Raw genomic sequence first — 57,671 nt, forward strand, 5'->3', positions numbered from 1 at the left:
TTACGGATTCCGCCGAGGGATTTTCTTTCGTATATTCCCCAACAGCCCTCAATTACTGGAAGATCCTTCTCAATGGACAGGACTGATCGAAAAATCCTTGCCGAACTGCAAAAAGATGGTCGGCTATCGGTGACCGAACTGGCCGACCGTGTGGGGCTCAGCCTGTCGCCCTGCCATCGGCGCTTGAAGGCGCTGGAGGAGTCCGGGGCGATTCTTGGCTATCACGCCCGCCTGGCGCCGAGCGCCCTGGGGCTGAACTTTGCCGCGCTGGTGTTCGTGACCTTGCGCGAAGTCACTCGCCAGCCGGTAGCGGACTTTGAAGCGGCGCTGGCCGAAATCCCGCAGATCGTCGAGGCGCAGCGGCTGTTTGGCGACCCGGATTATCTGCTGCATGTGGTGGCCAAGGATTTGCCGGCGTTCCAGAAGCTGTATGACGAGCAGCTGACCAGCATTCCCAATGTAAAGCGATTGAGTTCGACGCTGGTGATGAAAGAGGTGATTCAGGATCGGTTGTTGCCAATGTAGCGTTGTTGCCTGTGCCGGCCCTTTCGCGGGTAAACCCGCTCCCACCTTGACCGCATTGATTTCAAGTCATGCGCATTACCTGTGGGAGCGGTTTCACCCGCGAAAGGGCCGACACGGGCGACATTTTTATCTGCCCTGCAAACGCGCACGGCGCCCCAGAAAAGCACACCGCTTCTTACCTCCATATTGCCCAAACCCCTCTAGCCCAAGCCCTCCCGCACCCTGGCACCCTCCTTGCTACCGTCCCCCGCTTAACCTTTTGTCAGCCTTAGGTTTTTTAAGGTTTATGGGCACATATTTACTAATTTCTCGTTATCCCCGCGCCCCGCATCATCGCTCCAACAAGAACGCGTCGCCCTTCGCCGGCACGCCCCCGGGCAGCTCCCGATGCCCTACCTTGCCTTGGAGTCAGTCATGACCAGTGCAGCCAATTCGGCACCCCTCATAGAAAAACACACGATCGGCTACGTGCCCCCGCAAGACCGCCATGGAAAGGTAAGGGATCTGTTCACACTGTGGTTCGGCGGCAACATCGCGCCGCTGCCCATCGTCACAGGCGCGCTGGGCGTGCAACTGTTCCACCTGAACCTGGTGTGGGGCATCGTCGCCATCCTGGTCGGCCACCTGGTCGGTGGCGTACTGATGGCGCTGCACTCGGCCCAGGGCCCGCAGATGGGCATCCCGCAGATGATCCAGAGCCGCGCCCAGTTCGGCTCGCTCGGCGCGCTGCTGGTGGTGGTGATCGCCGGGGTCATGTACATCGGCTTCTTCGCCTCCAACATCGTCCTCGCCGGCAAGTCGCTGCACGGCGTGGTCGATGCCGTGCCGGTACCGGTGGGCATCGTCATCGGTGCGCTGGGCTCGGGCATCATCGGCATCATCGGCTACCGCTTCATCCACGTACTCAACCGCATCGGCACCTGGGTGCTGGGTATCGGCATCGTGGTCGGCTTCGGCTACATCTTCAGCCACGTGCAAAGCGACGACTTCCTCACCCGCGGCGGCTTCAACCTGGCCGGCTGGCTGGCCACCGTGTCACTGGCGGCGCTGTGGCAGATCGCCTTTGCACCCTACGTGTCGGACTACTCGCGCTACCTGCCGGCGGACGTGAAGGTCAGCTCGACGTTCTGGACTACCTACCTGGGCTCGGCCCTGGGTTCGAGCCTGTCGTTCATCTTCGGCGCCGTGGCGGTGCTGGCGATCCCGGCCGGCATGGACACCATGGATGCAGTCAAGCTGGCCACCGGTACCCTCGGCCCGATCATGCTGGTGCTGTTCCTGCTCAGCGTGATCAGCCACAACGCACTCAACCTGTATGGCGCAGTGCTGTCGATCATCACCCTGGTGCAAACCTTCGCCCACCGCTGGATCCCCACCGCCAAGAGCCGCGCCGTGCTGTCGCTGGTAGTACTGACGGCCTGCTGCGTGGTGGCGGTGTTCGCCTCGGCGGACTTCATCGGCCACTTCGTCGACATGGTGCTGGTGCTGCTGGTGGTGCTGGTGCCGTGGACAGCGATCAACCTGATCGACTTCTATGCCATCCACAAGGGTGACTACGATATCCAGTCGATCTTCCAGGTCGATGGCGGTATCTACGGGCGCTACAACCCGCAAGCGCTGATCGCCTATGCCGTGGGTATCGTGGTGCAGATCCCGTTCATGAACACGCCGCTGTATGTCGGGCCGATTTCCGAGCATATCAACGGAGCGGACCTGTCGTGGCTGGTGGGGCTGGCGGTTACTTCGCCGCTGTACTGGTGGCTGGCCAGCCGTGATAGCGCCTACCGTCGCCGGCAGATGAGTGCCAAGGTGGCCATGGGGCACTGATTCGAACTGTCCTGGCCTCTTCGCGGGTGAACCCGCTCCTACATGGATATCGCACGTCTCAGGATCTGTGCTTTCCCTGTGGGAGCGGGTTTACCCGCGAAGAGGCCGATACAGGCAACACATCAATCAGAGGTTGTAGGCCCGCTCATTGTGCTCCGCCAGGTCCAGCCCCTGTTCTTCCTCTTCCCGGCTGGCCCGCAGCCCGATGGTCAGCTTGATCGCCCCCAGAATCGCCCAACTCACCACAAAGCAATACACGAAGGTGAACGCCACCCCCTTTAACTGCACCAATGCCTGCCCGACCGGTGATGCACCCTCCACATAACCGCCCAACGCAGGCGCGGCAAAGACCCCGGTAAGGATCGCGCCGACCATTCCGCCCACGCCATGCAGGCCGAACACATCCAGGCTGTCGTCGTAGCCCAGCGCCTGCTTCAACCGGGTCACGGCAAAGAAACAGATGGCCCCGGTCAACAACCCGATCACCAGCGCGCCCAGCGGCCCGACGAATGCACAGGCCGGGGTAATCCCGACCAACCCTGCCAAAGCCCCTGAAGCCGCACCCAAGGCCGTCGGCCGACCATGCGCCACCTTCTCGCTCAGCAACCAGCCGACAATCCCCGCACAGGCCGCCACCATGGTCGCCAGCATCACCACCCCTGCCGCCTGGTTGGCCGCGAGCCCCGAGCCGACGTTGAAGCCGAACCAGCCCACCCACAGCAACCCGGCCCCCACCAGGGTGAAACCGAGGTTGTGCGGCGGCATGGCCACCTGCGGGTAGCCCTTGCGCTTGCCCAGCATCAACGCCGCAGCCAGCGCTGCCACGCCGGAGTTGATATGCACGGCGGTACCGCCGGCAAAGTCCAGCACACCCCAGTTGACCATCAACGCCCCCGGCCCGCCCCAGACCATATGCGCGATCGGCGCGTACACCAGCACGAACCAGGCGGCCATGAACAGCAACGAAGCACTGAACTTCATGCGCTCGGCAAAACCACCGGCAATCAGCGCCGGGGTAATGATGGCGAAGGTCAGCTGGAACACTGCGAACACGCCTTCGGGGATGGTGCCGACCAGGCTGTCATGGCCGATGTCCAGCATCAGCGCCTTGCCCAGCCCGCCAATGAAGCTGTTGAGGGTCAGCTGGCCCTCGACCATGCCGGTGGTGTCTACCACCAGGCTGTAGCCGAACAGCACCCAGAGAATGCCGATCACCCCGGCCACCGCGAACAACTGGGTGAATACCGAGAGGAAGTTCTTGGCCCGCACCATGCCACCGTAGAACAGTGCCAGGCCCGGGATGCACATCATCAGCACGAACATCGCGGCGCAGATCATCCAGGCGGTGTTGCCGGTGTCCAGGGTGGGGTCGGCGGCCTGGGCCCGAGTGGTCAGGGCTAACAACATTACAGCGAGGGTGAGGTGCTTCATGGAGTCACTCCTGTGTGAATGGTGGGGGTGCCCTGGGGCCGCAAAGCGGCCCCCGACGCTCAACTCAATACTGCGCCTGCCCCGGCACCCAGGCAGTCCCCGCCAACGGCACCCGTGCCATCGCCGCAGCCTCCACGGTCAACGCCACCAGGTCCTCCGGGTCGAGGTTGTGCAAGTGCGACTTGCCACACGCCCGCGCCATGGTCTGCGCCTCCAGCACAAGCACCCGCAAGTAGTTGGCCAGCCGGCGCCCGGCCTCCTCCGGGTTCAGGCGCCTGGCCAGCTCCGGGTCCTGGGTGGTAATGCCGGCCGGGTCGCGGCCGTTCTGCCAGTCGTCATAGAAACCGGCCGCCGAGCCGATCTTCTTCAGTTCGGCATCCAGCCGCGGGTGGTTGTCACCCAGCGCGATCAGCGCCGCAGTGCCAATGGCCACCGCATCAGCCCCGAGGGCCATGGCCTTGGCCACGTCGGCACCATTGCGAATACCCCCGGAGACGATCAGCTGCACCTTGCGGTGCATGCCCATTTCCTGCAGCGCCTGCACTGCCTGCGGAATGGCCGGCAGGATCGGGATGCCGACGTGCTCGATGAACACTTCCTGAGTCGCGGCGGTACCGCCCTGCATGCCGTCGAGCACGATCACATCGGCACCGGCCTTCACCGCCAGCTTCACGTCGTAGTACGGGCGGCTGGCGCCGATCTTCACGTAGATGGGTTTTTCCCAGTCGGTGATCTCGCGGATCTCGGCAATCTTGATCGCCAGGTCATCCGGCCCGGTCCAGTCCGGGTGGCGACAGGCGCTACGCTGGTCGACGCCGATCGGCAAGGTGCGCATGCCCGCCACCCGCTCGGTCACCTTCATGCCGAGCAGCATGCCGCCACCGCCCGGCTTGGCACCCTGGCCGAGGACGATCTCGATGGCATCGGCCTTGCGCAGGTCGTCGGGGTTCATGCCGTAGCGCGACGGCAGGTACTGGTACACCAGGTGCTGCGACTGGCCGCGTTCCTCCGGGGTCATGCCGCCGTCGCCAGTGGTGGTGCTGGTGCCGGCGATGGTCGCACCACGGCCCAAGGCCTCTTTGGCGTTGGCCGACAGCGCGCCAAAGCTCATGCCGGCAATGGTCACCGGAATTTTCAGATGGATCGGCTTCTTGGCGAAGCGGGTGCCCAGCAGCACATCGGTGCCGCATTTCTCGCGGTAGCCTTCCAGCGGGTAGCGCGACACGCTGGCACCGAGCAGCAGCAGGTCGTCGAAGTGCGGCACGCGGCGCTTGGTGCCGCCGCCGCGGATGTCGTAGATGCCGGTTTCGGCGGCACGCTGGATTTCCTGGATGGTCAGGCGGTCGAAGGTGGCCGACTCACGCAGTACCGGGGGGAATTGCTCGCTCATGGGAATGCTCCTGGATCAGTACGCGCTGGCGTTGTCGACTTTGAAGTTGTACAGCTGGCGAGCCGAGCCGTAGCGTTTGAAATCGGCAGCCTTGTGGTCCAGGCCGGCCTTGTTCAGCAGCTCCTGCAGCTCTTGCAGGTGCTCGGCGCGCATCTCTTTCTCGATGCAGTCCGAACCCAGTGACTGCACCGAACCCTTTACGTAGATGCGCACCTCGTACAGCGAATCGCCCAGCGCATCGCCGGCATCGCCACACACCACCAAACGCCCGGCCTGGCCCATGAAGCAGCTCATGTGGCCGATGCTGCCGCCGACGACGATATCCACGCCCTTCATGGAAATACCGCAGCGCGCGCCGGCATCACCCTCGATCACCAGCAGCCCGCCATGGGCTGTGGCGCCGGCGGCCTGGGAGGCGCTGCCCTTGACCCGCACCGTGCCGGACATCATGTTCTCGGCCACGCCGACACCGACGTTGCCATGCACGGTGACGCTGGCCAGCTGGTTCATGCCGGCGCAGTAGTAGCCGGCGTGGCCTTCGATATTCACGGCCACGGCGGCGTTGATGCCCACGGCCAGGTTGTGCTTGCCGTCGGGGTGGGTCACCCGCCATTCGTGGTCCTGCACCTCACCGTGCAGGGACTGGTTGAGGACACGCACCGAGGTGCTGGAAAGGTCGATCGTATTCATGTGGTTCTCCAGTGGTTCGGTGGCAGGTCAGGCGCTTTCGCGTTCCCAGACGTACAGGGTGGCCGGGGCCGGTTCCCAGACCTTGGCGTTCTCGATGCCCGGCAGGCTGGCCAGCGCCTGGTACTCCGAGGCCATGGCCACGTAGTCGTCGGTCTCGGCCAGCACGGCGGGCTTGCAGGCGATCGGGTCGCGGATCACGGCAAAGCCATTGCGGGTGCCGATGGCGAAGGTGAAGAAGCCGTCCAGGTCTTCCAGGGCGCCATCCAGGGCCTGGGACAGGCTGTCGCCCTGCTGCAGGCGCCAGGTCAGGTAGCCGGCGGCCACTTCGGTGTCGTTGTCGGTCTCGAAGCTGATGCCTTCGCGCTTGAGCTCCTGGCGCAGGCGGAAGTGGTTGGACAGCGAGCCGTTGTGCACCAGGCACAGGTCGGCGCCGGTGGAGAACGGGTGGCTGCCCTCCATGGTCACGGCGCTCTCGGTGGCCATGCGGGTATGGCCGATGATGTGGCTGCCTTTCATGCCGGCCAGGCCGAAGCGGCTGGAGATTTCCGCCGGCAGGCCCATGCCCTTGAGGATCTCGATGCTCTGCCCGGCGCTCATGATGCGCACGTCAGGGGCCAGTTCACTCAGGGCCTGGCGGGCCGACGCCTCGCGGGTGTGTACCTTGAGCACGGCAGCGCTGGCGTTCTGGAACCAGTCCAGCGAGCAGCCCAGGCGCCCTTCCAGCTGGCCCATCAGGGCCGCCCAGGGGTAGTTGACGTCAGTGGCCTGCAGGGTCAGCTTGACCCAGCCATCGGCCACTTCGTCGCCGTAGATGGCAAAGCCGGCGCTGTCCGGGCCACGGTCGGTCATGGCTTCGAGCATGGGTTCGAAGAGCTTGCCGAGCTGGGCTTCCAGCTCGGGTTTTTTCAGGTACAGACCTACGATTCCACACATGATGATGCTCCTTACTAGGCAATGGGCGACCGCTTTCGTGCTGGCTGCCCAAGGGATTGGGGGCGCTCAGAAGAATTCGGTGTAACGCTGGATTTCCCAGTCGGAGACGTGGCGGCAGTACTCCACCCACTCCATGCGCTTGAGCTTGATGAACTCGCCGACGATTTCGGCGCCCAGTACCTCGCGGAACAGCGGGTCGGCCTCCAGGGCGTCGGCGGCTTCCTTCAACGACTGCGGCAAGGTCTTGATGCCACGTGCGGCAATCTCTTCCAGGCTCAGGTTGTAGAGGTTCTCGTTGCACATCTCACCCGGCTCCAGTTGGCGGTCGATGCCATCGAGGCCGGCGGCAATGATCGCGGCGGTGACCAGGTACGGGTTGCAGCCAGCGTCCGGCAGGCGGAACTCCAGGCGGCCATAGGGGATGCGCACCATCGCCGAGCGGTTGTTGGCGCCGTAGGCGACAAACGCCGGGGCCCAGGTGGCGCCGGAAAGCGAGCGGCCTACCACCAGGCGCTTGTACGAGTTGACCGTGGGCGCGGCGAAGGCGCACAGCGCCGGGCCATGGGCCAGCAGGCCTGCAGCAAAGTGGTAGGCCAGCTTCGACAGGCCCATGCCGCTGCTGTCGGACGGGTCATGGAACAGGTTCTTGTTGGTACTGCTGGCCAGCGACAGGTGGAAGTGCATGCCATTGCCGGCGCGCTTGGGGTCGGGCTTGGGCATGAACGAACAGATCATGCCCAGGTCGTTGGCGATCTCGCCGGCGGCCATGCGGAAGAAGGTGAAGCGGTCGGCCGACTCCATGGCGTCGCTGTAGGTGTAGTTGATCTCGAACTGGCCGTTGGCGTCCTCGTGGTCGATCTGGTAGATGTCGAAGCCCACCGGCTGCAAGGCCTCGGTCAGGCGCTCGAGGAACAGCCGCGAACGCGACAGGCCCTTGTAGTCGTAGCACGGCTTGTCGAGGTTGTCGGAGGCATCCACCAGTTGCAGCTTGCCATCCTCGTCGCGGCGGAACAGGCTGAATTCGGGTTCCAGGCCGGTGTTCAGGGTCCAGCCCTTGTCGGCCAGGCGCTGCACCTGCTGCTGCAACACATAACGGCTGTCGTAGGGCCAGGGTTGGCCGTTCACGTGGCCTACGCACACCACCCGGCCGTAGCCGGGCTGCCACGGTACCGGGATCAAGGTGGAAAGGTCGCCGCGGGCCATGAAGTCGGGGCCGTGCGGCTCCATGCCCATGCCGCAGATGGCGAACCCGGCAAAGCCGGCGCCCTCCTCGGCCACCATCTTCAGGCCCGAGACCGGCACCGATTTGGTCTTCGCCGAGCCATGAATATCGACGAACTGTGCCAGCACGTACTTGATACCGTGCTGATCGAGGGTGCGCTGGGTTTCTGCTGGCAACATGGGTTGAACACTCCTGGGCAAGGGGCAATGATTCCACACGGGAAACTTACTTTCCTCACAGGAATGCAACGTGCTTGCCAACTTTGTTCAGGGTGCAACCTTGTGTGCCTGTTCGGGTCTCTTCGCGCGCCTGTGGGAGCGGGTTCACCCGCGAAGAGGCCCGCACCGGCAACCCAAAACCCAAGCAGATTTCCATGCTCCATTTATGGGAAACTTGTTTTCACCCGAGGAAAGATGCAGCCACCGTAGCTGCATTTCGCACTTTCCCAGTGCGAAAACTTTATTCTTGAAATGAAACCGTGCAGGACATTCGATGCCAACCGAAACCGAACCGCGCCTTCGCCTGGAGCAGTACCTGGGCCTGCAGATCAAGCGCCAGCGCCAGGCCCAGTCCCTCAAGCTCGCCGACGTGGCGCGCATCGCCGGCATCAGCCAAGGCATGCTCAGCAAGATCGAGAACGCCCAGGTATCCACCAGCCTCGACACCCTCAGCCGCCTGTGCGACGTGCTGGGCATGCCGATGGCCAAGCTGTTCAGCCAATATGACCAGCCCGACGGCAATGCCTTGTTGGTGAAAGCCGGTGAAGGGCTGGAGGTGGTGCGCCGCGGTACCGAGAAAGGCCACACCTACCATTTGCTCAATCACGCCAGGGGACCGAAGAAAAATTTCGAGGCGTACATGGTGAGCATGGACGACGCCAGCGAAGAGTTCCCGACCTTCGCCCACCCCGGCACCGAGTTCCTCCACTTGCTGGAGGGTGAACTGGTGTACCGGCACGGCAACCAGCTCTATCACATGCAGGCCGGTGACAGCCTGACCTTCGACGGCGAGACCCCGCACGGCCCCGAGCAGTTGGTGCAAGTACCCATCCGCCTGTTGTCGATCATGAACTACAGCGACGAGTGACGCGGCGCGCCAGGCACCCGCGGAGAACAGGATGCCAACCGCTGCGCACACTGATGCAAGCGACTAAGCGCCCTCAGGCAGCAGACTGCGATCGAACATGAACGCCCGCTCCCCCTGTGGCGTGTATTGATACAACTGCTGCGGCCGGCCCAGCCTGGGCTGGTTCTTCTCCCCGGTGTCCCTCACCCACCCCAGCTCGCGCAAGCGCTCCAGGCGTTTGCGCAGCGAGGTGTTGTTCACCGCCTGCCCCAGGCAAGCCTGCATCGCGCCTAGCGCATCCAGCACAGTGAACTTCTCCGCCAGCAGGTACAGCGGCAGGCTGCTGTACACCGTCTTCGCCGCCAGCCGCTCACGGGCGCGCTCCACCAACAGGTTGTGATCAAAGGGCAACAGCACCTTGCGCGCCAATACGCTGTCCAAGTCGAAAAACGCCAGTTGCTCGCCCTCGACGGCCTGCCCGGGTTCGAGCAAAGCCAGGTAATAGGTGCTGAGTGACCATCCACGCGGGTCGCGAAAGGCATTGCCCTCGGTACCTACCTGTTCCATGTAGCACGGTACAACCTGGGTTTTCTCGCGCAGTGCACGCTCGGCAGCAGCTTCCAGGCTGGTGTCGGGGGTGCGGCCATTGACGATCACCCCGGGCAAGGCCCATTGGCCGGCATGCGGTTCACGCTCACGACGGTGCAACAGCACCTGCAGATGCTGAGCTTCGGGGGCCATGCGCAGGGCAACGATATCGACGCTGGCCAGGACTTCGACTGCATTCACCGGGGGACTCCTTGTTCAAGGCCTTCATAATCCACCAGGGTTTATAAGTAAGGCAACAACAAATCCCGAACAAGATGGCACTTGACATAGTTAATACACCAGGTGAATTATATAGCTATGTCAGCAAGGAGAACCGCCATGAAGATCGCCAGTTTCGATGTCGACGCCCAGAACGGCTTCACCAACAACGTGCCACAAGAACTGCCGGTTCCTGAAGGCGATGAAATCGCGGTAGATCTTAATACCATGGCGTTACGCGCCGACCTGCGCCTGGGCAGCAAGGACGCCCACCCGGCCAACGCCGCCTGGGTAGTCGCCGACCCCACGCACATGCTGCAGCCCCTGCAGCTGGCCAACGCCGACCTGACCTGGGTCAGCCACTGCGTGCCCGGCACACCCGGCTTCGAGTTGCTGCCCGGCCTGCCGGCCCCCATCGACTATGACTATTTCGTATGGAAAGGCGTCGAGCCCGACCTGCACCCCTACGGCGCCTGCTACCACGACCTGGCCGAACGCCGCTCCACCGGGGTGATCGAGTACCTCAAGGTGCAGCAGGTGGGCGCGGTGATCGTCGGTGGCCTGGCCCTGGACTATTGCGTCAGGACCACTGCGCGCCAATTGCGCCAGGCCGGCTTCCAGGTGCTGTTGTACCTGCCGGCCTGCCGCGCCCTCACCCAGGCAGGCGCCATCGAAGCATGTGGCGCCCTGGCCGCCGAGGGCGTGATCCTCTGCGGCGACGAAGCCGCGCTCGACTACCAGCTCTCTCTGATCAAGGAAGACCGCCCATGAGCGACAGCGTTTTCGGCCCACGCATCATCCAGAACCTGCTGGACACCGACTTCTACAAGATCACCATGATGCAGGCGGTGCTGCACAACTACCCCAATGCCGAGGTGGAATGGGAGTTTCGCTGCCGTAACGGCGAGAACCTCGCACCTTACCTGGCGGAAATCCGGTATCAGGTCGAGCAACTGGCCGATGTCAGCGTCACGCATGACCAGCTCGCCTACCTGGAGAAGATCCCGTTCATCAAACCGGATTTCATCCGTTTTCTCAGCCTGTTCCGCTTCAACCTGCGTTATGTGCAGGTGGGGCTGGATGATGCCGGGCAACTGGCGATTCGCGTGCGCGGGCCGTGGTTGCACGTGATTCTCTACGAGATCCCGCTGCTGGCGATCATCAGCGAGGTGCGCAACCGCTACCGTTATCGCGAGGTGGTGATCGAGCAGGTCCGCGAGCGCCTCTATCAGAACCTCGACTGGCTGAAGGCCGAGGCCAGCGCCGAAGAACTGGCCGGTTTCCAACTGGCCGACTTCGGCACCCGGCGGCGCTTCTCCTACCGGGTGCAAGAAGAGGTGGTGCACATTCTGAAGCGTGACTTCCCGGGCCGCTTTGTCGGTACCAGCAACGTGCACCTGGCCCGCGAATACCAGCTCAAGCCGATCGGCACCATGGCGCACGAGTGGTTCATGGCTCACCAGCAACTCGGCCCGCGCCTGGTCGACAGCCAGGCTGCCGCGCTGGAATGCTGGGTGCGGGAGTATCGAGGGCTGCTGGGCATCGCCCTGACCGACTGCATTACCATGGATGCGTTCCTGCGCGACTTCGACCTCTACTTCGCCAAGCTGTTCGATGGCCTGCGGCACGATTCGGGCGATCCGCTGGCCTGGGCGGAAAAGGCCATTGCCCACTATGAGCGGCTGGGGATCGACCCGAAGAGCAAGACCCTGATCTTTTCCGACGGGCTGGACCTTGCCAAGGCGCTGGGGTTGTACCGGGCGCTGCATGAGCGGATCAATGTGAGCTTTGGCATTGGTACCAGGCTGACCTGCGATATCCCGGGCGTGGAGCCGATGAATATCGTGATCAAGATGACGGCCTGCAATGGGGCACCAGTGGCCAAGATTTCCGACAGCCCGGGCAAGACACAGTGCCGGGATGAAAATTTCGTGGCGTACCTCAAACATGTTTTCAATTGCTGAAGGGTGGCACCCTTCTTCGAGTGGAAGCGCACACGCATGTTGTAATTAAACGTTTCCACTCCTCACCCTTTGTACTGCGATAAATCAGAGCTGGTTGCACATCACAAAAGCTCAGGGCTTGCTGTACTTGGCTCGATATCTACCGTATATGGCACTACTTCCATTTGGAATAACGCGGGCGACGGATTGCATTGCCCAATCGTCCTGTACGCGCCAAACTCACTGGTCATATGGCCGGTCAGCGATCCCCCCATTGGCGGGCCGAGCAAGGAGGCGGCTCTAAAGTACCGGGCGCTACTACCGGACATACCGTCCATTCATGACCTTGCCAGTCGTGGCGTGTTCAGCGCACTAGCGTTCTGCCCGACCACGACGCGAGACAATGCTTGGCAGAGGCAGATTCGGCTCCCGAATCCGGTGAACCGAATGTAGTCGCGATAATCGACGCGTATGCCTATCGCAGGGACAACTAGAGAAGCGTCCGCGCCATCCCCAAAACGTACTCAATGTACAGGGAGGCGCCATGCATACCACCCGTAACGCCCTGGTGGTGTTGGCCCAACACCAGCACGATGACCTGGCCCTGACCAAGGCCAAGCAGATTGCCGACCTTACCCACGCCCACTTGCATCTACTGCTCTGTGCCAAACCAAATGGGCATTCGACGTATCTGAAGCTGATGCAGGAGCAACTGGTGCAGGAGGGATACCATGTCAGTGCTCAGCAGGCTTGGCACGACAATCCCTGCAAGACGGTGTTCGCCGTACAGCAGGCTGAAGGTTGCGACCTGGTGATCAAGCAGCATCGAGCGGACAGCGCACTAAAAAAGGCGCTACTCACTCCTGAAGACTGGCACCTGCTGCGCCAGTGTCCGAGCCCGGTGCTGATGGTCAAGCATGCCAATCCTTGGACAGAGCGCCCCATCCTTACGGCCATTGACGCTGGCAGCGACGACCTCAAGCATCGTGTGCTGCAGGTTGGCATCCTCAGCCACGGCCACGACATCGCCCACCTCAGTCATGCCAGCCTGCACATGATGAGCGCCTACCCTTACCCGATGCTGTCGGCAGCCGACCCCATATTCCAGCTCAAGGAAAGCATCCTGACCTTCTACCATGAGCAGTGCCAGGGCTATCAGGACGAGTTCGATATCGACGACAAACACCTGCACCTTGCGGAAGGCCCTGCCGACCAGCTGATTCCGCATGTCGCCCATCAGCTAGGCGCCGCCCTCACGGTTCTCGGCAGCGTGGCGCGCAGAGGCCTGAGTGGCGTACTGCTAGGTAACACCGCCGAATTAGTACTTGATGCCATGGAAAGTGATGTGCTGGTGCTCAAACCCTGGGATGTCATCCGTGAATTGGAAGCGCTGGCCGCTCACCACTGAGCAGACGCCTGATAGCCGCTCCCGGGCATGAGCCCGGGAGCAAACGGCAGAGTCAACTTGAATGACGAAAATGCAACTATGCTCGGTCTGAATACCGAAACTGATTGAAAGGCAGGTCTGCCGGAGGGGTCTAAAGTTGCGAATCGCTTTTCTGGTGAACCGGGACGTAGAGAGCAACCTCACTCTCAATTTACTGTTGCCCGAGATTCACGAGAGCACAGTGGGAATATTCCTCTCGGAGAGAGTGGGATCGGGCAGGAACGTGCCACGCATGCTCGGACAACTGGCATTGATCGAGCAGGACTTCTTCAATGCCTTGGCCCCTGGATTAATCGGATCGAGCGACCAGGTCAGCAGCGGGCATCGATTCGGTTTTGCAGAACTGCAGCAACGCTTTGGGGTTCCTGTACGGGTATTGCCCAGCTTGAGTGATCCTGCGGGCCTGCAAATGCTGCAGGACGCGGGAGCAGATCTGTTCATCTCAATCCGCTTTGGTCAGATCCTGAAGAATGAAGCGCTGGCAATTCCGTCACGTGGCGTCCTCAATCTTCACTCCGGCCTCTTGCCTCAGTATCGAGGTGTTCTGGCGACCTTCCGGGCGCTGCTGAACGGGGACCCGGAGATCGGCTGTACGCTCCATTGGATCGACAGTCCCGGCATTGATGTTGGTCGCATCATTGAGACTGCCAGGGTGGCAGTCGAAAAGGAGCGCTCCTTGCTGTGGCACATCCTTTCACTTTATCAACCAGGCGCGCGTCTCATCCTGAACGCAATCAGGCGCCTGGAGCGCGATGAGCCTATGACGGGAACGTCTCAAGATCGATCTGCCGGGGCCTACTACTCCTTTCCCAGCGAGGATGACCTGACGCGGTTCACGGCATTGGGGTGGCGGCTCTTCGATCGCGAGGACGTATGGGATCTTTTCGAATCGTACGGATTTCCGTTACGGATAAACACGCTTTGAGAGCTGAGCGGCGGGGTAGCGCACCGCATTCAAGAACCGTGAGAAACCTGTGGGAGCGGGCAAGCCCGCGAAGAAGCCAGCACAGTCACCCCACCTCTTGCAGGCCAACACACAACTCCAGAAACCGCGCCGCAGCCCGCGACGGGGTGGCTGCATGCGGCACCAGAATGGAAAACCGGCGCACCAACGCCTGCGGCACAACCTGCAACCGCTGCAACGCCCCGTCCTCATGTCGGATCGACATCGCCGACACAAAGCCAATCCCCATCCCGGCTCGCACTGCCTCCTTCACCCCTTCCACGCCAGCAATTTCCAGCGCCACGCGCATCGCCACGCCGCTGCGGGCAAATGCCCGCTCGACGATCTGCCGCACACCCGAGCCGCTCTCGCGCAGCACCAACGGGTAAGCCCCCAGCGACGCCAGCGTGTGTCGGTCACTGCCAGCCAGAGGATGACCACGCGGCACGATGGCCACGATCTCGTCTTCCCGCCACGCCGTCACCGACGTCCCCAATGGCAGCTCCTGCCCAGGCGGCCCTTCGATCAGGGCGATATCGACGCTGTCCAGCGCAGCGACGATTTCTGCCGTATTGCCGTTGGAAGTGCTCACCAGCACCTCCGGGTAGCGGGCATGGAAATCGGCAATCAGGTAAGGCAGCAGATAGCTGGCCGGCGTGGTACTAGCGCCGATGCGCAAGGTACCGCGCTCCAGCCCGCGCATGGCCTCGCGTAGTGCCTGGGCCTGACGGAAGGTTTCGCGCAGGCGCTCGGCATGGGCCAGCAATTGCTCGCCGGCTGCTGTCAGCCGCACACCACGGCCGGCGCGCTGATACAGCGGCTCGCCAAAGGCCTCCTGCAGCAGTTTGAGCTGGCCAGACACCGCCGGCTGCGACAAGTGCAGGGCTTGGGCCGCATGGCTGATGTTGCCGTGCTCGGCGACGGTGGCGAACGTTATCAGTTGTTCTGGGGTCATGAAGGAAAAATATCAGCTAAATGGATATTTGCCATCCCAAATTACGATTTTTTATAAGCTTATAACCAGATTAACGTAAGCCATGTCGAAACACCTTTCCGGAGGACTCACATGGCCACGGCTCCGTCCAACCCCGCCTTTGCACCTACCCTCTCTACCCGAGGGCGGCTCAATGGCATCCTGTTCGTCGCGCTGTTCGCGCTTGCGGTCACCCAGTTGGCCGCCCTGCCCGTCATCGCCAACCTGGGTATCAGCCCGCTGATCGTCGGTATCGTCGCCGGTGCGCTTTACGGCAATGCACTGCGTGACGGCGTTCCCGCCAGCTGGGCGGCGGGTATCAACTTTTCCGCCCGCGGCCTGCTGCGCATTGCCGTGGCCTTCTTCGGCCTGCGGGTAAGCCTGCAGGAAATTGCCGAAGTCGGCTGGTCCGGGCTCATCGTGTCGTTGCTGGTGGTGTCCAGCACCCTGCTGATTGGCCTGTGGTGTGGCATGAAGCTGTTCAAGCTGGACCGCGATACCGCCTTGCTGACCGCCGCAGGCAGCGCCATCTGCGGCGCCGCTGCGGTTCTGGCCTTCGAGTCGGCCCTGCGCAGCGCACCGCATAAAAGCGCCATGGCGGTTGGTAGCGTGGTGCTGTTCGGCACCCTGTCGATGTTCCTCTACCCATTGGCGATCAATGCCGGCTGGCTGCACCTGGATACCATGGGCGCCGGGCTGTTCCTGGGTGGCACCATTCACGAGGTGGCCCAGGTGGTCGGTGCGGCCAGCAACGTCAGCCCCGAGGCCACACATATCGCCACCATCGTCAAGATGACCCGGGTGATGCTGCTGGTACCGGTGCTGCTGGTGGTGGGCCTCTGGATCAGCCGCGCGCGCCAGCCGGGCCAGGCACAGGGCAACGGGCGCATCGCCATGCCCTGGTTCGCCTTCGGCTTCCTCGCGCTGGTACTGGTGAACTCGCTGCAGGTGTTGCCGGGTAGCGTGACGCAGGCGGTCAACAGCCTGGATACCTTTGCCCTGACCATGGCCATGACCGCGCTGGGGATGGAGACACGCTTCAGCCAGATTCGCCAGGCCGGGCCGCGGGCCCTGGCCACCGGGGCGATTCTCAACCTCTGGCTGGTGTTTGGTGGCGTGGCGATTACCCTGGCCGTGCAGAGGCTGTTGGGATGACTTGAGAGCGAGTCGCCTGCTTCGCGGGTAAACCCGCTCCCACAGGTACGGCGCAGGTTCTGAAAGCAACGCGATACCTGTAGGAGCGGGTTTACCCGCGAAGCAGGCGGCTCGGTCTGATGAGGTTTTTGTTGCCCCCCCTCGTTGCCGTCCAAATTTCTCGGTATGGTGTTGTCAAAGAAGGATGTTTTACCCGCACAGGAAAGACTTAGATGCCTCAACGCCATGTCATCAATGCATCCGTCAGCCCCAAAGGCAGCCTGGAGACGCTGTCACAACGTGAAGTGCAGCAACTGAGTGAAGTCGGTACCGGTAGCCTTTACACCCTGTTCCGCCAGTGCGCCCTGGCCATCCTCAACACCGGCGCCCATGTCGACAATGCCAAGACCATCCTCGAGGCCTATCAGGACTTCGAGGTGCGTATTCATCAACAGGACCGCGGCGTGCGCCTGGAGCTGCTGAATGCCCCGGCCGATGCTTTCGTTGATGGCGAAATGATAGCCAGCACCCGTGAAATGCTGTTCAGCGCCCTGCGCGACATCGTCTACACCGAAAGCGAGCTGGCCAGCCAGCGCATCGACCTGGAAAGCTCCCAGGGCATCACTGATTACGTGTTCCACCTGCTGCGCAACGCTCGCACCCTGCGCCCGGGCGTGGAGCCGAAGATGGTGGTGTGCTGGGGTGGCCATTCGATCAGCAGCGAGGAGTACCAGTACACCAAGAAGGTCGGCCACGAGCTGGGCCTGCGCAAGCTGGACGTGTGCACTGGCTGCGGCCCAGGAGTGATGAAAGGCCCGATGAAGGGCGCCACCATTGCCCACGCCAAGCAACGCATGCACGGCAGCCGCTACCTGGGCCTGACCGAGCCCGGCATCATCGCCGCCGAAGCGCCCAACCCGATCGTCAACGAACTGGTGATCCTGCCGGACATCGAGAAGCGCCTGGAAGCCTTCGTCCGTGTCGGCCACGGCATCATCATCTTCCCGGGCGGTGCCGGCACGGCCGAGGAGTTCCTCTACCTGCTGGGCATCCTCATGCACCCGGACAACCAGGAGCTGCCGTTCCCGGTGGTACTCACCGGGCCGCGCAGCGCCGAGCCGTATCTGCAACAGCTGCACGCATTCGTCGGCGCCACGCTGGGTGAGGCGGCGCATCGCTTGTACGAGATCATCATCGATGACCCGGCGGAAGTTGCCCGGCACATGGTCGAAGGGCTCAAGGCGGTGAAGCAGTTCCGCCGCGAGCGCAACGATGCCTTCCATTTCAACTGGCTGCTGAAAATCGAGGAGAGCTTCCAGCGCCCGTTCGACCCGACTCACCAGGCCATGGCCGACCTCGACCTGCGCCGCGAGCTGCCGGCCCACGAACTGGCTGCCAACTTGCGCCGGGCGTTTTCCGGCATCGTCGCCGGCAACGTGAAGGACAAGGGCATCCGCCTGATCGAGGAACACGGGCCGTATCAGATCCATGGCGACAGCGCCGTGCTGGACCCACTGGGCCGGTTGTTGCAGGCGTTCGTCGACCAGCACCGAATGAAGTTGCCGGGCGGCGCGGCGTATGTACCGTGCTACCAGGTGGTGACCTGATTCGCCATTCTTGCTGAGGCCCCATGAATGGGGCCTGCAGCTATTTGGCTTTTTGGATGTGGGCCTTCACATCTAGTAGACATTCATTCGCGATGCTGGCGCTGAGTCACCTTTCCGCCCTTACGGCGGGTCCCTTTTTGTCGTGGCAAAAAGGAACCAAAAACCGTCGGCTCCCATCATCCGGCCCCTACGCTTCGCTCCGGGGTCCCCTCGCTACGGGCCTGCTCCCGGGAGTACGCGCTGCAGGCCCCATCCATGGGGCCTCAGCGCTTGACGGGCATCCATGCCCGTCACCTCCCTGCGCAGTCCCTTCGCTCGGCCTCCTGAAGTCGCAATCGGCGGCGCCTGAACTATCGCGCGCTTAGAAGCAAAAGCAAAAAGCAAAGGCAAAGGCAAAAGCAGAAGCAAAGGCAAAACTGCTACTGGCTGAGGTCGGCCATCGGCCGTTCGACGAAGCGGATGCTGTCGCGCCCACCGCGCTTGGACTGGTACAACGCCACGTCCCCTTGTTCGATCAAGGCCGCCAGGCTCGTCGGCGGCTGGTCGAACAGGTTGGCGCCGATGCTCAAGGTGACCGGCTGCGGCGTAGGCACCGTCTTGCTTGCATACTGCTGGAACTGCTCGCGCAGCAGTCCACCCAGTTCCATGACCCGCTCGCTGCTCGCACCACACAGCAGAATGACGAACTCATCACCGCCCAGCCGCGCCGCCAGCGAGCGCTCGGGCAGCACCGTGCGAATCATCTCGCTCAGGGCAATCAGCAAGCGGTCCCCTGCAACATGCCCGTGCAGGTCGTTGACCAGCTTGAAGTTGTCGATGTCGATCAGTAGCAAGGCCCCGGGCTGCGTTGAATCCACTGCCTTGAAGAAAGGCCCCGCCCGAACCTCCAGTGCGCGCCGGTTGTACAGCGCCGTCAACGGGTCACGGGCTGCCAGACGGGCAATCCGCTCCTCTCGGCGGTAGCGCACGGTGCCGGTCATCGACAAGGCAATCAGCATGATCGCCATCGCACCTTCGACCAACGAAACCTGAATGATCAACCCACCGAAGGTGGCCAGGTCAATCAGCGTACCCGGTGTAATCGCAATGATCGCCTTGGCCACATAGAACAACCCATGAACCAGCAAAACGTAGCGCAACTGCACGGCACCAACACTCAGCGACTTGCCATGCGGCCGCAAAAGCCAACTGGCCTTGAGCGTCAACAGCGCCACCAGCAACGAGTTGACCATCAGCATCACCTTCGACCACTGCGGCCCCACGGGCAACAGCAGCAAGGCGAACCACACCAGCACCACCAATAACCAGATACGCGACAGCCGCACCTGGGTGAAGCGCAACACGCCCATCAGGAAGAACCAGTGCGCCACCACCAGCAAGCCGTTGGCGAACCAGATACCGATCAGCAACAAACCGATGCCGCGCAGCAAGGCCAGGGTGGAACCAATCGTGATGGTGGCAAAGCCTGCGCTCCAGAACAGCAGCGACGGCTCGCGAACGCTGCGCCACTCGATCGCCAGGTACAACGCAGCCGCGGCAGCCAGGGCGATCGAGATAGTCAGCATCGTGGATGGATCAAGCGCCATAAACGGATTGGCCTATCTGGTTAACGAGGAAAAAGGCCCGATTGTATGCGCTCGTGATGACTTTTCAGAGGAGCCTTGCACCACCAGCCTGCAAATGATAGCCCAGCCCTGGCCAATACCCATGCGGGTGAAATGTCATATTGACATCAGCGTGTCATTTGCACCACAAAAACCGCTGTCGTTATGACAACGAACCAGCGCAACACGCCCATCTGCAGGGGCTGCCCTGCTGGCACGAAAGCTGAACCATTCTCTTTCGCCACTACCTGCCTTGCGGAAATAACCATCATGAGAAATATCCTCCTCCCTCTGGCAATGTCCCTGTCCATCGCCCTGCCCGCCTGCGCCGACGAGGTGCTCTCGGAAAGCCCCGACAACACGGTGGGCTATGGCGCCGGGGGCGTCACCGGCCTGATGGTCGGCGCCGCGCTCGGTGGCCCGTTCGGCGCCATCGTCGGTGCAGCCCTGGGTGCATTTGGCGGCGCCGCCGTGCAACAAGGCAGCGGGCACAGCGATGCAGCGTACGTGGTACGCCATGACGACGGCAGTACCCAGCGCTATCGCTCGCCCAATGCCCGCTTCAAGCCCGGTGATCAGGTGCAGGTGAGTGGAATTCGCCTGGCCCCGGCGCAGTAAGCCGTTGCCCGGACAAAAAGCTCACCGGTTGCCGCCCATGTGAGCTCAGGCGCTCCCAGTCGCGGAAACACAAACGTAGCTCCAGGGTGGCCCAGCTTTCCGCCAGGGCCACCCGACGCGCCGGCAGCTCCTGCTCGGCGCGCACGGCGGCTGTTCGGGCAGCATGGCCAGGTTCATCGCCAATTCCTCGATAAAGCGCTGCTAGTGGGGCTGCCTTCAGTTCAGAATAACCCTGTCTTTCTTCTGCCGCGGGTACCCATGAACGCATTACGCAGCCTGATCCAGCGCCAACTGCAAAGCGGCGCCCTTTACGCCGTGCTGGCGGCCCTGGGTTTCAGCTTCAAGGCCATCTTCGTCAAGCTCGCCTATGCCGCAGGGCCGGTGGACGCCATCAGCCTGCTGGCATTGCGCATGGGGCTGTCGCTGCCGATGTTCGCCTGGCCGGTATGGGCCAGCCGTGGTCAGGGCAGCGCACCGCTCAACCTGGGCGATGGGCTGCGTGTCGCGTTGCTCGGGCTGCTGGGCTACTACCTGGCCAGCCTGTTCGACTTCTATGGCCTGCAGTACATCAGCGCCGGGCTGGAGCGGCTGATTCTGTTCACCTACCCGACCCTGGTGCTGGTGTTCCAGGCCATCGCCCTGCGTGAGCGGCCAAGCCTGCGCACCTTGTCGGCCATGGGCCTGTGCTACCTGGGGCTGGGCATTGCCTTTGTCCACGACGTCAGTGTGGCCGGGGCTGGCCAGCAGGTAGTGCTGGGCTCGCTGTGGGTGTTCGCCAGTGCAGTGACCTACGCGCTGTATTACTCCGGCACCGGAATGATGCTCAAGCGCATGGGCTCGATGCGCCTGGCCGGGCTGTGCGGTACTGCGTCCTCGCTGATGGTGCTGGCGCATTACCTGGTGGTGGCACCGGTCGGGCAGTTGTGGCAGTTGCCGGGCGCAGTGTGGGCCAATGCCGGGTTGATGGCGATGTTTTCCACGGTGCTGCCGATTTACTGGGTGGCGCTGGCGATACAGCGCCTGGGGCCGACCCATACTGCGGCAGTGGGCAACCTGGGGCCGGTGCTGACGGTGCTGGCATCGTGGGCGATCCTGAGCGAGGAGATTTCGCTGTATCAGGTCGTCGGGTTGGCGGTGGTGCTGTTTGCGGTGTCGCGGCTCAAGCCGCGGGGCAAACAGGAAACAAAGGTGGCTGAGGCCAAAGGTGCAGCAGCCTGACTGCGGTCACTGTGGAAGATTGCCCAGCCCTTTGGGCTGCGCTGTCGCACAGATAACTGAATTCGCAAGCGATCCTCGTACCCTGTGGGAGCGGCTTTAGCCGCGAAGAATCCAACGCGGTGCATGGCACCGGCTGCGCCGGTGTTCGCGGCTAAAGCCGCTCCCACAGGGTCCCTGCTAATTCAATGAGTTATGTGCAGTTCTATGAGAGCGGCCTTGCGTCGCGAAAGGGCTGCAGAGCAGCCCCGGCAATTTTGGTAGCAACACCAACGTCTGGGGCCGCTTTGCGGCCCTTTCGCGACACAAGGCCACTCCCACAAAAACGCGTAAATCCCTCAGAGCACCCGCTTGATCAGCGGCTCCAGCCGGCTATAGCGCAGCCGCCGCAGGAACCTGCGCACATCCTTGGGGTGCTCGGCCTTGGCGCCCAACTCCTCTGCCGAGCCGATCTTCGGCGCATGCCGGCGCAGCTCGGCCAGCTCTGCTTCCCGTGGCCCCAGCCATTGCCCTTGCGGGTCATCGATCAGCAGGCCGTTCTCCAGGTCCAGATTGAAGCCGCGCGGATTCAGGTTGTTACCGGTCAGCAACGAATAGCGTTGGTCGACCCACACGCCCTTGGCATGAAAGGTATGCCCGGGGTCGTTCCAGATCCGCACCTGCAGCTGGCCGCTGGCAATCGCAGCGTGGCGACGTCGGGTGAAGGCACGCAGGTTGTCTTCGTACAGGTAGGGCAACGCGCCGCTGGCACTGAACGGCTCGCCGGGGGCGATATAGAAGTCGTTGGCCGTGCGATCACCAACGATCAGTTCCACCCGCACGCCACGCGCCAGGGCATGGTCAAGTTCGCGCATCAGCACCCGGGGTGGGTTGAAATACGGCGTGCTGATGATGACCTGCGTGCGTGCCGCCGCCAGCAAGGCGCACACTGCACGGTTCAGCGGGTTGCCACGGCCCACACCCAACAGCGGGATAACCCGCAGGCCCTGCCCCGCCCCGCTGGCCGGAGCCTCATAGGCCATGCGCCGCAGCCGCGCGCGCAAGCGCCGGATTTCGCCGCGCAGGCTGCGGGTGGAGGGTGGCGCCGGCAGGTCGAGGCGCGGTGTGGCGGTGTGGTGCAGCAGGCGACGCACCAACCCGACCATGGCGTCGGCCAGCTCTGGTGACTGGAACAGGTGGTAGCGGTCCAGGCGGTAACGGTCGAAACGGTGCAGGTACACGTTGTTAAGGCTGGCGCCGGTGTAGATCACGCAGTCGTCGATGATGCTGCCCTTCAGGTGCAACACGCCAAACAGCTCGCGGGTCTGCACAGGTACGCCATGGATGACGATATCCAGCCCATGGTGCTGGCGCTGGGCCTGGTACCAGGCGGCGTTACCCGGCTGGCGCCCGGCGCCCAACAGACCGCGGCGAGCACGGAACCAGTCGACCACGATGGTGATTTCCAGCCCGGGCCGCGCGGCCTTGGCCTGGTACAAGGCATCCAGCACTTCCTGGCCAGCCTCATCTTCCTGCAGGTACAGCGCAACGATGACGATACGCCGGGTTGCGGCGCGGATGCGCTCGAGCAGGCAGGCGCGGTAGGCCTTGGCATCGGGCAGCACCTGGATCGACTCGGCCGACATGGCGTAGCCTGGCAATGCCGCCAGCATGGATTCGGGGTTCAAGAACGATCACCTTCTGTGTGCAATCACTGTCGTGCATCAGCTTGCACAGGAAGTTTGAAATGGTCCAGCCCCCGGATAGCATGGGGCTGCTTTGCAGCCCTGTCGCGACACAAGGCCGCTCCTACAAGCCAGCGCCGAATCCACATGCGGCGCCGAACCTGTGGGAGCGGCCTTGTGTCGCGATAGGGGCGCAAAGCGCCCCCATTTCTGACGAAGCTATTTCAGGTCAAAACGATCCAGCTCCATAACCTTCTCCCAGGCCGCGACAAAGTCCCGCACGAACTTGTCCCGGCCATCACTGCTGCCGTACACCTCGCTCAATGCCCGCAACTGGGCATGGGAGCCGAACACCAGGTCAACCCGGCTACCGGTCCACTTCACCTGGCCGGTCTTGCGATCACGCCCTTCGAAGGTTTCGTTATCCGCCGAGGTCGGCTTCCACTCAACGCACATGTCCAGCAAGTTGCGGAAGAAGTCGTTGCTCAGGGTACCGACCTTGTCGGTGAACACGCCCTGTTGGCTGCCGCCATGGTTGGCGCCGAGCACACGCAGGCCGCCGATCAGCACGGTCAGTTCCGGCGCGGTCAGGGTCAGCAATTGGGCCTTGTCCAGCAGCAGTTTCTCGGCCTTGACGCTGTAGCGGGCCTTGGTGAAGTTGCGGAAGCCATCGGCCAGCGGTTCCAGCACGGCGAACGACTCGACGTCGGTCTGCGCCTGGGAGGCATCGACACGCCCAGGGCGGAACGCCACGCTGACGTTGTGCCCGGCGTCCTTGGCAGCCTTTTCCACTGCGGCGCCACCGGCCAGAACGATCAGGTCGGCCAGGGAGATTTTTTTGCCACCGGCATTGAACTCGGCCTGGATTTTCTCCAGCGCCGCCAGCACCTTGCCTGTGCCCTGGTTCGCCGCCCAATCCTTCTGCGGCGCCAGGCGCAGGCGGCCACCATTGGCCCCGCCACGCTTGTCCGAACCGCGGAAGGTCGACGCCGCTGCCCAGGCAGTGGCCACCAGCTCGCCAACGCTCAGGCCCGCCGCCAGCACCTTGGCCTTGAGCGCGGCAATGTCCTGCTCGCCTACCAGCGGGTGATCCACTTTTGGCAGCGGGTCTTGCCACAGCAGCTCTTCGTTGGGCATTTCCGGGCCCAGATAGCGCGCCAATGGGCCCATGTCGCGGTGGATCAGCTTGTACCAGGCGCGGGCGAAGGCGTCCGCCAGCTGGTCAGGATTATCCTTGAAGCGGCGGGCGATCGGCTCGTAGATCGGGTCGAAACGCAGCGCCAGGTCGGAGGTGAGCATGGAAGGCGCGTGGCGCTTGGCCGGGTCATGGGCATCCGGCACGGTGCCTGCCCCCTTGCCCTCCTTCGGCCGCCACTGGTGGGCACCAGCCGGGCTCTTGGTCAGTTCCCAGTCGAAGTTGAACAGGTTGTTGAGGTATTCGTTGCTCCATCGGGTGGGGGTGGAAGTCCAGGTCACTTCCAGGCCGCTGGTGATGGTATCGCCACCCTTGCCGCTGCCGAACTTGTTGGCCCAGCCCAAACCCTGCAGCTCCAGGCCTGCTGCTTCCGGCTCGGGGCCGACGTTGTCGGCAGGGCCGGCACCGTGGGTCTTGCCAAAGGCGTGGCCACCGGCGATCAACGCCACGGTTTCTTCATCGTTCATGGCCATGCGGCCGAAGGTGTCACGGATGTCCTTGCCCGAGGCTACCGGGTCGGGGTTGCCTTCCGGGCCTTCCGGGTTCACATAGATCAGGCCCATCTGCACGGCGGCCAGCGGGTTTTCCAGGTTGCGCTCGCCCTCCAGGGTACGTCCCTGCTCCTCGGGGCGCTTGGCCGGTTCCGCCACCAGGTCGCCCTTGCCGGGCGGCTGGGCCTTGCCGTAGCGGGTGTCACCGCCCAGCCAGACCTTTTCCGAGCCCCAGTACACATCTTCGTCCGGCTCCCACACATCGGCACGCCCGCCAGAGAAGCCGAAGGTCTTGAAACCCATGGATTCGAGGGCGACGTTGCCGGTGAGCACGATCAGGTCGGCCCAGGAAATCTTGTTGCCGTACTTCTGCTTGATCGGCCACAGTAGCCGCCGGGCCTTGTCCAGGCTGACGTTGTCCGGCCAACTGTTGAGCGGGGCGAAGCGCTGCTGGCCAGAGCCCGCACCACCCCGGCCATCGCCGATGCGGTAGGTACCGGCGCTGTGCCAGGCCATGCGGATGAACAACGGGCCATAATGGCCGAAGTCGGCGGGCCACCAGTCCTGGGAGTCGGTCATCAAGGCGGTCAGGTCTTTCTTCAGCGCCTGGAAGTCGAGGCTCTTGAACGCCTTGGCATAATCGAAATCCGGGTCCATCGGGTCGGATTTGGAGGAATGTTGATGAAGAATTCTCAGGTTGAGCTGGTCAGGCCACCAGTCACGGTTGGTGGTGCCGCCACCTGCGGTTTGATGGAACGGGCATTTCGATTCGTTCGACATCTGCGGGTACCTTTGGGTCGGTTATCCAGATTTCCGGTCTATGCCAGGTGTTCTTTCAGCCGAGCGCGTGGGCTCGTGCTACCCCTCATCAGGTCTACACGGGGCTTGCGAAGCTGTCATGACGGGGTTGGCGTGGTCTTGCACACAGGTGCTGACATGCCGCCCGCTGGCAGAATTCGCGGGGCCAGGGGAAAGACTAGCCGAGCTTGGGCAGAGTTCTAATAGAGTGCCTATTGAGGGGCGATAGCTTGGCTCTGTCAGGTTCGTGCCCGCGAACAGGCCGGCACATCCATACAAGGCAACCAAGCTGTCCGCATGCTCCAATACAACGCCAACCCCTTCCAACCCGGAACCCGTACCCTCATGAATCGCAACGACCTGCGCCGCGTCGACATGAACCTGCTGGTTCTGTTCGAAGCCCTGATGATCGAACGCAACCTGACCCGGGTCGGCGAAAAGCTGTTCATTACCCAGTCCACCGTCAGCGCCGCCCTCGCCCGCCTGCGTGAGCTGTTCGACGACCCGCTGCTGATCCGCAACGGCCGAGCCATGGAGCCCACGCCACGGGCCATGCAGATCTTCGCCGAGCTGGGGCCGGCCATGGATGTGATTTCCGCCGCCATCAGCCGCGCCCGCGAGTTCGACCCGGTCAACAGCTGCAACGTGTTCCGCCTGGGCCTGTCGGACGATGCCGAATTCGGCCTGTTCCCGGCCCTGCTGCAGGCGCTGCGCGAAGAGGCCCCGAATATCAGTGTGGTGGTGCGCCGGGCCAACTTCCTGCTGATGCCGGGGCTGCTGGCCAGCGGCGAAATTTCGGTGGGCGTGAGCTACACCACGGACCTGCCGGCCACCGCCAAGCGCCGCAAGCTGCGCAACATCGGCGTGCGGGTGCTGCGCGCCGATGACCGCCCGGGCCCGCTGACCCTCGACGAATACTGCGCCCGCCCGCATGTGATGGTGTCGTTCTCCGGCGACATGAGCGGCAATATCGACCTCGACCTGGCGCGCATCGGCCGCTGCCGCAAGGTGGTGCTGGCGGTGCCGCAGTTCGGCAGCCTGCGCGCCCTGCTGCGCAACACCGAGCTGATCGCCACGGTGCCGGACTATGCCGCCTGCGCCCTGGCCGACGACGGCAGCCTGCGCGCCGATCCGGCGCCGTTCGACATCACCGAGGCCGAACTGTCGATGGTCTGGAGCGGTGCCCAGGACAATGACCCGGCCGAGCGCTGGCTGCGCGAGCGCATCCTGCAGTTCATGGCCACGCAGTGATGCATCGACCTCATCGATAGCCACCATGAATACCATCAAGTTCCGCTGCGGCCAGCCCGGGCGGAAGATGGCGGCATTCACTGATTGATGAGGCCTCCCATGAAAACCGGCATGATCGCTGCCCTGCTCGCCTTGCTGGCCGCCCTTGGCGGTTGTGCCAGCCCGGCAGCTACCGACACGCAGCCTTACGGGCGCTTCTATTCGGCCACGGCCATTTCCAGTGTCGCCCTGGCCCCTGGCCAACGGGTGGCAGTACTGCTGGGGCGTGATGCCGAAGCGACCCTCGAATACCTCGGCAGCCATCGCACCCAGGCAGGCGCACCGGCCCATGGCCAACGTGTCCCTGTTGCGACCCTGGGCAGCGAAAGCCAGGCGTATGACTGGCTGGCACGGTCACTGGCGCAGCAGTTTGCCGAAGTGACTTTCTATGACGACCTGGACACACTGCTGGGCGACCACCCGGACGTGATCGTGCTGCTGGACACCGAAAGCCGTTTGGCCAGTGCGGAGATCGAAAGCCGGGTAGTAGCTCGCTTTTTCGATGACCAGCTGACCTATATCGGCCGCGCTGAGGGGCGGGCAAGCAAGAGTCTGGGCGATGTGGCGAGGGTGGTCGAGGATGAGCGGGCGGTGCAGGCGGATGCGCTGCGGGACTTTGACGATTCGTTGCAGGCGCTGTTGAAGGGTCGCGTTTGAGGCCCCCTTCACAGATATAGCGCAAATGCTCGGGCACAGCACCGGCCAGTAGGAGCAGCCTTGTGCTGCGAAGAGGCCAGTACCGCCACAGAATTTCTTTTGCCACACCGGCCCTTTCGCAGCACAAGGCTGCTCCTACAGGTCAGTGCTGTAGCTGTAATAACAGCGGTAAAGCTTCTACTTACCCCGCTGCATCCACGCCGCCCCCAGCCCGCTGAGGCAGATCACCGAGATGCCCACCAGGCTCAGGGTGTCCGGCACCTGGCTGTAGACAACCAACCCAAGCAACCCGGCGAACACGATCTGGCAATAGCTGAATGGCGCCAGCAAGGCAGGTGCCGCATGGCGGAAGGCCTGGGTCAGCAGCAGGTGCGCGGTCATGCCAAAGCCCCCCAGCGCCAGCATCAGCAGCGCATGGTCCCAACGCGGCATCTCCCAGAAGAACGGCACCAGCGCACTCATCGCCAGCGTGTTGCACAACCCCGCATAGAAATTGCTGGTGGTCGGGCTGTCATGCGCGGCCAGGATGCGCGTCAGCAACTGATAGAAGCAGAAGCCCAGCGCCGAACCAAACGGATACAGGATGGCCGGAGTGAACATCGCCCCGCCCGGGTGCACCACCACCAGCACGCCGATGAAGCCCATCACCACCGCCACCCACTGCCCCACCGTCACCCGCTCCTTCAGCAGTGGCGCCGACAGCGCAGTGACCAGCACCGGGGCAAGGAAGTTGACCGCCGTGGCCTCGGCCAGTGGCAGGTACTGCAGGCCTGTGGTGAACAGCAGGCTGGTACTCAGCAGGCTCAGGGCGCGTAACGTCTGCAACAGAGGGCGGCGAGTGCGCAGCACGTTGAGGCCGGCCTTGGGCAGAAAGATGCCGGCCATCAGCAGCGTGTGCACCACATACCGCGCCCACACCACCATGATGATCGGGTACAGGCCGCCCAGGAACTTGGACAGGGCATCGTGACTGGCGAACAGGAACGTCGCCACCACCACCAGGGCGATGCCGCGCAGGGGTTGGTTGACTCCGGACAGCGGTGTGCTGGAACTCATGGCACTCTCGATGACGGCGCGGCTGGATGCGGCGCCCAGGGAAGGCCGCGCAGGCATAGCCTGGCGGATGCAACAGCTCGAATTTTAGAAGAGATGCCGAAGAATAAGGAAGTTCAATCGCCGCCAGCCAAGGCCGACTGCAATTTCTGTTCGCTGATCGACCACTTTCCGCCCCACGCGCATGGCCCGTGCCGTGCTGATCGCCGACCATCGAATGCGAACCCTGCACACCCTACAAGGAATTTACATGCAAAGGCTCACCACCCGTAACGGCCTGGCCCTGCCCGCGATCGGCCTGGGCACCTGGCCAATGACCGGCAGCGAGTGCACCCAGGCCGTGCGCCAGGCGCTTGAATTGGGTTACCGGCACATAGACACTGCCACTGCCTATGACAACGAAACCGCCGTCGGCCAGGCACTGCGCGAAAGCGATGTACCGCGCGAGCAGATTCACCTGACCACCAAGGTATGGTGGGATCGCCTGACGCCCAAGGCCATGCGCCAGTCGCTGGAGGACAGCCTGCGCGCCCTGGGTACCGAGCAGGTCGACCTGTTCCACATCCACTGGCCCAGCCAGGACTGGGACCTGGCCCGCAGCATCGAAACCCTGGTGGCCCTGCGTGACGAGGGCAAGGCGCGCAGCATCGGCGTGGCCAACTTCCCGCTGGGGCTGCTGCGCCAGGTGGTGGAAACCCTGGGCGCGCCATTGTCGGCGATCCAGGTGGAATACCACGTGCTGCTCGGCCAGCAACCGCTGCTGGACTACGCCCGCCGCCACGACCTGCTGCTCACCGCCTACACCCCGCTGGCCCGTGGGCAGGCGGCGGCGCAGCAGGTGATCCAGGCGATCGCCCGCAAGCATGGCGTACTGCCCAGCCAGGTGGCGCTGAAGTGGTTGCTGGACCAGGACGGCGTGGCGGTGATCCCCAAGGCCGGCAGCCGCGAGAACCAGCTGGCCAACCTGGCAGCGTCGAACGTGCAACTGGATGACGAGGACCGCGCGGCGATCGCCGGGTTGCCGAAGGACCAGCGGGTGGTGAGCCCGGCGTTTGCGCCGGACTGGAACAGCTAAGCCTTGATCAAGCCTTGAAAGCTTGCACGGCCCATGTGGGAGCGGGTTCACCCGCGAACACCGGCGCAGCCGGTGCCAGCCACCGTGTCGCCTGCTTCGCGGGTGAACCCGCTCCCACAGGTACTGCGCCGGGCCGATCGGCTGCGGTGATTCTGCAGGCCCGCGCAAGGGCACTATGCCGGCGTCACGACTTGCTTCAACCGCTCGTTCGCCGGTGCCGGCCGCCCGTACAGGTAACCCTGGAAGTGCGAGCAACCCTCCGCCACCAACCGGCGCATCTGCTCCTCCGACTCCACCCCCTCGGCCGTGGTCTTGATCATCAGGCTGTTGGACAGGTCGGTAATGGCGCGAATGATCGACATCGCCTCGCGGCTGTCGCACATGTCATGCACGAACGACTTGTCGATCTTGATCCGGTCGAACGGGAACGAACGCAGGTAACCCAGCGAGGAGTATCCGGTGCCGAAATCGTCCAGCGAAATGGACACGCCCAGGTCCTTCAGTGCACGCAGGGTACGCACGTTTTCCTCGCTGTTGCCCAGCAGCACCGACTCGGTGACCTCCAGTTCCAACCGCTGTGGCGGCAGGCCGGAGTCGGCCAGCGCCAGGGCCACGGTGTGCACCAGGTTGGCATTCTTGAACTGCACTGCCGACAGGTTGACCGACACCGTCTGCTCGCTGTCCCAGCTGGCCGCCTCCTGGCAGGCCAGGTTCAGCGCCCGGGTGCCCAGTTCGTGGATCAGCCCGGTTTCCTCAGCGATGGGGATGAAGTCCATGGGCATGACCATGCCACGGGTCGGGTGCTCCCAGCGCAGCAACGCCTCATAGCCGGTAACGCTGCTGGTCTGCTGGTCGACCACCGGCTGGTAGTGCAGCTGCAACTGGCCCAGGTGCAGCGCAGTGCGCAGGTCGGTTTCCACCAGGCGGCGCTGGCGGGCGGCGACGTCCAGTTCGACGCTGAAGCACTCGTAGCGGTTGCGACCGTTGCGCTTGGCCTCGTACAGCGCCATGTCGGCGTAGCCCAGCAGTTGCTCGGCCTGGTCGCTGTCTTCCGGCGCAATGGCAATGCCGATGCTCACCCCAACAGTGAACTGGTGACCCTCGATCTGGAACGGTGGGCAGATCGCGTTGATCAGGCGCTGCGCAGTGTTGCATGCGGCCTCCCGGCCTTCCAGGCCGGTCAGCACCACGGCAAACTCGTCGCCGCCCAGGCGGGCCAGGGTGTCGTGCTCGCGCAGCTCGCGGCGCAGGCGCTTGCCCAGCGCGCGCAGCAGCTTGTCGCCAAAGGCGTGGCCCAGCGAATCGTTGATGTTCTTGAAGTTGTCCAAATCCAGGCACAGTGCGGCGGTCAGCTTGGCGTGCTCGCTGTCACGCACCAGGGCCTGGCGCAGGCGTTCGTTGAACAGGGTGCGGTTGGGCAGCCCGGTCAACGCATCGTGGTGCGCCATGTGGTGGATCTGCGCGTGGGCGGCCAGCTCTTCGGTGGCATCTTCGGCAACGAACAACACATAGTCGGCCTGGCCTTCACGGTTCTGGCTAAGCAAGGTGCGGCTGCGCAGGGTGCGTGGGCCACAGGCCGTGTCGACCCGGGTTTCGGCAGCATGCCCCTTGGTGCTGCGGGCGCCACGGGCCAGTTGCTGTTCCAGGTAACCGGCAACGCCCGGTGCCAGGCACTCGCCGGGCAACTGCCCGATCATGCTGCGCTGCGGCCCGCCGAACAGGCGTTCGGCCTGCTGGTTCGCCAGCAGGATGCGCTGGCTCTCCAGGTCCTGGACAATGACGCTGGCGGGGATGTTGGCAATCACCGAATCAAGGAACTGCGACAGCTTGGCCATTTCCTGGCTGTACTGTTCGGCCAGCTCCTTGGCCTGCAGCAGTTCCAGCTCTTGCCGGTGACGCTCGGAAATGTCGCGGGTGACCTTGGCAAAACCCACCAGTTGCCCGGCATCGTCGTACACCGCGTCGATCACCACATGGGCATGGAAGACCGTGCCGTCCTTGCGCAGGCGCGAACCGATCTCTTCGAACCGCCCGGTGCTGCGGGCCTGCTCAAGGTTCAGCGCCGGCAGCCCGGCGGCGCGCTCGGCATCGGTGTAGAACAACGAGTAGTGCTTGCCGACGATTTCCTCGGCCAGGTAGCCCTTGGCGCGCTGAGCGCCGGGGTTCCAGTTGGCGACGATACCTTCGGGGGTGAGCAGGTAGAAGGCATAGTCCACCACACTCTGGATCAACAGCCGGTACATGATGTCGGGGCTTGCGACTAGCGACATGACTTTTACCTGGGCCTTCGAAAGGCATGAAAAGGATTGGTGGCATTATGCCTTCGACGACGACTTTGTGAAGTAGCTCACAAAAAGCCACGATCCCTTCAATTAGCGAACGAAGGCTTGCAACCCCCTCAATGGCGGGCGCCCGTGACCAGGAAATTGAGCAAGCCCGGTTCGTCATCCAGGGCTATGGGCCGCGCCGGGCGCGACAGCTCGGCCAGCACGGCATTGCAGAAGGCCACGGCAGGCATGTCCTGTGGGTAACAGCGCATCAACCAGTCGCCCTCGCCGCCCAGCAGCTGCAATGCCACCGCCCGGCCGATGCCCTGTCGGCGGTACTTTTTCAGGATGAACAGGTCAGCCAGTTCGAACGCGTCGATGCCCGGCAGCTCGCTGCGTTCGACCAGCACGAAACCGGCGATGAAACCGTCTGCCAGCACCAGGTACGCGCCCCAGCCATCGGCCCCCCAGTAACGTTGCAGGTGCTCGTCATGGATATAGAAGCGGCCGTCCACTTCGACGTCTTCCTGCTCCCAGTCCGAGGACTCGTAGGCGTAGAACTGATAGAGGTTGCGAATCAGCGGGGCCTGGTCGGCAGTGGTTGCCAACAGTTCGATGGGCGGCATGGTGAGGGGCTCGGGTAAAAAGGCGGATTCTAGATCAACCGCCCCTGGCAGCAAAAAGCCCAGGCCCTCCCCGCACGGAAAGGCCCAGGCAAAACCAACACAAACACATCACTCATTGATTTAGCAGGCCCCTGTGGGAGCGGGTTCACCCGCGAACACCGGCACAGCCGGTGCCATACACCGTGTCGCATTCTTCGCGGGTAAACCCGCTCCCACAACGACCTCTACAACCGGAGCGATAACATCACTCAGGCCCCCTGCAAAGCACGCGGGCGGTGGCTGCGCGCCTCGGCGTCTGGCGCCTTGGCCGCCTGCAGATGGAAGTCGAACGCCAGCTCGGCAAAGCGCTCACCCTCTACGCCGCGAGCACGCGCTGCCGCAGCATCCTCGACAAAGCGCAGCTCGCCGACCAGCCCGTCACGGGTGGCATAGGCAAAGTCATCCCACAAGTACTTGTCGCCGGCCAGGTTTATCTGCGTGGTCAGGTGCCGGTGCCCGGGCGCAGAGATGAAGAAGTGCACATGCGCCGGGCGCTGGCCGTGACGGCCAAGCAGGTCCAGGCATTCCTGGGTTGGCCCCTGCGGGTCGCAACCGTACCCCGACGGCACGATGGAGCGCGCGCGGTAGCGCCCTTCGGCATCGGTGATGATGCGCCGGCGCAGGTTGTACTCGGACTGGGTAGTGTCGAAGTACGAATAGGTGCCCTGGGTGTTGGCGTGCCACAGGTCAACGGTGGCGCCGGCCAACGGCTTGCCTTCGGCATCGAACACCTGGCCCTGTAGGAACATCACCACGCCCGGGTCGCTGCCGTCATCCATGCGCGTTTCACCGTGCGCCAGCGGCGCGCCTGCCACATACAGCGGGCCTTCGATGGTGCGCGGGGTGCCGCCAGTCAGGCCGGCCTCGGCGTCCTTGGCGTCCTGCAACAGGTCGAGGAAGTGCTCGATGCCCAGGCCCGCCGCCAGCAGGCCGGCTTCGTTACGGCCACCCAGGCGGTTGAGGTAGTCGACGGCATGCCAGAACTCGTCTTCGGTGATTTCCAGGTCCTCGACCAGGCGTGCAGTGTCCTGCAGCACACGCAGGATGATCTGCTTGAAGCGTGGGTTGCCTTCAGCATGGCCCAGGCCGGCCACTTCCTTGAAGAACGCCTGAACATCGGCAGTGTGGGAAATTTTCACGGTCATCGCGCTTGCCTCATTTTGTTCTTGTCAGGTAGACAGGTGCCACTCAGCGGTCATCGCTGTGAATCGACGAGGGGTGCCGGCACAGGCCGTCTACCTCGATGTCCATGTACGGGAACAGCGGCAGCTGCATCAGGGTGTCGTGCAGCGCCTCGACGCTGGGTACATCGAACACGCTGTAGTTGGCGTAGTGCCCGGCAATGCGCCACAGGTGGCGCCAGGTGCCTTCGCGCTGCAGGCGCTGGGCCAGTTCCTTTTCGTCGGCCTTGAGCCTGGCGGCCTTGGCCGGGTCCATGTCGACCGGAAGTTTCACGGTCATCTTCACGTGGAACAGCATGCTGGTATCTCCTTTCTCTGATTTGGCGCCAACACTGTGGGAGCGGGTTTACCCGCGAACACGGGCGAAGCCCGTGCCATCCACCGCGTCGCCTGCTTCGCGGCTAAAGCCGCTCCCACAGGGGTTGTGTGTTCTTTCAGCCAGCGTGACTCAGCGGCGGGCGAAGCGCGCCAGGCGCTGTTCGTCCAGGGTCAGGCCCAGGCCTGGGGTGCGTGGGATGTGCAGCTGGAAGTCGCGGTATTGTGGCGGCTCGTTGACGATTTCTTCGGTCAGCAGCAGCGGCCCGAACAGCTCGGTGCCCCAGGTGAGCTGGCGCAGGGTCAGGAAGGCATGAGCCGAAGCCAGGGTGCCGATCGAGCCTTCGAGCATGGTCCCGCCATACAAGGCGATGCCGGCAGCCTCGGCGATTTGCGCGGTACGCAGTACGGCGCGCGGGCCGCCGTTCTTGGCTATTTTCAGGGCGAAGATGCTGGCCGCGCCGTCGGCAGCCAGGCTGAAGGCGTCCTCGACGCTTTCGATCGACTCGTCGGCCATGATCGGTGCCGGGCTGCGCTGGTTCAGGCGCACCTGGCCGCTGCGGTTGATGCGCGAAATCGGTTGCTCGATCAGGTCGATGCCGTTGTCGCCAAGCACCTGGCAGGCACGGATGGCCTGGGATTCGTCCCAGTACTGGTTGACGTCGACCCGCACGCTGGCGCTGTCGCCCAGCTCGCGCTTGATCGCCACCACGTGCTTGAGGTCCTGGGCCAACGGGTTGGCGCCGATCTTCAGCTTGAACACCCGATGCCGACGAATCTCCAGCATGTGCTGGGCTTCGGCGATGTCGCGGGCGGTATCGCCGCTGGCCAAGGTCCAGGCCACTTCCAGGCTGTCGCGCACGCGGCCACCCAGCAGTTCGCTGACCGGCAGGCCCAGGCGTTTGCCCTGAGCATCGAGCAAGGCGCTTTCGATACCCGACTTGGCAAAGGTATTGCCCTTGGCCAGCTTGTCCAGCTTGAGCATGGCGGCGTTGATGTTGTCAGCCGGCAAGCCAACCAGCGCTGGCGCCAGGTGCGCATCGATGTTGGCCTTGATGCCCTCCGGGCTTTCGTAGCCATAGGCCAGGCCGCCGATGGTGGTGGCCTCGCCGATGCCTTCCACGCCATCACTGCAGCGAACACGCAATACCACAAGGGTCTGCTGCTGCATGGTGTGCATCGCCAGCTTGTGCGGGCGAATGGTCGGCAGGTCTACGATAATTGCCTCGATACGTTCAATCAGCACACTTGTCATTGTTGCCAGGTCCCGTTGTTTCGGGCTGCCAGCCGCAGGCCCGAGTGGTGCATTTACTTGCTTGTTCAAGGATTGCGCGAGACCCTGATAGCCGTCCAATATCGAATGAATCTCCCACCATACCCTGGAGGTCTGATGGAGCTGCGCCACTTGCGTTACTTCAAGGTCCTGGCCGAAACCCTGAACTTCACTCGCGCCGCCGAGCTGCTGCACATTGCCCAGCCGCCGCTGAGCCGGCAGATCAGCCAACTCGAGGACCAGCTCGGTACCTTGCTGGTAGTGCGCGAGCGCCCGCTGCGGCTGACAGAGGCGGGTCGCTTCTTCTACGAACAGAGCTGCACCGTGCTGCAGCAGCTGCAGAACATCAGCGACAACACCCGTCGCATTGGCCAGGGCCAGCGCCAGTGGCTGGGGATCGGCTTCGCCCCGTCGACCCTGTACAAGGTGCTGCCGGAGCTGATCCGCGAGCTGCGCCAGGACAGCGAGCTGGAACTGGGCCTCAACGAGATGACCACGCTGCAGCAGGTGGAGGCGCTGAAAAGCGGGCGCATCGACATCGCCTTCGGGCGCATTCGCATCGATGACCCGGCGATTCACCAACAAGTGCTGTGCGAGGACCCGCTGGTGGCGGTATTGCCCAAGGATCACCCGCTGGCGAGCAGCCCGCTTACACTTGCCCAGCTGGCTGGCGAGGCGTTCATCCTCTACCCGGCCAACCCGCGGCCCAGCTATGCCGACCATGTGCTGGCACTGTTCGCCCACCACGGCATGAGCATCCGCGTCAGCCAATGGGCCAACGAACTGCAGACCGCCATCGGTCTGGTGGCCGTCGGCGTGGGCGTGACCCTGGTGCCGGCGTCGGTGCAACAGCAGCACCGCACCGATATCGAATATGTAAGCCTGCTCGACAGCGGCGCCGTCAGCCCGATCATCCTCAGCCGACGCAAGGGCGATGTGAGCCCGATCGTGCAGCGCTGCCTGACATTGATTGCACAACAGGCCGAATGAGCACGCGCTCCCTGACCTCAACGGTCTGGCTAAACACCTGCCCCCTGTGGGAGCGGGTTCACCCGCGAACACGGGCGAAGCCCGTGCCATGCACCGAGTTGAATTCTTCGCGGGTAAACCCGCTCCCACAGGGTCCGCGTCTGTCTGTAGGCGCACTTTTGTGTCACACCCCGGCCATCATCAACCAACAGGAATACCCAGCATGATTCACGGCAAGACACTGCAAGCATGGTGCAGCTCCCACCCCCTGATCGACGACCTGGTGGCCCTGCGCGAAACCCGTTGGTTCAACCCGCACATTGCCCCGGCCGCCCAAGCCCTGGCCGACGTCGGTTTAAGCGCCGCCGATGTCAGTGCTGCCAGTGCCCGCCTGGCACGCTTTGCCCCCTACCTGGCGAGCGTGTTCCCGGATACCGCCGCCACCGGCGGCATCATCGAGTCACCACTGCGCCCGCTGCCCAAACTGCATGCCACCTTGCTGCAGGCAGCGGGCCTGCCTGCCAGCGGTTCACTTTGGCTCAAGGCCGACAGCGAGCTGCCGATCTCTGGCTCGATCAAGGCCCGCGGCGGTATTCATGAAGTGCTCAAGCATGCCGAAGACCTTGCCCTGGCAGCCGGCCTGATCAGCCTCGACAGCGATTACCGGGAACTGGCCAGCGACCAGGCCCGGCAATTCTTCAGCCAGTACAAGGTTGCGGTCGGCTCGACCGGCAACCTCGGCCTGTCGATCGGCATCATGAGCGCCAGACTGGGCTTTCAGGCGACCGTGCACATGTCGGCCGATGCCCGCCAGTGGAAGAAGGACAAACTGCGCGCCCATGGCGTGAACGTGGTCGAGTACGAAAGCGACTACAGCGTGGCGGTGGAGCAAGGGCGCCAGCAGGCGGCGGCGGACCCGGGCTGCTACTTCGTCGACGACGAGAACTCGCCACACCTGTTCCTCGGCTATGCCGTGGCGGCCGAGCGGCTGGCCGCCCAGTTCGAAGCCGCGGGCATCAAGGTAGATGCCGAGCACCCCTTGTTCGTCTACCTGCCCTGTGGGGTCGGCGGTGGCCCCGGTGGCGTGGCGTTCGGCCTGAAGCTGATCTGGGGCGACCATGTGCACTGCATCTTCGCCGAGCCCACCCACTCGCCCTGCATGTTCCTGGGGGTGTACAGCGGTTTGCATGACGCCACCAGCGTGCAGGATTTCGGCATCGACAACCTGACCGCCGCCGACGGCCTGGCGGTGGGCCGCCCTTCCGGCTTTGTCGGCAAGGCGATGCAGCGTTTGCTCGATGGCTATTACACAGTCAGCGACGAGGCGCTGTACCGGCTGTTGGTATTGGCCCATGACCAGGAGAATGCGCGGCTGGAGCCTTCGGCGCTGGCGGGGATGCCGGGCATGGTCAGGGTGCTTGAAGCGCCTGAGTACTTGGCGCGCATGGGCCTGTCGGCCGGGCGCATGCAAAGGGCCACGCATTTGGTCTGGGGGACCGGTGGCAGCATGGTGCCGGAGGCGGAGTTTGCGGCCTATCTGGCTAAAGGCAGGGGCTGAGAGGTATTGGGAGGCAGCGCTATACCTGTGGGAGCGGGTTCACCCGCGAACACGGGCGAAGCCCGTGCCATCCACCGCGGTGTCTGCTTCGCGGGTGAACCCGCTCCCACAGGGATCGCGCCAGCTTTCAAATAGTGAGCAAGGCAGTTGCTCCTTTGCTGCTAAACCGCCAGGTGATCACCGCGCAGCCAGTCGATAAACCGCGCAAACAACTCCGACTGCGAGTTGATCTCCAGCTTCAGGTACAGGTTCTTGCGGTGCATGCGCACGGTTTCCGGCGAGATGCCCAGCTCCAGCGCGGTGGACTTCACCGAATGCCCACGCAAGATCATGTGCGCCACCTCCCGCTCACGGTCGGTCAGCACCTGGCAGCCGAAACTGTCGAACGCCGCCTGCAGGCTGCCACGCTCCGCCGAAGCGGGGCCGGGCTCCAGATGGTGCCGGGCGTAGCGCCCCAGCAGCTCGCGTACCATCGGCTCCAGCGCGCGCAGCAGGTCGATCTGCCCCGTACTCAGCCGTGTGCCGCTGCAGCCCTGGAACAGGCTCAGCGACAACTTGCGGCCAGCGCTGAGGTCGACGATGTAGTAGCTGTCTTCACTGCAACCGGTACCCAGGTAGTAGGCCTTGTAGTAGTCGCTGTCGAAGAAGTTGTCCGGGGCGATTTCCTGCAGGTGGTAGAAGCCCTCGGCCAGGCCGCTCTGCACGGCCAGGCAGAACGGGTCGAGCAGGTAGCCGGCAGTGAAGTAGCGCTCCAGCACGGCGGCGCGGTGCAGGTCGGGGATGCCTTGCTGGTACAACAGTTGCGGTGCCCGCCCCTGGCACTCGAGGCTGATCATCATCGATTCCACCCGCACCAGCTGGCCGATGGCGGCTGCCACATGCGCCAGCGCCTCGGGCGTTTCGCTGTGGGCCAGTGCGCGCTGCAGCGCCGCATGCCATTGCTGCAGCGCGCCCAGTGAAAGGGTAAGCGGGGTGTCGGGAGAGGCCTGGGTCATGCCCGGCAGTCTAGCCTGCCAGGCACGCCCGCGCACAGCCCTTTGCGCCAGGTTCATCGGCCCTGGTACAGGCCAAGCGCCGTGAGTTCGCGCGCGGTTTCGATGATGCACTGGCGCAGGGTTTCGACGATCTCGTCCACTTGCGCATGGGTAATGATCAACGGCGGCGACATCACGTTCAGGTGCATGATCGGCCGCACCAGCAGCCCTTTGGCCTGGGCCTTGCTGTGGATGCGTTCGCCAATGTTCACCTCGTCCGCAAACAGCGCCTTGCTGGCCTTGTCGGCAACGAACTCGACACAGGCCATCAGCTTCATGCAGCGCACATCCCCCACCAGCGGCAGCTCGCGCAGGCTTTGCAGGCGCTGTTCCAGGTAGCCGCCAACGTCCTTGACGTGCTCCAGCAAATGCTCGCGTTCGATGATCTCGATGTTCTTCAGCGCCGCGGTGCAGCACACCGGGTGGCCACTGTAGGTGAAGCCGTGGGTGAAGCAGCGGCCCTTGCCCGGCTCGGCGATCACCTGCCAGATGCGCTCGGAGAAGATGCACGCCCCCAGCGGCAGGTAGGCCGAGGTCAGGCCCTTGGCGGTAGTGATGATGTCGGGGGTTACGCCGAACAGTTCCTCGCTGGCGAAGAAGGTGCCCAGGCGCCCGAACGAAGTCACCACTTCGTCGGCGACGAACAGGATGTCGTAGGTCTGGCACAGCTGCCACATGCGCTGGAAGTAACCCTTGGGCGGAATGATCACCCCGCCCGAGCCCATGATCGGCTCGGCGAAGAACGCCGCCACGTTGTCGGCCCCCAGCGAAAGGATCTTGTCCTCGAACTCGGCCACCAGGAAGTCGAGGAACTCGGCCTCGTCCATGTCGTGCGGGGCGCGATACGGGTTGGGGTTGGACACGTGGTGGATCAGGTCGTGGTGATAATCGAACTCCGGCACCCGGTCAGCGGCCTTGTTGCCAATCGACATGGTCAGCGTGGTGGAGCCGTGGTAGGCGTTGTAGCGGGCGATGATGTGCTTCTTGTGCGGCTTGCCACGGCAGTTCTGGTAGTACTGGATCAGCCTGTAGGCAGTGTCGACCGCGGTCGAGCCGCCGGTGGTGAGGAACACATGGTTCAGGTCACCCGGCGCCAGCTGCGCAAGCTTCCGGCACAGCTCGATGGCCACGTCGTTGGCCATGTCGGAGAACGGGTTGGAATAGGCCAGCTGGCGTACCTGGTCGGCGATGGCCAGGGCCATTTCCTCGCGGCCCAGACCAATGTTGGTGCACCACATGCCGCCGACGGCATCGAGGAAGCGGTTGCCGTGGGTATCGCGGATGTAGGCGCCCTCGCCGGCAACGATGTTCAGCGCGCCTTGCTCGCGGTGCTCGTCGAACACGTGGTAGCCGTGCATGTAGTGGGCCTTGTCGGCTTCCACCAGGGGATCGTGGGCAATGGCGAATGCTTTGCGTGGGGTGGCCATGGGCAGCTCCTTGGCAGTGATCGTTGGGCAGTGTTCAGAAACCGGTCTTGACCGTGCTCCAGACCCGGGTGATGGCGCGCATGTCCTTCGGGCTCTGGGTTTTCTGCGCGAACAGGCGCTCGCGGGTTTGCGCGTCGGGGTAGATGGCCGGGTCCTGGCGGATCTCGTCGCGCACCAGCGCCGTGGCGGCGGCGTTGCTGTTGGCGTAGTGGATGTAGTCGGTGACCTTGGCCATGGTCTGCGGCTGCAGCAGGAACTCGATGAAGCGGTGGGCGTTGGCCGCGTGCGGCGCATCCTTGGGGATGTACAGATTGTCGAACCAGATCAGCGAGCCTTCCTGGGGGATGAAGAACGACAGCTTGATGTCCTTCTTCGCTTCCACCGCGCGGGCCTGGGCGGTGGCGTAGTCGCCGGACCAGGTCAGGGCCAGGCAGACATCGCCGTTGGGCAGGCTGGTGAGGTAGTTGACCGAATCGAACTTGCGAATGTAGGGGCGAATGCCCAACAGCAGTTGTTCGGCCGCCTTGAGGTCGGCCGGTGATGCGCTGCGTGGGTCCTTGCCCAGGTATTGCAGGGCCAGCGGGATGACTTCGGTCGGCGCATCCATCAGGGTGACGCCACAGTCGGCGAAGCGCGAGACGATCCTGGGGTCGAACAGCATGGCCAGCGAGCCGATGGGGGCATCGGGCATGCGCGCGGTGATCTTGTCGACGTTGTAGGTTACCCCCGAGCTGCCCCAAGTGTAGGGCGCCGAGTATTTCAGGCCGGGGTCGTAGCCTTGCAGGTTGTTCACCACCTGCTGGTCGAGGTTGTGCCAGCTGGGCAGTTGCCGCTTGTCCAGCGCCTGGAACACCCCGGCGCTGATCAGCGGGGGAACCAGGGAAGCGTTGAGCATGACCAGGTCGTAGCCGGAGCGGCCGGTGAGCAGTTTGGTCTGCACCGTTTCGTAGCCGTCGAAGGTGTCGTAGATGACCTTGATGCCGGTGGCCTTCTCGAAATCGGCCAGGGTGGTTTCGCCGATATAGTCGGTCCAGTTGTACAACCGCAACGTGTTACCGCTGTCCACCTCTTCTGCCTGGGCCAGGCTGGCGCCAGACGCCAGCAGCAGACCGCCAATCACCTTCAGTACCTTGCGCATGGCAACTCCATCGTGTGAATGCTCGGGATCGAGCCGATGGGGGCACTATCGAGGGATTTGCCGAAGGGGGACATACCCCGAATGTGTGGGTGGTCGCTTTTTTTTGCCGGTGAATTTTGTATGAAGGCCACAGGCCCAATCGCCGGCAAGCCAGCTCCCACAGGTCCTCCACAGTCCTGAAGCCCTGTGATTTCCCTGTGGGAGATTGCCCAGCCCTTTGGGCTGAGCTGTCGCGCAGAGAACCAATATCGCTCGTCTGACGCGTCCTTTGTAGGAGCAGCCTTGTGCTGCGAAGAGGCCGGTACAAGCAACAGATAGGCTTTGTCAGTACCGGCCTCTTCGCAGCACAAGGCTGCTCCTACAGAACCTCGCCGAACCAATGAGTCATGTGTTGTTCTATGAGAGCTGGCTTGCCGGCGATTGGGCCAGAACAGTCAATCACGCCAGCGGGTAAAGCGCCTCATCAAACTGCTCCAGGCGCGGGAACACCAGTGGCTGGTCGTCCGGGAGCTGCTCCAGGCGCTGCCGGTACTGCTGCAAGAACGCCTGCCGCGCCTCGTCACTGATGTACGGCACATGCCAGGCCACGAACGGCGGCAGCACCTCGAACCCCACGTAGGCCAGCGTGCCGCGCAAGATCGGCCGCAGCATGTCCTCCAGCGGCCCATGAATCGCCCCGTCGCCAAACATGTGCTCGCGCCCGCCCAGGGTCACGGTCACCAGCGCTTTCTTGCCCGCCAAACCGCCCTGGTCGTAGAAGCGCTTGCCGCCATAGCACACCCCCGACACCAGCACGCGGTCGATCCAGCCCTTGAGCATGGCCGGCGCCGAGAACCAGAAGATCGGGAAGTTCAGCACCAGCAAGTCGGCCCACAGCAGCTTGTCCAGCTCCTGCCGGATATCCGCGGCAATGGCGCCACGCTTGACCCCTTGGCGCTGCTCCAGGGCATACACCAGGTACTCGGGGTTCTCGCGCTGGCTGAAGTCATCGGCGCTGGCCACCGGGTTCCAGCCCATGGCGTACAGGTCGCTGACCTGCACCTGGTGGCCCTGGGCGCGGAAGGTTTCCACGGCCTGGTCACGCAGGGCAGCGGTGAACGATTGCGGCTCGGGGTGAGCGTGGACGATCAGTACATTCACAAACATTCTCCTCACACAAAACAGGTTGTCTTCCAGCTGTGGCTCAGCACTGCACCGCTTTCACCTCGACGAACTCCGCCAGGCCCTCCTCACCCCACTCACGCCCGTTGCCCGACTGCTTGTAGCCACCGAACGGTGCCTGGTAGTTGAACCCGCCACCGTTGATGAAGCACTGCCCGGCGCGTATCTGCCGCGCCAGGGCCAGGCCGTGCTCGCGGCTGCCGGCCCACACCGCGCTGGACAGGCCGAACGGCGAATCGTTGGCCAGGGCCAGCGCCTGGGCCTCGTCGGCATAGGGGATCAGGCACAGCACCGGGCCGAAGATTTCCTCCTGGGCGATGCGCATGCGGTTGTCGACATCGGCGAACAACGTCGGCGCCACGTAGAACCCGCGCTCGAAGCCGGCTGGCGTATCACCGCCGCACAGCAGGCGCGCGCCCTCTTCCTGGCCCAGGCGAATGTAGTCGAGCACGGTGCGCCGCTGGCCTGCCGAACACATCGGCCCGAGGAAGCTGGCCGGGTCACGCGGGTCGCCCATGACCAGCGCACGGGTCTCGGCCTCGGCAATCTCCAGCGCCTCGGCGTAGCGGCTGGCCGGCAGCAGCATGCGGGTCAGGGCCGTGCAGGTCTGCCCCGAGTTGATCATCACATCCTGCACGCCATGGCGCACCGCCGCGTGCAGGTCGGCGTCGGCGGTGATCAGCAGCGGCGACTTGCCACCCAGCTCCAGGCACACCCGCTTCACCGTCGGCGCGGCCGCCTGGGCCACGCGCACCCCGGCGCCGGTGGAGCCGGTGAACGACACCATGTCCACCTGCGGGTGCCGGGCCAGGGCCTCGCCAACCTTGGCCCCCGGCCCGCTGACCAGGTTGAACACCCCGGCCGGCAGGCCGATGGCCTCGATCATCTCGGCCAGCAGGAACGCATGCAGCGGTGTTTCCTGGCTGGGCTTGACCACCACCGTGCAGCCGGCGGCCAGGGCCGGCGCCAGCTTGCCGATCATCTGGTGCAGCGGGTAGTTCCACGGGTTGATGAACGCGCACACGCCAACGGCTTCGCGGTACACCAGCGAGTTGCCGACTTCGCGCACCTCATCCATCAGCCCGGCCAGTTCGGCGTACTGCTCCAGCCCGGCAATCGGGCCCTCCACCTGTACCGCCTGGCACCACTGCACCGGCATGCCCAACTCGTCGGTGATGACCGAGGCCATTTCCGCCGCGCGGCTTTTCAGCTGTGCAGCCAGCGCCGTTATATAGCCGGCACGTACGCTGGACGGCGTGCGCGACCAGCCATCGAAGGCCCGCCGCGCGGCCATGACCGCCCGTTCGACATCGGCCTCGGCGCCCAGCGGCACCCGGCCGATGGCCTGTTCGGTGGCCGGGTCGATCACCTCGGCCATGCCCTGCCCGCTCGGTACCTGCCAGGCGCCGTCGATGTACAGCCGCGCATACTCACGCATGGCCGTAGTCCCGTTTCAGCTCGTCGGCACAGTAGGCGATGCGTCGGCAGGCATCGATCAACGCCGCATTGCCCAGCACCAGGCCCAGGCGGATATGCCCGGCAGCGCTGGGACCGAACGCTTCGCCGGCAAGCACCGACACGCCCTGGCTGTCCAACAGGTAGTCGGCAAAGGTCTGGGCAGATACGCCGGTCTCGCGGATATCGACCATCACGAACATACCGCCATCGGGCTTGAGCACCTTGATGCCCGGGCAGTCGGCCAACTGCTCGCACACCAGGTCGCGACGCTGGCGATAGGCTTCGCGCATAACATCCAGTTCCGGCAGTTGCTGCTCCAGTGCCACCACGGCGGCGTCCTGGATGAAGTCCGGCGAACCGTACAGCATGCACAGGGCGAGGTTTTCCAGATGGGTGGCAAGTTCGGTCGAACCGACCACCCAGCCCACCCGCCAACCGGTCATGGCATGCGACTTCGACAGGCTGTTGAGGGTGGCGGTGCGCTCGGCCATGCCCGGCAGGCTGCCAGGGCTGACATGCTCGCCGTCGTACAACAGCTCGCTATACACCTCGTCAGAGATCAACCACAGATCGTGGGCGATGCACAGCTCGGCCAGCGCCTCCCAGGTGGCGCGCGGCAGGCTCGCCCCCGAGGGGTTGTGCGGGCTGTTCAGGGCCAGGGCGCGGGTGCGCGGGGTGATGCGCGCGGCCACGTCACGCGGGCACACGCGAAAGCCGTTCTCCGGCTTGACCGGCACCGGCACCACCTTGGCGCCACAAGCCCCGAACACCGCCTCGTAGGTCACGTACATGGGCTCGGCGACAATTACCTCGTCACCCGGGTCGAGCACGCACTGGGCCACGCAGTACAGCGCGCACTGGGCCCCCGCCAGCACCGTCACCTGGTCGGCATCGACGGCCTGGCCGCTGCGCTGGCAGTGGCGGTTGGCGATGGCCTGGCGCAGCGCCAACTTGCCGCGCACATCGGCGTAATGGGTGTGGCCCGAACGCAGGCTGTCGATGGCCGCCTCGACGATCGGCGCGGGGGTGTCGAAGTCCGGGTCACCCACCGAAAGCAGCAGGATATCCCTACCCTCGGCCTGCAGCGCCAGGGCGCGATAGTGGATGTCCCAGGCCGCAGCCCCGTCGCCGGCGATGTGTTGAGTGAGCTTGGCGTAGCGCATGGCAATCTCCCTTCATTGGCAGTTCAGTCGACCAGAATCTTCGGGTTGGAACTGCCCCATACGGTGTAGAGGTCGGCGAGCAACGCGCCGTTGATTTCTTCTATCTCGGCCTGGGTGATCTCCCCCCCGGCCTGTTTGCCGAACAGCACCACTTCGTTGCCCCCCTTCACATCGGGGAAGTCGGTGACATCGACCATCAAGGTGTTCATCGACACCTTGCCCACCACTGGCACTCGGTGGCCGTTGATCAGCACATGGCCCTTGTTGGTGAACACCCGGCGGTAGCCATCGGAGTAACCCACGGTGATGTTGGCCAGGCGGGAATCACGCGCCAGGGTGAAGGTGCGGTCGTAGCCGACGGTGTTGCCTGCCGGGTAGCTGTGCACCGCCGCCACGTGCGACTTGAACTGCATGACACGTTGGTATTCGGTGCGCGTCGGCACGGTGTCGCCGAACAGCGCGCCACCGGTACGCACCATGTCCAGGTGCGCTTCCGGCACTTCCAGCGTAGCGAAGGAGTTGGCGGCATGCAGGGTGAGCTTGCTGCGATCAAGCTTCGCGTGCTTGATCAGCCAGTCGGTCTGTTCGTTGAACGCTGCCAGGCCTTTGCGCACATCGTCCTTGTCTTCCACGGCGAAGTGAGTCATCAGCGCGACCAGCTGGAGGTGCTTCTGGTCAGTGATCTGCAGCGCTTCACCCCGGCCGGACCAGGTGGTCATTTCCACGCCGTTGCGGCTCATGCCGCTGGAATTGAGCGCCATGTGAATGCGCAGGGTCTTGCCGTGGCGTTCGGCGATGGCATCGAGCTGGCGGGCGAACTCGGCGCTGCCAACCAGCTCTTCCATGTCGTACTGCAAGGCATCTTCCACTTCGCCGAGGCTGGCCAGGCGTACCCGCACCAGTTGCCCGGTGAAGCCGCTGGCGCGGACCACGCGTGCCTCCTCGTTGCTGGCCACCGCCACGCAGGGCACGCCCTGGGCGATGATCGACGGCATCACAAGGCCGATACCGTGGCCATAGGCGTCGGCCTTGAGCACGGCGCACAGCTTGGACTTGCCGCCCAGCTCGGCCTGCAAGGTACGGATGTTGTGTTGCAGTGCGCCGGCACTGATTTCGACCCAGGCGTTGCTGTTCTGCGCGGTCAGGGCGGTGGTGCCGTTGTCCATCGACAGGGGCGGTGCGGCGTACAGCGGGGCCTGGCCAGTGATCAGCAGAGCGAGGGATGCAGCCAGGAGGGTACGGCTAAATTGCATGGTGATTTCTCTTGTTGTTCGTGGTGTCTGCCGCTTAGCAGACGCAGGTGTGTTTGAGTTCGATGAAGGTGACGCCGGGGGTGGCGAAACCGCTGGCCAGATCGGCCTGCAACGCGTCCAGGTCACGCGGCTGGCGCACCGCGCAACCGAAAGCGCGGGCCAGGCCGATGAAGTCCGGGTTGCGTGGCAGTACACCGACCGGCTCGATGTCCAGGCCGAGCATGTCGTCGCGGATCTGGCCGAGGGCGTCATTGTTCCATAACAGCACGACCAGTGGCCGGTCCAGTTCTTCGACTGCCGTGGCCAGCTCCTGGGCGGTGTAGAGGAAGCCGCCGTCGCCCACCAGCACCAGGCCTGGGCGATGGTCGCTGGCGAACATGCCGCCGATGCCAGCCGGCAGGCCATAGCCAAGGGTGCCGTAGCCGGTGGGGTGCAGCCAGCTGCGCGGCGCCCGGCTGGCGAAGGCGTAGTTGCCGGTGTAGGCCAACTGGGTCATGTCGCTGCTGACGAAGGCATCGTCGGGCAGCACGGCGGCAATGCGGTCGAGAATCGCCTGGTGCACGGCCTGCAGTGGCGCATGCCCGCTGCGAATGGCCTGGCGCAGGTTGGCCACGGCTTCGCTGGCCTGGGCCGGGTCACGGTCCAGCGCTGGCAGGTGCTCGAGCAGGCCGGCCAGGGTTTGCCGGGCATCACCGTGCAGGGCGATGGCACAGGGGTAGAAGTCGTTGAACTTGCGCGGGTCGATGTCCACGCGCAGCAGCTCGCCGCTGATCGGCAGGCGCTCGCGCCAGAAGTCGGTGTCGGCCATTTCGGTACCCACTGCCAGCACCACGTCGGCCTGGCTGATCAGCTGCCAGCCGGGCTCGACGCACAGGCTGGCGCCGGCATTCAGTGGCGCGTCCGCTGGCAGCAGGCCCTTGCCGGCCACGCTGGTGAACAATGGCGCTGCCAGCCGAGTGCTCAACTGCTGCAGCTGTTCGGCCGCGTGCAATGCCCCACCACCGGCAATGATCATCGGGCGCTTGGCGGCGGCCAGTTTCATGGCGGCCTGGTCGAGGATGTCGCGGCAAGGCTGGCCGCGCACGGGGCGGCGCACTACCTCATTGCTCCAGTCACGGCTGACCGGCGCGGCCAGTACGTCCAGCGGCACCGAGATGTGCACCGGGCGCGGCCGTTCGCTGTCGAACACGGCCCAGGCACGAGCGATCAGCTCGGGCAGGTCGTCGCCGCGCAGGGCCACGGCGGAGAACGCGGTAATTGGCGCGGTCATGGCGCGCTGGTCCTGGGTTTCGTGCAGGCAGCCCCAGCCCTTGCCCAGGCTGGCAGTGTGGTTGACGCTGGAAATCACCAGCATCGGGATGGAGTCGGCGTAGGCCTGGCCGATGGCGGTGGCGGCATTGGTCACGCCCGGGCCGGTGATGACGAAGCACACCCCCGGTTTGCCGCTTACCCGTGCATAGCCGTCGGCCATGAAGCCGGCGCCCTGCTCGTGGCGGGTCAGCACATGGCGGATGCCGCTGCCCGGCAGGCCGCGGTACAGCTCCAGGGTGTGCACGCCGGGGATGCCGAATACCGTCTCCACGCCGTAGTTGGCCAGCAGGCGCACCAACGCCTGGCCGGCGGTCGGGGTGTGCTTATTCATGTCGTTCTCCTTGCGCCTGGCCGAGGCGGATCAGCGCGTCGACCGCGGTGGTGCCGTGGGCACCGACCATCAATGGGTTCACATCCAGCTCCAGCAGTTGCCCGGCGTTCTCGCAGGCGTAGTCGGCCACCGCGCGGATAGCCGCAACCAGTGCATCGAGGTCGGCGGCCGGGCGGCCACGGAAGCCTTGCAGCAGGCTGGCACTGCGTAGGCCGAGCAGCGCGCTGCGGATGGCATCGTCGGTGGTCGGCAGCAACAGGCTGACGCTGTCCTTGAGCAGCTCGACCAGCACGCCACCGGCACCGATCACCAGGGCCAGGGCGAAGTCGTGCTCGCGCTTGATGCCGACGATCAGTTCGGCCAGCGGCGGCTCGGCCATCGGTTCGAGCAGCACCTGGTCGAACGCTACCTGCGGGGCGTAGGCGGCGATGCGCTGGCGCATCTGCACCAGCGCAACCTCGAGGGCGGCGGCATCGCGCAGGTTCAGCGCCACCGCACCGGCTTCGGTCTTGTGCGGCAGTTGCGCGCTGACCGCCTTCAGTACCAGCGGGTAGCCGACGCGGGCGGCATCTGCCACGGCGCGCTCGGGTGTGCTCAGCACCCCTGCCGGAACCGGCAGGCCAAAGGCACGCAGGGCTTGCTTGGATTGCCATTCGTCCAGCAGCTGGCCCTCGCCCTCAAGGGCCTGCGGGCACAGCGGCACCCGCGTGGCCTCACCCTGTTCCAGCAGCCGCTGGCGGTTGCGCTGGTAGGCGACGATGCGCCCCCAGGCTGCCAAGCCATCCTCCACGCCCTGCAGGGCGGCGATGCCACGCGCGTGCAAACGCTGGCGCGCGCAGGCGGGCAACAGCTCCGGGAATGCCGAGGTGACGAAGCCGATCTTGCCGTGGCGCTCCAGTGCATCGCAGTACAGCGCCAGCAGCAGGTCGCATTCCTTGCGTTCGCCGGTGAACGCCGCCGGGTAGTCCAGCACCAGCATGGCCGCGTCGGCTGCGCCGCTCAGGGTGCTGTCGAGCATGCGTTGCAAGGCCGCTGCATCACCCCAGATGGCCGTGGTGAAGTCCAGCGGGTTGACCAGGTTGGCATAGGCTGGCAGCACCTCGGCCAACTGCGCCACCTGCCCTTGTGCGAGCTTCGGCAGGACCAGCTGATTGCGCTCGGCATAGTCGGCGATCAAACCGGCATCGCCACCCGAGCAGGCCAGGGCGATCAGCTCGCCATTCACCGGCAGGCGCCCACAGGCGGCGGCCTTGAGGGTTTCAACGAAGCTCACCGGGCCACTGACGCGGATCACGCCCAGGCGCTGGAACAGGCTGTCGTACAAGGCATCGGAGCCGGACAGCGAGCTGGTGTGACTGAGCGCCAGTTCGGCGCCGATCTGCGACACGCCAGTCTTCAGCGCAATGATCGGCGTGCCCTGCTGCAATGCCTTGCAGGCAGCACGGGCAAAGCCCGGCACGTTCTTCAGGCCTTCCAGGTGCAGGCCGATGGCGGTTACCCGTGGGTCGTCGAGCAGCACGTCCATCAGCTCGGCCACGCCCAGTTGTGCCTGGTTGCCGACCGAGGCCATGTAGGCCACCGGCAGCGAGCGGTCGCTCATCGACAGGTTGTAGGCGAAGTTGCCGCTCTGGGTGAGGATCGCCACGCCCTTCTCCACCTGCTGGCCACCATGGGCCACCGGCCACAGGGCAGCGCCGTGCAGGTGGTCGAGCAGGCCGTAGCAGTTGGGGCCGAGCAAGGCCATGTTGCCGGCGGCGGCGAGCAGGCGCTGCTGCAGCTGGCGGCCCTCTTCGCCGCTTTCGGCAAAGCCCGAGGCATAGCAGATGGCGCCACCGGCGCCGCGTGCGGCCAGCTCGGCAACGCACTGCAGGGTCAGTTCGCGGTTGGTGGCGATGAACACCGCGTCCGGGGCATGGGGCAAGTCGGCCACCCGTGCCACACAGGGAATGCCTTCGAGGCTGTCATGCTGCGGGTTGACCAGCCACAGCTCGCCACCAAAGCCACCTTCGGCGCAGCGCTTCAGCGCCCGCGCCATGCTGCGCCCGCCGACGAAGGCCAGGTGCCGGGGTGCCAGCAGGCGCTTGAGGTTGTCACGAATCGAATGCGACATGGGTGTTCTCCTGGCGCTCAGCGCAGCAGCGGGCGCAGCAGTTCGCGGGCGATGATGTGCCGCTGGATTTCCGAGGTGCCTTCCCAGATGCGCTCGATGCGTGCGTTGCGCCAGATGCGCTCGACCGGCCCTTCATCCATCAGGCCCATGCCGCCGAAGATCTGTACGGCTTCGTCGGCAACCTTGCCCAGCACCTCGCTGGCGAACAGCTTGGCCATGCCGGCCTCGCCGTCGGTCATGCTGCCCTGGTCCATCTTCCAGGCGGTGTGCAGGGTGAGCATTTCCGCAGCGCGAATCTGCGTGGCCATGTCGGCGAGCTTGAACGACACGCCCTGGTAGCTGCCGATGGCCTGGCCGAACTGCTTGCGGTCGGCGGCCCATTGCAGCGACAGGTCGAGGGCACGCTGGGCCTGGCCCACGCAGTTGGCGGCGACCATCACCCGGCCGGCGGTGAGCCAGGCGTTGGCCACCTCCCAGCCCTTGCCGACCTCGCCCAGCACTTTGCTGGCCGGCACCCGGCAGTCGTCGAAGAACAGCTCGTAGGTGTGGTAGCCACGGTTGCTCACGCACTTGGGGCCACGGCGGATGGTCATGCCCGGCGTGCCCCGGTCGACCAGGAAGGCCGTTACCGCGTTGCGCTTGCGCCCGTTGTGCTCGTAGGTGTCGGTGACGGCGAAGACGATGGCGAAATCGGCGTGGCCGGCATGGCTGATGAAGTGCTTGCTGCCGTTGATGACGAAGTCGTCACCCTGGCGCACGGCACGGGTCTTGATGGCGTTGGCATCGGAGCCGGCGCCCGGCTCGGTGAGGGCGAAGCAGTCGATCTTCTCGCCCTGCACGCAGGGCAACAGGTAGTCGTTGATCTGCTCGTCCTTGCAGGCCATGAGGATTTTCGATGGCCGCGCGACGAACACGTGCAGGGCCCAGGACACCTTGGACAGTTCGCGCTCGATAAGCGCCTGGGACAGATAGTCCAGGCCACCGCCGCCGACCTCCTCGGGCATGTTGAAGGCATAAAACCCGGCGGCGATGGCCTTGCCGCGGATCTGCGCAGCCAGCTCGGGCGACACGGCATCGGCGCGGTCCACTGCCTCCTCATGGGGCAGCAGCTCCTTGGCGACAAAACTGCGTACCGCTTCCACCAACATTTCTTGTTCTTGGGTCAGTTGGAAATTCATCTGCGAAGGTCCTGGTGAGGGTCGGTTATCGGGTTACTGGCCGGTAAAACGGGGTGCGCGGCGCTCCACCGAGGCTTGCAGTGCCTCGGCACCGTCCTGGCTGCGGCCGCACAGCAGGCCGGCCTGGCGCTCGGCCTCCAGCTGCTCGGCCAGGGTGCGCCGGGCGCCATCGCGGATCAGCCGCTTGGTCTGCGCGTAGGCGAAGGTGGGGCCGTTGGCCAGGCGCCCGGCCAGCTCGGCCGCCACGGCGGGCAGTTGCTCGTCGGCGCAGACTTCGCTGACCAGCCCCGCCGCCAGGGCACGTTCGGCACCCCACAGCTCATCGAGGAACAACAGGCGCTTGGCCTGCTCGCTGCCGATCAGCCGTGGCAGGTGCCAGCTGGCACCCGCGTCGGGGCTGTAGCCCATGCTGGTGTAGCCGGCCTTGAAGCGCGCCGAGGCCGCGGCGATGCGCAGGTCGCAGCACAGGCTGAGGTCCATGCCACCGCCCACGGCGGTGCCGTTGATGGCAGCGATGGTGGGCTTGTCGAGGCTGTGCAGGCGCAACATCAGGGCGTGGGCGGTTTCGGTCCAGCCGTAGCTTTCCAGGGTGCCCTGGGCCTCGGCCGCAGCCCATTCGGCCAGGTCGGCACCGGCGCAGAAGCTGCGCCCGCTGCCGGTCAGCACCACCACGCGCACGGCCGGGTCGCTGTTGCAGGTTTCCAGCAGGGCGTGCAGTTGCTTGAGGGTGGGGATGTCCAGCGCATTGCGCTGCTCGGGGCGGTTGAGGGTGATCCAGGCAACGCCGGCTTCGACCTTGCTCAACAGTGACGACGACGGGGTGGTCATGGGGGGCCTCGGTGTTGTTGTGATGGTTTGAGAGGGCTTGATGGGGGAGATACTAAACGAGTGTTCAACAAGGCGGCAATTGGGTTGGGATGGGGCTGTAACAACGCTTGAAAACTATATATGTCGTTGTTTTTATTAGTCTTATTCGTTGGGTCAAGGTTGAGATAGGAGGTGGTTGTTACAACTTTGTACAACTGACGGATTGCTGGGGGCGCTTTGCGCCCCATCGCGACACAAGGCCGCTCCTACAGGGGAATCGCGCATAAGCCCGGCCTCGCGCGATCTCTTGTAGGAGCGGCCTTGTGTCGCGATGGGCCGCAAAGCGGCCCCGGCAATCTTCAGCCCAACACCCGAATCAAACCCCTGGCACGCTCGGCTCGAAAGCCCCCTGCCGACGGCGGTTGACGAAGAAGTACGCCGCGTAGCACAGGGCAATGAAGCCAAAGCCCCAGTACAACGACGGCCGCTGGGTTTCATCCAGCGCCAGGAACACGAACAGCGAGCTGCACAGGGTGATGCACAGCAGCGGCACCAGCGGGTACAGCGGCGCCTTGTACTTCAGGTCCTGCAGTTGCCCACCATCTCGCAGGTAGGCCTTGCGGAAGCGGTATTGCGCCAGGGCGATGACGATCCAGGTCACGGTGCCGGACATGCCACTCACCGCCATCAACACCATGAACAGGGTGTCGGCGGCAATGAAACTGGTCATCAGCGAGATCAGCGCGAAGCACAAGGTGATGCTCAGCGCCCGCAACGGCACGCCACGCTTGCTCAGCGGCGACAGGCTTTTCGGCGCCATGCCGCTCTTGGACATGGCCCAGAGGATGCGCGTGGAGGCATACAGCCCGGAGTTGCCCACCGAAAGGATGGCGGTGAGGATGACGAAGTTCATCAGGTCGGCGGCAAAGGGAATTCCAACCATGTCGAACACCTGCACGAACGGGCTTTCCATCAGCCCGGCCTGCTCGAACGGCACGATGGCCGAGAGCACGGCAATCGCCAGCACGTAGAAGATCAGCACGCGGAACACCACGTTGCGCACGGCCCGCGGGATGCTCTTTTCCGGGTGCTCGGTCTCGCCGGCCGCCACACCCATGATTTCACAGCCCTGGAAGGCATAGACCACGGTCATCATCACCGCGAACACCGCCGACAGGCCATGGGGGAACAGCGACTCGCCCACCAGGTTGTCCAGCATCGGTGCCGGCGCCCCGCTGCTCAGCGGGATGGCGCCGAAGATCACCAACAGGCCGATGATGATGAAGCCGAGGATGGTCGCCACCTTGATCCCCGAGAACCAGTACTCCGCCTCGCCGAAGGCACGGGTGGCCAGGGCGTTGAGGCCGAACAGCACGACCACGAACAGCGCCGACCAATACCAGATCGGCACCTCCGGGAACCAGCGGGTCATCAGCATGCCGGCGGCGGTGAACTCCAGGCCCACGGTGGTGGCCCAGCTCATCCAGTACACCCAGCCGATCATGAAGCCGGTGGCCGGGCCGATGAACTTGGTGGCGTGGGCCTGGAACGAACCGGACACCGGCATCTGCACCGACAGCTCGCCCAGGCAGACCATCACCAGGTACATCAGCAAACCCGCGACCAGGTAGGCCAGGATCGCGCCTATCGGGCCACCCTGGTTGATGGTCACACCCGAGCCCATGAACAGCCCGGTGCCGATCACCCCGCCCAGCGACAGCATGAAGATGTGCCGGCTTTTCAGCGCGCGGGTGAGCTGGATCTTTTCGCGGTTGTCAGTCATGGCGCACCTCGCCTTTGCGGCCGGTGCCATACCACGCGGGGGTGCCGCACGGTGTGTTGGGAAGGAGGGGCTGAGCGCTACGGCATGTCATTATTCTTGTCTCCAATAAGCCTCATGGACCGCGTGCAACACGGTTGCCTTGGATTATTGGAAACGGATGTAAGGTGCCGTTGAACGAACGGATCGAAGATGTAAAAAGTAGTAAGGTTTTTGTACGTCAGCTCTGGATCAACTGTTCCAGGGTGGCGCGGGCCTGGGCAAGCTCGGTGGCCAGCGGCGCGGAGAGCGCTTTCAATGCCTGTTCGTCATGCTGCCGGGCAGCGTCCTCAAGGCGACGCAACAGCGCAGCCAGCCCACAAAAGCCCAGGGAATCGCAACTGCCGGCCAGGCGGTGGGCCAGGTGCAGCACTTCGGTAAAGTCCTGGGCCGGCAGCGCCTCGGCCAACGCCGTGGCGTGATGTTCCAGCGACTGGCGCAGCACCTTCAACAGGCCTTGCAGCTTCTGTTCACCCAGCAGCGAGCGGTGGGTGTCCAGCAATGACCAGTCCATTGTCGAGTCGACGCCAGCCACTTCAGCAGGCGCCGCTTCGGCCAGCGCCTGGCGCAGGTTGTCCAGCCGCAGGGGCTTGGCCAGCACTCCCTGCATGCCGGCATCCAGGTAGCCTGGGACTTGCCCCGGCTGCACGCCAGCCGTCAGTGCCAGGACCCGGCTATGGCGGTTCGGCCCGGGCGTGGCACGCAATTGCCGGCACAGGTCCACCCCGCTCATGCCGGGCAGATGCACGTCGAGCAGGATCAGGTCGAAGCGCCGCTGTGCGCAGGCCTGCAAGGCTTGCACGGCGTCTTCTGCAAAGCTCACCCGGTGGCCATCGCGCAACAGCAACCCAACGGCCACCTCGCGGTTCAATGCCACGTCCTCGACTACCAGGATATCCAGGCTTGCCATGGGCGACGGGGCTGGTGAACTGGCCAGCACTGGCTGCCCGCGGGCCATGTCGAGCTCGAACCAGAAGCGACTGGCCTGCCCCTGCACGCTGTCCAGGCCAATGCAGCCCCCCAGTTTTTCCACCAGGTGCTTGCAGATCGCCAGGCCCAGGCCGGTGCCGCCGTAGCGCCGGGCCACCGCCTCGCTGGCCTGGACGAAGCGGTCGAAGACCCTGGCCTGCACAGCCGGCTCGATGCCGATGCCATTGTCGCTGACCGACACCCGCAGGCGCTGCGAGCCCTGATCACTGGCCAGTACCTGCACCGCAAGCCGCACTTGCCCCTGTTCGGTGAACTTGATGGCATTGGCCAGCAGGTTGCTGAGCACCTGGCGCAGGTACTGTTCGGCACCGTGCTGGTAATCGGCCAATTGCTCGTCGATATCCAGCTGCAGGGTGTCGCCATTGTCCCGGGCCATGGGTTCGAGCAGCGCCAGCACTTCCTGGCACAACTGGCGTAGCGAAAAACCGACCAGCTCGGCGCGGCTCTCGCCCTCCTCGAGCCGGGCGAAATACAGCACCTCGTTGAGAATCGCCAGCAACCCCTCGCCGGCCTTGTACAAGGCCTCGACGCGCTGGCGGTCGGCCGCCTCCAGCCGGCCGCCGCGCAGCAGCTCGGCCATGCCGAGAATGCCGTTGAGCGGGGTACGCAGCTCATGGCTCATGGTCGCCAGGAAGCGTGACTTGGCCAGGTTGGCGGCTTCGGCCTCGTCCTTGGCCCGGGCCAGGCTGGCGGTACGCCGCTCGACCATGGCCTGCAGTTCGTCGCGCTTGTCCTGCAGCGCCAGGCGGTCGCGCTCGCGTCGTTCGATGTCACTGAGGATGGCGCGGCGCATGTCATCCAGGGCATTGGCCACGGTGTCGATCTCGTCCGGGCGCGTCGACGGGCGGCGCCCCAGGCGCAATGGTTCCTGCCATTGGCCGGCGCCAATACGCCGGGCGAACTCGGCCATCACTTGCAGGTGGCGGGTGACCAGGCGGTAGAACAGCCCCGACAGCGCCACCGCCAGGCCACACAGGAACACGCCCATCCACAGCAGGCTGGCAAGGCCAGTGGCATACAGCCGTCGGTGCACCGCGCCCAGGTCGATGCTCACTTCCAGCTCGCCCAGATGCCTGGCCGGCCCCGAGGGCGGCTGGTAATCAAGGGCGAAGCGTTCGATGCGCAGCGGCCCCTTGGGCTCGGCGAGGCCGCGCAACATCTGGACATCGTCACTGACCAGACGCACCCGGGCGACATCGGAAAAGTCCACCAGGCCGCGCAGTTGTGTATCCAGCTGTGCCTCGTCCAGGTCCCACAGGCTGCGCTCCAGGCTGGCCAGGTAACCGGCGCGGATCAGCGCCATGCGCGCCTCGATATCGCGCATCTCGCGGCGGTACTCGAAATACAGCTGCACCGAGCTGGCCAGCACGGTAAAGCACAGGCTGAACAGCAGGATGAACAGCAGCAGGCGGCGCAGCAAGCCATCGGTGCGCAGGCGGATCATCGGGAGTCCGCCGGCAGGTTGACCATGTCGCGGTAGATCACTTCGCTCTGCTCCAGCCAGCGCTCGATCTCGCCCGCCTGGTTCATGCGCAGCAACTGCGCGTCGATTTCGTCCATATGCTGGCTCAAGGGCGATTGCCGTGATACCGCGACGCGCAGGTAGTCCACGCTCAGGGCCGTGGGCAATACGCGGATGTCCTGCGCCCCGGGCAGGTTTTCGATGAACAGCTGGCCGGTGCGCCGCTCCTGGATCAGGTAGTCGATACGCCCACGGATCAGCTTGCCGAAGTTCTGCAGGCTGGACGACACACGCTCGATGTTCTGGTGGCGGGCGACGAAGCGGTCGAAGTCGGCGCCGTAGCTTTCGCCGTACAACAGGCCGCCGCGGTAACTGGCCAGGTCTTCCAGGCGCTGGAACTGCACCGGCCGCAGGCGGTTGTAGAACACCGCCACTTCCTCGCGCACCACCGGCACCGTGGAAAAGCGCATGCGTTGGTCACGCTGGTCGCTGTTGTAGGCCAGCACCACGTCCACCCGCCCGGCGGCGGCGTCCATCAGGCAGCGCTTCCAGTTGCCCAGCACCACGGTCTGCACTTCGTAGCCCATGCGCGCGAACAGCTCTCGCACCACGGTGGGGGCCAGGCCACGCACCTGGTGGCCGTCACTCCAGGAAATCGGCGGGTACACCGGGTAGTCGCAATAGCGCACCGGCTGCCTTGCACTGGCTTGCACGGCGAACAATGCCAAGGCCAGCACCCAGGCGCTGCGGGTCATGCCGCCACGCTGGCGGTGAACAGGTAGCCGGTGCCGTGGATGGTGATGATCAGCTGGGGCTCGGCCGGGTCGTCGTGCAGCTTGCGCCGCAGGCGGCCGACCAGCACGTCGATGGAGCGGTCGTTGGGCACCCACTCGCGGTTGCGGATCTGGTCCATCAACTGGTCGCGGCTGAGGGTGTGGCCGCTGTTGCGCAGGAACACGCTGAGCAACTGGAACTCGCCATGGGTCAGCAGGGTTTGCCCGCCACGGGCGTCGATCAGGCGCCGGCGGTCGGTGTCCAGCGCCCAGTCGGCGAACTGCTTCAGCGATTGCGCGCAGGCCGGCGTCGGGTGCACCTCGCGGGCATGGCGCACACGGCGGACCAGGTTCTTGGCGCGGGATACCAGTTCGCGGGGGTTGAGCGGTTTGATCACGTAGTCGTCGGCGCCGCATTCCAGGCCGACGAT

General features: G+C 64.3%; 48 protein-coding genes (1 of these 48 only partly in view). 16 read left to right on the forward strand and 32 right to left on the reverse strand.

Annotated elements, in window-relative coordinates:
- Nucleotides 1–72: 72 nt before the first annotated feature.
- Together WM94_RS16070 and WM94_RS16075 are read left to right on the forward strand one after the other, a co-directional pair.
- Nucleotides 73–525: an Lrp/AsnC family transcriptional regulator gene (locus WM94_RS16070; protein ID WP_015270735.1), complete on the forward strand. Its 453-nt coding sequence runs from the start codon at nt 73–75 to the stop codon at nt 523–525.
- Nucleotides 526–939: 414 nt separating this feature from the next.
- Nucleotides 940–2,352, forward strand: coding sequence for a cytosine permease (locus WM94_RS16075; RefSeq protein WP_025338785.1), 1,413 nt, complete (start codon nt 940–942; stop codon nt 2,350–2,352).
- Nucleotides 2,353–2,478: 126 nt separating this feature from the next.
- On the opposite strand, the gene WM94_RS16080 is transcribed toward WM94_RS16075, so the two are convergent.
- The 5 genes from WM94_RS16080 to glnT form a co-directional block, all read right to left on the reverse strand.
- Nucleotides 2,479–3,783, reverse strand: coding sequence for an ammonium transporter (locus WM94_RS16080; RefSeq protein WP_061551661.1), 1,305 nt, complete (start codon nt 3,781–3,783; stop codon nt 2,479–2,481).
- A 64-nt stretch (nt 3,784–3,847) separates the two neighbouring features.
- Entirely contained in the window at nt 3,848–5,173 is a 1,326-nt protein-coding gene (locus tag WM94_RS16085; protein WP_013973039.1) for an FMN-binding glutamate synthase family protein, read from the reverse strand.
- A 15-nt stretch (nt 5,174–5,188) separates the two neighbouring features.
- Nucleotides 5,189–5,863, reverse strand: a complete 675-nt coding sequence (locus WM94_RS16090; protein WP_061551662.1) for a protein glxC — start codon at nt 5,861–5,863, stop codon at nt 5,189–5,191.
- A gap of 27 nt (nt 5,864–5,890) precedes the next feature.
- On the reverse strand, nt 5,891–6,796 hold the full coding sequence (locus WM94_RS16095; protein WP_061551663.1) for a glutamine amidotransferase family protein: 906 nt from the start codon (nt 6,794–6,796) through the stop codon (nt 5,891–5,893).
- Between the two features lie 66 nt (nt 6,797–6,862).
- On the reverse strand, nt 6,863–8,197 hold the full coding sequence (gene glnT / locus WM94_RS16100; RefSeq protein WP_061551664.1) for a type III glutamate--ammonia ligase: 1,335 nt from the start codon (nt 8,195–8,197) through the stop codon (nt 6,863–6,865).
- 313 nt (nt 8,198–8,510) lie between these two features.
- Here glnT and WM94_RS16105 point away from each other — a divergent pair, with 313 nt between their 5' ends.
- Nucleotides 8,511–9,104, forward strand: coding sequence for a helix-turn-helix domain-containing protein (locus WM94_RS16105; protein WP_061551665.1), 594 nt, complete (start codon nt 8,511–8,513; stop codon nt 9,102–9,104).
- Nucleotides 9,105–9,167: 63 nt separating this feature from the next.
- On the opposite strand, the gene WM94_RS16110 is transcribed toward WM94_RS16105, so the two are convergent.
- Nucleotides 9,168–9,872 (reverse strand): NUDIX domain-containing protein, encoded by a 705-nt coding sequence (locus WM94_RS16110; RefSeq protein ID WP_013973044.1) that lies wholly within the window; start codon nt 9,870–9,872, stop codon nt 9,168–9,170.
- Nucleotides 9,873–10,010: 138 nt separating this feature from the next.
- Between WM94_RS16110 and WM94_RS16115 the strand changes: the two genes are divergently transcribed.
- From WM94_RS16115 to WM94_RS16130, 4 genes are all read left to right on the forward strand, one after another.
- Nucleotides 10,011–10,661 carry an isochorismatase family protein gene (locus WM94_RS16115; RefSeq protein ID WP_061551666.1) on the forward strand — a complete coding sequence of 217 codons (651 nt, stop codon included), beginning with the start codon at nt 10,011–10,013 and terminating at the stop codon, nt 10,659–10,661.
- Nucleotides 10,658–11,854 carry a nicotinate phosphoribosyltransferase gene (gene pncB, locus WM94_RS16120; RefSeq protein ID WP_039613873.1) on the forward strand — a complete coding sequence of 399 codons (1,197 nt, stop codon included), beginning with the start codon at nt 10,658–10,660 and terminating at the stop codon, nt 11,852–11,854. Before WM94_RS16115 ends, pncB begins: the two co-directional genes overlap by 4 nt.
- Before the next feature lie 523 nt (nt 11,855–12,377).
- Nucleotides 12,378–13,241 (forward strand): universal stress protein, encoded by an 864-nt coding sequence (locus tag WM94_RS16125; protein ID WP_061551667.1) that lies wholly within the window; start codon nt 12,378–12,380, stop codon nt 13,239–13,241.
- 271 nt (nt 13,242–13,512) lie between these two features.
- The gene (locus WM94_RS16130) at nt 13,513–14,205 is read left to right on the forward strand and encodes a formyl transferase (RefSeq protein WP_230397101.1); all 693 of its coding nucleotides are present in this window, start codon (nt 13,513–13,515) and stop codon (nt 14,203–14,205) included.
- A gap of 85 nt (nt 14,206–14,290) precedes the next feature.
- Here the strand turns inward: WM94_RS16130 and WM94_RS16135 are convergent, their stop codons facing one another.
- On the reverse strand, nt 14,291–15,178 hold the full coding sequence (locus WM94_RS16135; protein ID WP_061551669.1) for a LysR family transcriptional regulator: 888 nt from the start codon (nt 15,176–15,178) through the stop codon (nt 14,291–14,293).
- A 111-nt stretch (nt 15,179–15,289) separates the two neighbouring features.
- On the opposite strand from WM94_RS16135, the gene WM94_RS16140 reads away from it, so the two are divergent.
- Together WM94_RS16140 and ppnN are read left to right on the forward strand one after the other, a co-directional pair.
- Nucleotides 15,290–16,351: a YeiH family protein gene (locus WM94_RS16140; protein WP_061551670.1), complete on the forward strand. Its 1,062-nt coding sequence runs from the start codon at nt 15,290–15,292 to the stop codon at nt 16,349–16,351.
- A gap of 212 nt (nt 16,352–16,563) precedes the next feature.
- Nucleotides 16,564–17,937 (forward strand): nucleotide 5'-monophosphate nucleosidase PpnN, encoded by a 1,374-nt coding sequence (gene ppnN, locus WM94_RS16145; protein WP_061551671.1) that lies wholly within the window; start codon nt 16,564–16,566, stop codon nt 17,935–17,937.
- 419 nt (nt 17,938–18,356) lie between these two features.
- On the opposite strand, the gene WM94_RS16150 is transcribed toward ppnN, so the two are convergent.
- Together WM94_RS16150 and WM94_RS29205 are read right to left on the reverse strand one after the other, a co-directional pair.
- Nucleotides 18,357–19,502, reverse strand: a complete 1,146-nt coding sequence (locus WM94_RS16150) for a GGDEF domain-containing protein (protein ID WP_038409787.1) — start codon at nt 19,500–19,502, stop codon at nt 18,357–18,359.
- A 167-nt stretch (nt 19,503–19,669) separates the two neighbouring features.
- The gene (locus tag WM94_RS29205; RefSeq protein WP_024087313.1) at nt 19,670–19,813 is read right to left on the reverse strand and encodes a hypothetical protein; all 144 of its coding nucleotides are present in this window, start codon (nt 19,811–19,813) and stop codon (nt 19,670–19,672) included.
- Nucleotides 19,814–19,838: 25 nt separating this feature from the next.
- Here WM94_RS29205 and WM94_RS16155 point away from each other — a divergent pair, with 25 nt between their 5' ends.
- Complete coding sequence (locus WM94_RS16155; protein ID WP_015270748.1) at nt 19,839–20,159, forward strand: hypothetical protein; 321 nt, start codon at nt 19,839–19,841, stop codon at nt 20,157–20,159.
- A 258-nt stretch (nt 20,160–20,417) separates the two neighbouring features.
- Complete coding sequence (locus tag WM94_RS16160; RefSeq protein ID WP_061551672.1) at nt 20,418–21,377, forward strand: DMT family transporter; 960 nt, start codon at nt 20,418–20,420, stop codon at nt 21,375–21,377.
- 335 nt (nt 21,378–21,712) lie between these two features.
- On the opposite strand, the gene pssA is transcribed toward WM94_RS16160, so the two are convergent.
- The gene (gene pssA / locus WM94_RS16165; RefSeq protein ID WP_082810587.1) at nt 21,713–23,041 is read right to left on the reverse strand and encodes a CDP-diacylglycerol--serine O-phosphatidyltransferase; all 1,329 of its coding nucleotides are present in this window, start codon (nt 23,039–23,041) and stop codon (nt 21,713–21,715) included.
- Between the two features lie 216 nt (nt 23,042–23,257).
- Complete coding sequence (gene katG / locus WM94_RS16170; protein WP_061551674.1) at nt 23,258–25,504, reverse strand: catalase/peroxidase HPI; 2,247 nt, start codon at nt 25,502–25,504, stop codon at nt 23,258–23,260.
- Between the two features lie 363 nt (nt 25,505–25,867).
- Here katG and WM94_RS16175 point away from each other — a divergent pair, with 363 nt between their 5' ends.
- The gene (locus WM94_RS16175) at nt 25,868–26,773 is read left to right on the forward strand and encodes a LysR family transcriptional regulator (protein WP_013973059.1); all 906 of its coding nucleotides are present in this window, start codon (nt 25,868–25,870) and stop codon (nt 26,771–26,773) included.
- Nucleotides 26,774–26,872: 99 nt separating this feature from the next.
- A complete protein-coding gene (locus WM94_RS16180) occupies nt 26,873–27,469 on the forward strand; it encodes a hypothetical protein (protein ID WP_061551675.1) in 597 nt (198 codons plus the stop codon).
- 177 nt (nt 27,470–27,646) lie between these two features.
- Here the strand turns inward: WM94_RS16180 and WM94_RS16185 are convergent, their stop codons facing one another.
- Nucleotides 27,647–28,525, reverse strand: coding sequence for a DMT family transporter (locus WM94_RS16185; RefSeq protein WP_015270753.1), 879 nt, complete (start codon nt 28,523–28,525; stop codon nt 27,647–27,649).
- Nucleotides 28,526–28,772: 247 nt separating this feature from the next.
- Between WM94_RS16185 and WM94_RS16190 the strand changes: the two genes are divergently transcribed.
- Nucleotides 28,773–29,597 carry an aldo/keto reductase gene (locus WM94_RS16190; protein ID WP_061551676.1) on the forward strand — a complete coding sequence of 275 codons (825 nt, stop codon included), beginning with the start codon at nt 28,773–28,775 and terminating at the stop codon, nt 29,595–29,597.
- Nucleotides 29,598–29,770: 173 nt separating this feature from the next.
- Here WM94_RS16190 and WM94_RS16195 read toward each other — a convergent pair whose 3' ends face one another.
- The 5 genes from WM94_RS16195 to WM94_RS16215 all read right to left on the reverse strand — a co-directional run bounded on the left by WM94_RS16195 (nt 29,771) and on the right by WM94_RS16215 (nt 35,280).
- Nucleotides 29,771–31,867: a bifunctional diguanylate cyclase/phosphodiesterase gene (locus WM94_RS16195; RefSeq protein WP_039613884.1), complete on the reverse strand. Its 2,097-nt coding sequence runs from the start codon at nt 31,865–31,867 to the stop codon at nt 29,771–29,773.
- Nucleotides 31,868–31,995: 128 nt separating this feature from the next.
- Nucleotides 31,996–32,490, reverse strand: a complete 495-nt coding sequence (locus WM94_RS16200; protein WP_061551677.1) for a GNAT family N-acetyltransferase — start codon at nt 32,488–32,490, stop codon at nt 31,996–31,998.
- A gap of 248 nt (nt 32,491–32,738) precedes the next feature.
- Nucleotides 32,739–33,674: a catechol 1,2-dioxygenase gene (gene catA / locus WM94_RS16205; RefSeq protein WP_013973065.1), complete on the reverse strand. Its 936-nt coding sequence runs from the start codon at nt 33,672–33,674 to the stop codon at nt 32,739–32,741.
- Nucleotides 33,675–33,717: 43 nt separating this feature from the next.
- Nucleotides 33,718–34,008: a muconolactone Delta-isomerase gene (gene catC, locus WM94_RS16210; protein WP_013973066.1), complete on the reverse strand. Its 291-nt coding sequence runs from the start codon at nt 34,006–34,008 to the stop codon at nt 33,718–33,720.
- Nucleotides 34,009–34,158: 150 nt separating this feature from the next.
- A complete protein-coding gene (locus tag WM94_RS16215; protein WP_039613887.1) occupies nt 34,159–35,280 on the reverse strand; it encodes a muconate cycloisomerase family protein in 1,122 nt (373 codons plus the stop codon).
- A 135-nt stretch (nt 35,281–35,415) separates the two neighbouring features.
- On the opposite strand from WM94_RS16215, the gene catR reads away from it, so the two are divergent.
- On the forward strand, nt 35,416–36,288 hold the full coding sequence (catR, locus tag WM94_RS16220) for an HTH-type transcriptional regulator CatR (protein WP_039613888.1): 873 nt from the start codon (nt 35,416–35,418) through the stop codon (nt 36,286–36,288).
- Nucleotides 36,289–36,490: 202 nt separating this feature from the next.
- Complete coding sequence (locus WM94_RS16225; RefSeq protein ID WP_061551678.1) at nt 36,491–37,825, forward strand: D-serine ammonia-lyase; 1,335 nt, start codon at nt 36,491–36,493, stop codon at nt 37,823–37,825.
- A gap of 161 nt (nt 37,826–37,986) precedes the next feature.
- Here the strand turns inward: WM94_RS16225 and WM94_RS16230 are convergent, their stop codons facing one another.
- The 15 genes from WM94_RS16230 to WM94_RS16300 all read right to left on the reverse strand — a co-directional run.
- On the reverse strand, nt 37,987–38,820 hold the full coding sequence (locus WM94_RS16230; protein ID WP_256207024.1) for a helix-turn-helix transcriptional regulator: 834 nt from the start codon (nt 38,818–38,820) through the stop codon (nt 37,987–37,989).
- Between the two features lie 53 nt (nt 38,821–38,873).
- Entirely contained in the window at nt 38,874–40,286 is a 1,413-nt protein-coding gene (locus WM94_RS16235; RefSeq protein WP_061551680.1) for an aminotransferase, read from the reverse strand.
- 34 nt (nt 40,287–40,320) lie between these two features.
- Nucleotides 40,321–41,424, reverse strand: coding sequence for a polyamine ABC transporter substrate-binding protein (locus WM94_RS16240; protein ID WP_061551681.1), 1,104 nt, complete (start codon nt 41,422–41,424; stop codon nt 40,321–40,323).
- 438 nt (nt 41,425–41,862) lie between these two features.
- Nucleotides 41,863–42,564, reverse strand: a complete 702-nt coding sequence (locus WM94_RS16245) for an NAD(P)H-dependent oxidoreductase (protein WP_061551774.1) — start codon at nt 42,562–42,564, stop codon at nt 41,863–41,865.
- 43 nt (nt 42,565–42,607) lie between these two features.
- Complete coding sequence (locus tag WM94_RS16250; RefSeq protein ID WP_061551682.1) at nt 42,608–44,023, reverse strand: aldehyde dehydrogenase family protein; 1,416 nt, start codon at nt 44,021–44,023, stop codon at nt 42,608–42,610.
- The gene (locus WM94_RS16255; protein ID WP_003260931.1) at nt 44,016–45,206 is read right to left on the reverse strand and encodes a pyridoxal phosphate-dependent aminotransferase; all 1,191 of its coding nucleotides are present in this window, start codon (nt 45,204–45,206) and stop codon (nt 44,016–44,018) included. Before WM94_RS16255 ends, WM94_RS16250 begins: the two co-directional genes overlap by 8 nt.
- A gap of 23 nt (nt 45,207–45,229) precedes the next feature.
- Nucleotides 45,230–46,459 carry an alanine racemase gene (gene alr, locus WM94_RS16260; protein ID WP_013973076.1) on the reverse strand — a complete coding sequence of 410 codons (1,230 nt, stop codon included), beginning with the start codon at nt 46,457–46,459 and terminating at the stop codon, nt 45,230–45,232.
- Nucleotides 46,460–46,493: 34 nt separating this feature from the next.
- A complete protein-coding gene (locus WM94_RS16265; protein WP_061551683.1) occupies nt 46,494–48,101 on the reverse strand; it encodes a 5-guanidino-2-oxopentanoate decarboxylase in 1,608 nt (535 codons plus the stop codon).
- Nucleotides 48,094–50,211: an acetate--CoA ligase family protein gene (locus WM94_RS16270; protein ID WP_061551684.1), complete on the reverse strand. Its 2,118-nt coding sequence runs from the start codon at nt 50,209–50,211 to the stop codon at nt 48,094–48,096. The genes WM94_RS16265 and WM94_RS16270 overlap by 8 nt, the downstream gene beginning before the upstream one ends.
- Nucleotides 50,212–50,228: 17 nt before the next feature.
- Entirely contained in the window at nt 50,229–51,389 is a 1,161-nt protein-coding gene (locus tag WM94_RS16275) for an acyl-CoA dehydrogenase family protein (RefSeq protein WP_015270769.1), read from the reverse strand.
- Between the two features lie 33 nt (nt 51,390–51,422).
- Nucleotides 51,423–52,217: an enoyl-CoA hydratase/isomerase family protein gene (locus tag WM94_RS16280; protein WP_015270770.1), complete on the reverse strand. Its 795-nt coding sequence runs from the start codon at nt 52,215–52,217 to the stop codon at nt 51,423–51,425.
- 355 nt (nt 52,218–52,572) lie between these two features.
- A complete protein-coding gene (locus WM94_RS16285; RefSeq protein ID WP_013973081.1) occupies nt 52,573–53,979 on the reverse strand; it encodes an amino acid permease in 1,407 nt (468 codons plus the stop codon).
- Nucleotides 53,980–54,196: 217 nt separating this feature from the next.
- A complete protein-coding gene (locus WM94_RS16290) occupies nt 54,197–56,449 on the reverse strand; it encodes a hybrid sensor histidine kinase/response regulator (protein ID WP_061551685.1) in 2,253 nt (750 codons plus the stop codon).
- Nucleotides 56,446–57,222, reverse strand: coding sequence for an ABC transporter substrate-binding protein (locus WM94_RS16295; protein ID WP_061551686.1), 777 nt, complete (start codon nt 57,220–57,222; stop codon nt 56,446–56,448). Before WM94_RS16295 ends, WM94_RS16290 begins: the two co-directional genes overlap by 4 nt.
- On the reverse strand, nt 57,219–57,671 hold the 3' portion of the coding sequence (locus tag WM94_RS16300) for a response regulator (RefSeq protein ID WP_013973084.1). The gene runs 264 nt beyond the window's last position; 453 of the gene's 717 nt are visible here — the last part of the coding sequence; the start codon falls outside the window, past its right edge; it ends in the stop codon at nt 57,219–57,221. Before WM94_RS16300 ends, WM94_RS16295 begins: the two co-directional genes overlap by 4 nt.

Origin of the sequence: Pseudomonas sp. ABFPK (genome assembly GCF_001586765.1) — a bacterium.
GTDB lineage: Bacteria > Pseudomonadota > Gammaproteobacteria > Pseudomonadales > Pseudomonadaceae > Aquipseudomonas > Aquipseudomonas asiatica.

What these genes read in the sequence shown, in the direction of transcription:
- pncB (WP_039613873.1), top strand. Translation starts at nt 10,658, where the DNA reads ATGAGCGACAGCGTTTTCGGCCCACGCATCATCCAGAACCTGCTGGAC.
- WM94_RS16150 (WP_038409787.1), bottom strand. Translation starts at nt 19,502, where the DNA reads ATGCTGACTATCTCGATCGCCCTGGCTGCCGCGGCTGCGTTGTACCTG.
- ppnN (WP_061551671.1), top strand. Translation starts at nt 16,564, where the DNA reads ATGCCTCAACGCCATGTCATCAATGCATCCGTCAGCCCCAAAGGCAGC.
- WM94_RS16195 (WP_039613884.1), bottom strand. Translation starts at nt 31,867, where the DNA reads ATGTCGCTAGTCGCAAGCCCCGACATCATGTACCGGCTGTTGATCCAG.
- katG (WP_061551674.1), bottom strand. Translation starts at nt 25,504, where the DNA reads ATGTCGAACGAATCGAAATGCCCGTTCCATCAAACCGCAGGTGGCGGC.
- WM94_RS16200 (WP_061551677.1), bottom strand. Translation starts at nt 32,490, where the DNA reads ATGCCGCCCATCGAACTGTTGGCAACCACTGCCGACCAGGCCCCGCTG.
- WM94_RS16155 (WP_015270748.1), top strand. Translation starts at nt 19,839, where the DNA reads ATGTCCCTGTCCATCGCCCTGCCCGCCTGCGCCGACGAGGTGCTCTCG.
- WM94_RS16235 (WP_061551680.1), bottom strand. Translation starts at nt 40,286, where the DNA reads ATGGCCACCCCACGCAAAGCATTCGCCATTGCCCACGATCCCCTGGTG.
- WM94_RS16105 (WP_061551665.1), top strand. Translation starts at nt 8,511, where the DNA reads ATGCCAACCGAAACCGAACCGCGCCTTCGCCTGGAGCAGTACCTGGGC.
- WM94_RS16095 (WP_061551663.1), bottom strand. Translation starts at nt 6,796, where the DNA reads ATGTGTGGAATCGTAGGTCTGTACCTGAAAAAACCCGAGCTGGAAGCC.
- catC (WP_013973066.1), bottom strand. Translation starts at nt 34,008, where the DNA reads ATGCTGTTCCACGTGAAGATGACCGTGAAACTTCCGGTCGACATGGAC.
- WM94_RS16135 (WP_061551669.1), bottom strand. Translation starts at nt 15,178, where the DNA reads ATGACCCCAGAACAACTGATAACGTTCGCCACCGTCGCCGAGCACGGC.
- WM94_RS29205 (WP_024087313.1), bottom strand. Translation starts at nt 19,813, where the DNA reads ATGATGGTTATTTCCGCAAGGCAGGTAGTGGCGAAAGAGAATGGTTCA.
- WM94_RS16275 (WP_015270769.1), bottom strand. Translation starts at nt 51,389, where the DNA reads ATGAATTTCCAACTGACCCAAGAACAAGAAATGTTGGTGGAAGCGGTA.
- catR (WP_039613888.1), top strand. Translation starts at nt 35,416, where the DNA reads ATGGAGCTGCGCCACTTGCGTTACTTCAAGGTCCTGGCCGAAACCCTG.
- WM94_RS16130 (WP_230397101.1), top strand. Translation starts at nt 13,513, where the DNA reads ATGCTCGGACAACTGGCATTGATCGAGCAGGACTTCTTCAATGCCTTG.
- WM94_RS16185 (WP_015270753.1), bottom strand. Translation starts at nt 28,525, where the DNA reads ATGAGTTCCAGCACACCGCTGTCCGGAGTCAACCAACCCCTGCGCGGC.
- WM94_RS16215 (WP_039613887.1), bottom strand. Translation starts at nt 35,280, where the DNA reads ATGACAAGTGTGCTGATTGAACGTATCGAGGCAATTATCGTAGACCTG.
- WM94_RS16090 (WP_061551662.1), bottom strand. Translation starts at nt 5,863, where the DNA reads ATGAATACGATCGACCTTTCCAGCACCTCGGTGCGTGTCCTCAACCAG.
- WM94_RS16240 (WP_061551681.1), bottom strand. Translation starts at nt 41,424, where the DNA reads ATGCGCAAGGTACTGAAGGTGATTGGCGGTCTGCTGCTGGCGTCTGGC.
- WM94_RS16070 (WP_015270735.1), top strand. Translation starts at nt 73, where the DNA reads ATGGACAGGACTGATCGAAAAATCCTTGCCGAACTGCAAAAAGATGGT.
- WM94_RS16080 (WP_061551661.1), bottom strand. Translation starts at nt 3,783, where the DNA reads ATGAAGCACCTCACCCTCGCTGTAATGTTGTTAGCCCTGACCACTCGG.
- WM94_RS16230 (WP_256207024.1), bottom strand. Translation starts at nt 38,820, where the DNA reads ATGACCCAGGCCTCTCCCGACACCCCGCTTACCCTTTCACTGGGCGCG.
- WM94_RS16085 (WP_013973039.1), bottom strand. Translation starts at nt 5,173, where the DNA reads ATGAGCGAGCAATTCCCCCCGGTACTGCGTGAGTCGGCCACCTTCGAC.
- WM94_RS16160 (WP_061551672.1), top strand. Translation starts at nt 20,418, where the DNA reads ATGAACGCATTACGCAGCCTGATCCAGCGCCAACTGCAAAGCGGCGCC.
- WM94_RS16255 (WP_003260931.1), bottom strand. Translation starts at nt 45,206, where the DNA reads ATGCGCTACGCCAAGCTCACTCAACACATCGCCGGCGACGGGGCTGCG.
- WM94_RS16270 (WP_061551684.1), bottom strand. Translation starts at nt 50,211, where the DNA reads ATGTCGCATTCGATTCGTGACAACCTCAAGCGCCTGCTGGCACCCCGG.
- catA (WP_013973065.1), bottom strand. Translation starts at nt 33,674, where the DNA reads ATGACCGTGAAAATTTCCCACACTGCCGATGTTCAGGCGTTCTTCAAG.
- WM94_RS16125 (WP_061551667.1), top strand. Translation starts at nt 12,378, where the DNA reads ATGCATACCACCCGTAACGCCCTGGTGGTGTTGGCCCAACACCAGCAC.
- WM94_RS16280 (WP_015270770.1), bottom strand. Translation starts at nt 52,217, where the DNA reads ATGACCACCCCGTCGTCGTCACTGTTGAGCAAGGTCGAAGCCGGCGTT.
- WM94_RS16175 (WP_013973059.1), top strand. Translation starts at nt 25,868, where the DNA reads ATGAATCGCAACGACCTGCGCCGCGTCGACATGAACCTGCTGGTTCTG.
- alr (WP_013973076.1), bottom strand. Translation starts at nt 46,459, where the DNA reads ATGCAATTTAGCCGTACCCTCCTGGCTGCATCCCTCGCTCTGCTGATC.
- glnT (WP_061551664.1), bottom strand. Translation starts at nt 8,197, where the DNA reads ATGTTGCCAGCAGAAACCCAGCGCACCCTCGATCAGCACGGTATCAAG.
- WM94_RS16290 (WP_061551685.1), bottom strand. Translation starts at nt 56,449, where the DNA reads ATGATCCGCCTGCGCACCGATGGCTTGCTGCGCCGCCTGCTGCTGTTC.
- WM94_RS16225 (WP_061551678.1), top strand. Translation starts at nt 36,491, where the DNA reads ATGATTCACGGCAAGACACTGCAAGCATGGTGCAGCTCCCACCCCCTG.
- WM94_RS16115 (WP_061551666.1), top strand. Translation starts at nt 10,011, where the DNA reads ATGAAGATCGCCAGTTTCGATGTCGACGCCCAGAACGGCTTCACCAAC.
- WM94_RS16180 (WP_061551675.1), top strand. Translation starts at nt 26,873, where the DNA reads ATGAAAACCGGCATGATCGCTGCCCTGCTCGCCTTGCTGGCCGCCCTT.
- WM94_RS16285 (WP_013973081.1), bottom strand. Translation starts at nt 53,979, where the DNA reads ATGACTGACAACCGCGAAAAGATCCAGCTCACCCGCGCGCTGAAAAGC.
- WM94_RS16190 (WP_061551676.1), top strand. Translation starts at nt 28,773, where the DNA reads ATGCAAAGGCTCACCACCCGTAACGGCCTGGCCCTGCCCGCGATCGGC.
- WM94_RS16250 (WP_061551682.1), bottom strand. Translation starts at nt 44,023, where the DNA reads ATGCGTGAGTATGCGCGGCTGTACATCGACGGCGCCTGGCAGGTACCG.
- WM94_RS16265 (WP_061551683.1), bottom strand. Translation starts at nt 48,101, where the DNA reads ATGAATAAGCACACCCCGACCGCCGGCCAGGCGTTGGTGCGCCTGCTG.
- WM94_RS16075 (WP_025338785.1), top strand. Translation starts at nt 940, where the DNA reads ATGACCAGTGCAGCCAATTCGGCACCCCTCATAGAAAAACACACGATC.
- WM94_RS16295 (WP_061551686.1), bottom strand. Translation starts at nt 57,222, where the DNA reads ATGACCCGCAGCGCCTGGGTGCTGGCCTTGGCATTGTTCGCCGTGCAA.
- WM94_RS16140 (WP_061551670.1), top strand. Translation starts at nt 15,290, where the DNA reads ATGGCCACGGCTCCGTCCAACCCCGCCTTTGCACCTACCCTCTCTACC.